Source organism: Aeromonas sp. S13(2024) (assembly GCF_041402405.1).
GTDB lineage: Bacteria > Pseudomonadota > Gammaproteobacteria > Enterobacterales > Aeromonadaceae > Aeromonas > Aeromonas veronii.
This window is the reverse complement of record NZ_JBGLRA010000020.1, coordinates 1-56,191: the sequence shown is the minus strand read 5'-3', so window position 1 is coordinate 56,191 and position 56,191 is coordinate 1. Positions and strand designations below refer to the sequence as shown.

51 protein-coding genes, 1 tRNA gene, 1 pseudogene and 1 riboswitch (1 of these 54 cut by a window edge) are annotated in these 56,191 nt (G+C 60.9%); of the genes and pseudogenes, 23 read left to right on the top strand and 30 right to left on the bottom strand.

All coding sequences use genetic code 11. The annotated features are described in order from the left end of the window. From sgrR to ACB042_RS19005, 4 genes are all read left to right on the top strand, one after another. Positions 1 to 996, top strand: partial view of an HTH-type transcriptional regulator SgrR gene (sgrR, locus tag ACB042_RS19020; protein ID WP_371178927.1) — the 3' portion only. Its footprint begins 708 nt before the window's first position; only the last 996 of its 1,704 coding nucleotides appear in the window; its start codon lies off the left edge, out of view; its stop codon occupies positions 994 to 996. A gap of 145 nt (positions 997 to 1,141) precedes the next feature. Beyond that, complete coding sequence (gene katG, locus ACB042_RS19015) at positions 1,142 to 3,319, top strand: catalase/peroxidase HPI (protein WP_371178924.1); 2,178 nt, start codon at positions 1,142 to 1,144, stop codon at positions 3,317 to 3,319. Between the two features lie 264 nt (positions 3,320 to 3,583). Beyond that, complete coding sequence (locus ACB042_RS19010; RefSeq protein WP_005336457.1) at positions 3,584 to 3,979, top strand: thioesterase family protein; 396 nt, start codon at positions 3,584 to 3,586, stop codon at positions 3,977 to 3,979. A 44-nt stretch (positions 3,980 to 4,023) separates the two neighbouring features. After that, on the top strand, positions 4,024 to 4,725 hold the full coding sequence (locus ACB042_RS19005; RefSeq protein WP_371178926.1) for a hypothetical protein: 702 nt from the start codon (positions 4,024 to 4,026) through the stop codon (positions 4,723 to 4,725). Between the two features lie 36 nt (positions 4,726 to 4,761). Here the strand turns inward: ACB042_RS19005 and ACB042_RS19000 are convergent, their stop codons facing one another. The 3 genes from ACB042_RS19000 to tyrS form a co-directional block, all read right to left on the bottom strand. Continuing rightward, positions 4,762 to 5,511: a lipase secretion chaperone gene (locus ACB042_RS19000; RefSeq protein WP_371178923.1), complete on the bottom strand. Its 750-nt coding sequence runs from the start codon at positions 5,509 to 5,511 to the stop codon at positions 4,762 to 4,764. Further along, positions 5,508 to 6,419, bottom strand: a complete 912-nt coding sequence (locus ACB042_RS18995; RefSeq protein ID WP_136501650.1) for a triacylglycerol lipase — start codon at positions 6,417 to 6,419, stop codon at positions 5,508 to 5,510. Before ACB042_RS18995 ends, ACB042_RS19000 begins: the two co-directional genes overlap by 4 nt. A 168-nt stretch (positions 6,420 to 6,587) precedes the next feature. Continuing rightward, positions 6,588 to 7,853, bottom strand: coding sequence for a tyrosine--tRNA ligase (tyrS, locus tag ACB042_RS18990; protein WP_368225688.1), 1,266 nt, complete (start codon positions 7,851 to 7,853; stop codon positions 6,588 to 6,590). A 145-nt stretch (positions 7,854 to 7,998) separates the two neighbouring features. Between tyrS and ACB042_RS18985 the strand changes: the two genes are divergently transcribed. After that, positions 7,999 to 8,847 (top strand): LuxR C-terminal-related transcriptional regulator, encoded by an 849-nt coding sequence (locus ACB042_RS18985; RefSeq protein WP_371178922.1) that lies wholly within the window; start codon positions 7,999 to 8,001, stop codon positions 8,845 to 8,847. Between the two features lie 12 nt (positions 8,848 to 8,859). On the opposite strand, the gene ACB042_RS18980 is transcribed toward ACB042_RS18985, so the two are convergent. After that, positions 8,860 to 9,636 (bottom strand): ABC transporter substrate-binding protein, encoded by a 777-nt coding sequence (locus ACB042_RS18980; RefSeq protein WP_263718931.1) that lies wholly within the window; start codon positions 9,634 to 9,636, stop codon positions 8,860 to 8,862. A gap of 109 nt (positions 9,637 to 9,745) precedes the next feature. Next, on the bottom strand, positions 9,746 to 10,927 hold the full coding sequence (locus ACB042_RS18975; protein ID WP_371178921.1) for a hypothetical protein: 1,182 nt from the start codon (positions 10,925 to 10,927) through the stop codon (positions 9,746 to 9,748). Between the two features lie 223 nt (positions 10,928 to 11,150). Between ACB042_RS18975 and ACB042_RS18970 the strand changes: the two genes are divergently transcribed. Next, positions 11,151 to 11,468 (top strand): DUF1496 domain-containing protein, encoded by a 318-nt coding sequence (locus tag ACB042_RS18970; RefSeq protein WP_371178920.1) that lies wholly within the window; start codon positions 11,151 to 11,153, stop codon positions 11,466 to 11,468. Positions 11,469 to 11,778: 310 nt separating this feature from the next. On the opposite strand, the gene ACB042_RS18965 is transcribed toward ACB042_RS18970, so the two are convergent. After that, a complete protein-coding gene (locus ACB042_RS18965) occupies positions 11,779 to 13,227 on the bottom strand; it encodes a catalase (protein WP_139442763.1) in 1,449 nt (482 codons plus the stop codon). 161 nt (positions 13,228 to 13,388) lie between these two features. On the opposite strand from ACB042_RS18965, the gene ACB042_RS18960 reads away from it, so the two are divergent. Both ACB042_RS18960 and ACB042_RS18955 read left to right on the top strand, forming a co-directional pair. Next, positions 13,389 to 13,886: a GNAT family N-acetyltransferase gene (locus ACB042_RS18960; protein ID WP_129503115.1), complete on the top strand. Its 498-nt coding sequence runs from the start codon at positions 13,389 to 13,391 to the stop codon at positions 13,884 to 13,886. A 4-nt stretch (positions 13,887 to 13,890) separates the two neighbouring features. Beyond that, complete coding sequence (locus ACB042_RS18955) at positions 13,891 to 14,751, top strand: GyrI-like domain-containing protein (RefSeq protein ID WP_201952994.1); 861 nt, start codon at positions 13,891 to 13,893, stop codon at positions 14,749 to 14,751. Between the two features lie 97 nt (positions 14,752 to 14,848). Here ACB042_RS18955 and ACB042_RS18950 read toward each other — a convergent pair whose 3' ends face one another. Then, on the bottom strand, positions 14,849 to 15,436 hold the full coding sequence (locus ACB042_RS18950) for a superinfection exclusion B family protein (RefSeq protein ID WP_005336432.1): 588 nt from the start codon (positions 15,434 to 15,436) through the stop codon (positions 14,849 to 14,851). 172 nt (positions 15,437 to 15,608) lie between these two features. After that, positions 15,609 to 15,715, top strand: a riboswitch (yybP-ykoY riboswitch). An 88-nt stretch (positions 15,716 to 15,803) separates the two neighbouring features. Between ACB042_RS18950 and ACB042_RS18945 the strand changes: the two genes are divergently transcribed. Further along, a complete protein-coding gene (locus tag ACB042_RS18945) occupies positions 15,804 to 16,790 on the top strand; it encodes a sodium:calcium antiporter (RefSeq protein ID WP_201952992.1) in 987 nt (328 codons plus the stop codon). 70 nt (positions 16,791 to 16,860) lie between these two features. Here the strand turns inward: ACB042_RS18945 and ACB042_RS18940 are convergent, their stop codons facing one another. The 3 genes from ACB042_RS18940 to pepA all read right to left on the bottom strand — a co-directional run bounded on the left by ACB042_RS18940 (position 16,861) and on the right by pepA (position 21,916). After that, a complete protein-coding gene (locus ACB042_RS18940) occupies positions 16,861 to 19,713 on the bottom strand; it encodes a valine--tRNA ligase (RefSeq protein ID WP_182963108.1) in 2,853 nt (950 codons plus the stop codon). 64 nt (positions 19,714 to 19,777) lie between these two features. Beyond that, positions 19,778 to 20,233, bottom strand: coding sequence for a DNA polymerase III subunit chi (locus ACB042_RS18935; protein ID WP_247823602.1), 456 nt, complete (start codon positions 20,231 to 20,233; stop codon positions 19,778 to 19,780). Positions 20,234 to 20,407: 174 nt separating this feature from the next. Beyond that, entirely contained in the window at positions 20,408 to 21,916 is a 1,509-nt protein-coding gene (gene pepA, locus ACB042_RS18930; RefSeq protein ID WP_005336423.1) for a leucyl aminopeptidase, read from the bottom strand. 172 nt (positions 21,917 to 22,088) lie between these two features. Between pepA and lptF the strand changes: the two genes are divergently transcribed. Then, a complete protein-coding gene (gene lptF, locus ACB042_RS18925) occupies positions 22,089 to 23,201 on the top strand; it encodes an LPS export ABC transporter permease LptF (protein ID WP_043821844.1) in 1,113 nt (370 codons plus the stop codon). Between the two features lie 26 nt (positions 23,202 to 23,227). Continuing rightward, positions 23,228 to 24,298, top strand: a complete 1,071-nt coding sequence (lptG, locus tag ACB042_RS18920) for an LPS export ABC transporter permease LptG (protein ID WP_323931068.1) — start codon at positions 23,228 to 23,230, stop codon at positions 24,296 to 24,298. A 74-nt stretch (positions 24,299 to 24,372) separates the two neighbouring features. On the opposite strand, the gene ACB042_RS18915 is transcribed toward lptG, so the two are convergent. Further along, entirely contained in the window at positions 24,373 to 24,906 is a 534-nt protein-coding gene (locus ACB042_RS18915) for an RDD family protein (RefSeq protein WP_005356740.1), read from the bottom strand. Positions 24,907 to 25,049: 143 nt separating this feature from the next. On the opposite strand from ACB042_RS18915, the gene ACB042_RS18910 reads away from it, so the two are divergent. After that, positions 25,050 to 25,135 (top strand) — tRNA-Leu (locus ACB042_RS18910). A gap of 239 nt (positions 25,136 to 25,374) precedes the next feature. Here the strand turns inward: ACB042_RS18910 and ACB042_RS18905 are convergent. The 8 genes and pseudogenes from ACB042_RS18905 to ACB042_RS18870 all read right to left on the bottom strand — a co-directional run bounded on the left by ACB042_RS18905 (position 25,375) and on the right by ACB042_RS18870 (position 35,743). Then, on the bottom strand, positions 25,375 to 26,040 hold the full coding sequence (locus tag ACB042_RS18905) for a PepSY-associated TM helix domain-containing protein (protein ID WP_323670580.1): 666 nt from the start codon (positions 26,038 to 26,040) through the stop codon (positions 25,375 to 25,377). Between the two features lie 21 nt (positions 26,041 to 26,061). Further along, positions 26,062 to 28,104, bottom strand: a complete 2,043-nt coding sequence (locus ACB042_RS18900; RefSeq protein ID WP_371178919.1) for a TonB-dependent receptor — start codon at positions 28,102 to 28,104, stop codon at positions 26,062 to 26,064. Between the two features lie 294 nt (positions 28,105 to 28,398). Continuing rightward, positions 28,399 to 29,436 (bottom strand): annotated as a pseudogene (locus ACB042_RS18895) (acyltransferase). 223 nt (positions 29,437 to 29,659) lie between these two features. Beyond that, positions 29,660 to 30,571, bottom strand: coding sequence for a D-alanyl-D-alanine endopeptidase (gene pbpG / locus ACB042_RS18890; protein WP_159162748.1), 912 nt, complete (start codon positions 30,569 to 30,571; stop codon positions 29,660 to 29,662). A gap of 261 nt (positions 30,572 to 30,832) precedes the next feature. After that, on the bottom strand, positions 30,833 to 32,299 hold the full coding sequence (gene yjeM / locus ACB042_RS18885) for a glutamate/gamma-aminobutyrate family transporter YjeM (protein WP_371178918.1): 1,467 nt from the start codon (positions 32,297 to 32,299) through the stop codon (positions 30,833 to 30,835). Between the two features lie 435 nt (positions 32,300 to 32,734). Beyond that, a complete protein-coding gene (locus tag ACB042_RS18880) occupies positions 32,735 to 33,613 on the bottom strand; it encodes a DMT family transporter (RefSeq protein WP_080771379.1) in 879 nt (292 codons plus the stop codon). A 33-nt stretch (positions 33,614 to 33,646) separates the two neighbouring features. Beyond that, the gene (locus ACB042_RS18875; RefSeq protein WP_080771380.1) at positions 33,647 to 34,567 is read right to left on the bottom strand and encodes an ABC transporter substrate-binding protein; all 921 of its coding nucleotides are present in this window, start codon (positions 34,565 to 34,567) and stop codon (positions 33,647 to 33,649) included. A 120-nt stretch (positions 34,568 to 34,687) separates the two neighbouring features. Beyond that, the gene (locus ACB042_RS18870; protein ID WP_371178917.1) at positions 34,688 to 35,743 is read right to left on the bottom strand and encodes a porin; all 1,056 of its coding nucleotides are present in this window, start codon (positions 35,741 to 35,743) and stop codon (positions 34,688 to 34,690) included. 221 nt (positions 35,744 to 35,964) lie between these two features. Between ACB042_RS18870 and glpX the strand changes: the two genes are divergently transcribed. Together glpX and ACB042_RS18860 are read left to right on the top strand one after the other, a co-directional pair. After that, positions 35,965 to 36,975 carry a class II fructose-bisphosphatase gene (gene glpX, locus ACB042_RS18865; RefSeq protein ID WP_005336386.1) on the top strand — a complete coding sequence of 337 codons (1,011 nt, stop codon included), beginning with the start codon at positions 35,965 to 35,967 and terminating at the stop codon, positions 36,973 to 36,975. A gap of 134 nt (positions 36,976 to 37,109) precedes the next feature. Continuing rightward, complete coding sequence (locus tag ACB042_RS18860) at positions 37,110 to 37,361, top strand: YkgJ family cysteine cluster protein (protein WP_005336384.1); 252 nt, start codon at positions 37,110 to 37,112, stop codon at positions 37,359 to 37,361. Positions 37,362 to 37,430: 69 nt separating this feature from the next. On the opposite strand, the gene ACB042_RS18855 is transcribed toward ACB042_RS18860, so the two are convergent. Genes ACB042_RS18855 through hemC form a run of 4 tightly spaced genes read right to left on the bottom strand, consistent with a single transcriptional unit; the run spans position 37,431 to position 41,311 of the window. Further along, on the bottom strand, positions 37,431 to 38,594 hold the full coding sequence (locus tag ACB042_RS18855) for a heme biosynthesis HemY N-terminal domain-containing protein (RefSeq protein WP_371178916.1): 1,164 nt from the start codon (positions 38,592 to 38,594) through the stop codon (positions 37,431 to 37,433). 10 nt (positions 38,595 to 38,604) lie between these two features. Next, positions 38,605 to 39,654: a uroporphyrinogen-III C-methyltransferase gene (locus tag ACB042_RS18850; protein ID WP_371178915.1), complete on the bottom strand. Its 1,050-nt coding sequence runs from the start codon at positions 39,652 to 39,654 to the stop codon at positions 38,605 to 38,607. Beyond that, positions 39,651 to 40,385 (bottom strand): uroporphyrinogen-III synthase, encoded by a 735-nt coding sequence (locus tag ACB042_RS18845; protein WP_371178914.1) that lies wholly within the window; start codon positions 40,383 to 40,385, stop codon positions 39,651 to 39,653. The genes ACB042_RS18850 and ACB042_RS18845 overlap by 4 nt, the downstream gene beginning before the upstream one ends. Beyond that, complete coding sequence (gene hemC, locus ACB042_RS18840; RefSeq protein WP_136501663.1) at positions 40,382 to 41,311, bottom strand: hydroxymethylbilane synthase; 930 nt, start codon at positions 41,309 to 41,311, stop codon at positions 40,382 to 40,384. The genes ACB042_RS18845 and hemC overlap by 4 nt, the downstream gene beginning before the upstream one ends. Positions 41,312 to 41,634: 323 nt before the next feature. Between hemC and ACB042_RS18835 the strand changes: the two genes are divergently transcribed. Next, complete coding sequence (locus ACB042_RS18835) at positions 41,635 to 44,154, top strand: class I adenylate cyclase (protein WP_371178913.1); 2,520 nt, start codon at positions 41,635 to 41,637, stop codon at positions 44,152 to 44,154. Between the two features lie 64 nt (positions 44,155 to 44,218). Here the strand turns inward: ACB042_RS18835 and ACB042_RS18830 are convergent, their stop codons facing one another. Further along, positions 44,219 to 44,872: an alpha/beta hydrolase gene (locus ACB042_RS18830; protein ID WP_371178912.1), complete on the bottom strand. Its 654-nt coding sequence runs from the start codon at positions 44,870 to 44,872 to the stop codon at positions 44,219 to 44,221. Continuing rightward, entirely contained in the window at positions 44,869 to 45,183 is a 315-nt protein-coding gene (gene cyaY, locus ACB042_RS18825) for an iron donor protein CyaY (RefSeq protein ID WP_069554181.1), read from the bottom strand. The genes ACB042_RS18830 and cyaY overlap by 4 nt, the downstream gene beginning before the upstream one ends. 73 nt (positions 45,184 to 45,256) lie before the next feature. Here cyaY and ACB042_RS18820 point away from each other — a divergent pair, with 73 nt between their 5' ends. The 6 genes from ACB042_RS18820 to ACB042_RS18795 all read left to right on the top strand — a co-directional run bounded on the left by ACB042_RS18820 (position 45,257) and on the right by ACB042_RS18795 (position 50,294). Further along, positions 45,257 to 45,433, top strand: a complete 177-nt coding sequence (locus ACB042_RS18820) for a lipoprotein (RefSeq protein WP_074042653.1) — start codon at positions 45,257 to 45,259, stop codon at positions 45,431 to 45,433. Positions 45,434 to 45,465: 32 nt separating this feature from the next. Continuing rightward, complete coding sequence (lysA, locus tag ACB042_RS18815; RefSeq protein WP_123172212.1) at positions 45,466 to 46,716, top strand: diaminopimelate decarboxylase; 1,251 nt, start codon at positions 45,466 to 45,468, stop codon at positions 46,714 to 46,716. A 262-nt stretch (positions 46,717 to 46,978) separates the two neighbouring features. Next, positions 46,979 to 47,809 (top strand): diaminopimelate epimerase, encoded by an 831-nt coding sequence (dapF, locus tag ACB042_RS18810; protein ID WP_005336371.1) that lies wholly within the window; start codon positions 46,979 to 46,981, stop codon positions 47,807 to 47,809. Positions 47,810 to 47,900: 91 nt separating this feature from the next. Further along, positions 47,901 to 48,581, top strand: a complete 681-nt coding sequence (locus ACB042_RS18805) for a DUF484 family protein (protein ID WP_043821859.1) — start codon at positions 47,901 to 47,903, stop codon at positions 48,579 to 48,581. Next, on the top strand, positions 48,574 to 49,551 hold the full coding sequence (xerC, locus tag ACB042_RS18800; protein WP_371178911.1) for a tyrosine recombinase XerC: 978 nt from the start codon (positions 48,574 to 48,576) through the stop codon (positions 49,549 to 49,551). Before ACB042_RS18805 ends, xerC begins: the two co-directional genes overlap by 8 nt. A 32-nt stretch (positions 49,552 to 49,583) precedes the next feature. Continuing rightward, the gene (locus tag ACB042_RS18795; protein ID WP_371178910.1) at positions 49,584 to 50,294 is read left to right on the top strand and encodes an HAD-IA family hydrolase; all 711 of its coding nucleotides are present in this window, start codon (positions 49,584 to 49,586) and stop codon (positions 50,292 to 50,294) included. A gap of 76 nt (positions 50,295 to 50,370) precedes the next feature. Here the strand turns inward: ACB042_RS18795 and ACB042_RS18790 are convergent, their stop codons facing one another. Together ACB042_RS18790 and ACB042_RS18785 are read right to left on the bottom strand one after the other, a co-directional pair. Then, positions 50,371 to 50,769, bottom strand: coding sequence for an STY0301 family protein (locus ACB042_RS18790; RefSeq protein WP_005336367.1), 399 nt, complete (start codon positions 50,767 to 50,769; stop codon positions 50,371 to 50,373). 45 nt (positions 50,770 to 50,814) lie between these two features. Further along, a complete protein-coding gene (locus tag ACB042_RS18785; protein WP_371178909.1) occupies positions 50,815 to 52,341 on the bottom strand; it encodes a cyclic nucleotide-binding domain-containing protein in 1,527 nt (508 codons plus the stop codon). Positions 52,342 to 52,486: 145 nt separating this feature from the next. Between ACB042_RS18785 and ACB042_RS18780 the strand changes: the two genes are divergently transcribed. Further along, on the top strand, positions 52,487 to 52,870 hold the full coding sequence (locus ACB042_RS18780) for a hypothetical protein (protein WP_040069030.1): 384 nt from the start codon (positions 52,487 to 52,489) through the stop codon (positions 52,868 to 52,870). Positions 52,871 to 52,882: 12 nt separating this feature from the next. Here ACB042_RS18780 and ACB042_RS18775 read toward each other — a convergent pair whose 3' ends face one another. After that, positions 52,883 to 53,665 carry a gamma-glutamyl-gamma-aminobutyrate hydrolase family protein gene (locus ACB042_RS18775; RefSeq protein WP_371178908.1) on the bottom strand — a complete coding sequence of 261 codons (783 nt, stop codon included), beginning with the start codon at positions 53,663 to 53,665 and terminating at the stop codon, positions 52,883 to 52,885. Between the two features lie 386 nt (positions 53,666 to 54,051). Beyond that, entirely contained in the window at positions 54,052 to 54,576 is a 525-nt protein-coding gene (yjgA, locus tag ACB042_RS18770) for a ribosome biogenesis factor YjgA (RefSeq protein WP_005336359.1), read from the bottom strand. Between the two features lie 114 nt (positions 54,577 to 54,690). On the opposite strand from yjgA, the gene pmbA reads away from it, so the two are divergent. Next, the gene (gene pmbA, locus ACB042_RS18765; RefSeq protein ID WP_005336357.1) at positions 54,691 to 56,034 is read left to right on the top strand and encodes a metalloprotease PmbA; all 1,344 of its coding nucleotides are present in this window, start codon (positions 54,691 to 54,693) and stop codon (positions 56,032 to 56,034) included. A gap of 72 nt (positions 56,035 to 56,106) precedes the next feature. Here pmbA and ACB042_RS18760 read toward each other — a convergent pair. Further along, the coding region (locus ACB042_RS18760) for an integrase core domain-containing protein (protein ID WP_371178925.1) at positions 56,107 to 56,191 on the bottom strand (85 nt) is incomplete at its 5' end.

The window sequence follows — 56,191 nt, the reverse complement described above, 5'->3', positions numbered from 1 at the left end:
GATCCCTGGCTGCCCCACCTGCTGGCCGAACCGGTTGCGACCATTTTGCCGCGGGAGCTCAAGGGGGAGGCAGGCTTTGCTCTGCAACCTGTGGGCACCGGCCCTTACCGGGTCGCCGCCAACGATCCCCTGCATCTTTGCCTTGCGGCGTTTGACGACTACTTCGGCCTGCGCGCCCTGCTCGACGAGATCGATATCTGGATGCTGCCGGAGCTGGCAGAGCGGCTGGAGACCCATCTGCAGCTTGGGCGCGACAGCCCTGAGCTCGGTACCATGCGCGGCGAATCGGAGCTGGAGTCGGGCTGCTACTTCCTGCTGCAGGACGATCGTTCCGGATCCTTGCAGGATCCCGCCCTGCGCCAGTGGCTCGGCCAACTGCTCAATCCGGTGGCTCTGATGGGGCGGGTCGCCCCCGAGTTGCAACGGGGCTGGACCAGCGCCCTCGGCCTGCTGCCCCACTGGCGCGAAGCACTGCCCGCCCCCTTGCCCACACCGGCGCAGTTGCCGACGACCTTGGTGCTTGCCTGCTTCAACCAGCATCTGGAGTTCAACGAGTGCGCCAACGCCATGAGCAGCCTGCTGGCCGAACAGGGGATCCGGCTGGAGGTGCGCACCCTCGATTACGGTCGCTGGGTGAGTGGCGAGGATGAAGACGTGGATCTCTGGCTCGGCACCCTCAACCTCGAACATGCCGGCCCCTTTGCCCCCTACGCCTGGTTGCAGGGCACCCCGTTGCTGCGCAAGGTGTGGAGCAGTCAGCATGAGTTGTGGCAAGGGTTGATGCAGTGGCGCGCCAGCGGTGAGGAGCCCGGCCCCCGCGCCCTGCTGGCAACTGTGCAGCAGCAGAGCTGGTTTGTGCCGTTGTTTCACCACTGGCTGGAGCTGGAGAGCCGGATCGGCGTGCACGGGGTGCGGATGACAGCGCTCGGCTGGTTCGATTTTCGCAGCGCCTGGCTGCGGCCCGAGCCGCCCCATCAGCCCACAGAGGCGCCATAGTTCGTCCAATTTCTGTCGCGGCTGACGGGCGCTCCGTGGCCGCTTGCGTGAAAGATCCGTAAATCGGCCGCTGCTGCACAGTTTGTGTCACGCCTCTGTGCCATGCTGTTTCAGGTTATGGACAGCAGAGCAAATGAGGAAAATGATGAGCAATAATTCAGACAGTTCCGCAGGAAAATGCCCGGTCATACACGGGGGAACCACCTCCGTCGAGACGTCCAGAATGGAGTGGTGGCCGAAGAGCCTCAACCTCGACATTCTTCACCAACACGATACCAAGACCAATCCGCTGGGGGCCGGTTTCAACTATCGGGAAGCCTTGAAGGGGCTCGATATGGCGGCCCTCAAGCAGGATGTGACCGCCCTGATGACCGACAGTCAGGAGTGGTGGCCCGCCGACTGGGGCCACTACGGCGGCCTGATGATCCGCATGGCCTGGCACTCGGCCGGGACTTACCGCATCGCCGATGGCCGCGGCGGCGGTGGCAGCGGCAACCAGCGTTTCGCCCCTCTCAACTCCTGGCCGGATAACGCCAACCTCGACAAGGCCCGTCGCCTGCTATGGCCCATCAAGAAGAAGTACGGCAACAAGATCAGCTGGGCCGATCTGATCATTCTTGCGGGCACCGTGGCCTATGAGTCCATGGGGCTCAAGACCTTCGGCTTCGCCTTTGGCCGCGAGGATATCTGGCATCCGGAGAAGGATATCTACTGGGGATCGGAGAAGGAATGGCTGGCGCCCAGCGGCAAGCCGGGCGGTCGTTACTCCGGCGAGCGGGATCTGGAAAACCCGCTGGCGGCGGTGATGATGGGGCTTATCTACGTCAACCCGGAAGGGGTGGATGGCCAGCCCGATCCACTGAAAACCGCGCAAGACATGCGAGTCACCTTCGCCCGCATGGCGATGGATGATGAAGAGACGGTGGCACTGACCGCCGGTGGCCACACCGTCGGCAAGGCTCACGGCAACGGTGACGCCAAACAGCTTGGCCCCGAGCCGGAAGGGGCCAGCCTCGAGGAGCAGGGGCTCGGCTGGATCAATCACCACAGCCGCGGCATCGGCCGCAACACTGTGACCAGCGGCATCGAAGGGGCCTGGACCACCCACCCGACCCAATGGGACAACGGCTACTTCGATCTGCTGTTCAAGTACGACTGGTGGTTGCAAAAATCACCGGCGGGGGCCCATCAGTGGGAACCGATCAATATCGCCGAAGAGGATATGCCGGTGGATGTGGAGGACCCGTCGATCCGCTGCAAACCCATGATGACGGATGCCGACATGGCGCTCAAATTCGACCCCGAGTATCGCAAGATTGCCGAGCGCTTCCGCGATGATCCGGCGGCCTTCTCCGACGCCTTTGCTCGCGCCTGGTTCAAGCTGACCCACAGGGATATGGGGCCGAAGAGCCGCTATGTCGGCCCCTATGTGCCGACAGAAGATCTGATCTGGCAGGATCCGGTGCCAGCCGGACGCGCCGATTATGACGTGGCGGCGGTGAAGGCCAGGATTGCCGCCAGCGGCCTCTCCATCAGCGAGAGGGTCACTACCGCCTGGGATAGTGCCCGTACCTTCCGAGGCTCCGACAAGCGGGGCGGAGCCAACGGTGCCCGCATCCGGCTGGCGCCGCAGAAGGATTGGCCGGGCAACGAACCGGCGAAGTTGGCGAAGGTGCTGGCGGTCTATGACAAGCTGGCGGCCGAGTGTGGCGTCAGCGTCGCGGATCTCATCGTGCTGGGGGGCAACCTCGCCATCGAGCAGGCTGCCCAAGCCGCCGGGGTGACGGTGAGCGTGCCGTTTGCGCCGGGCCGGGGGGACGCCACTCAGGCTCAGACCGATGTGGCCTCGTTCGAGGTGCTGGAACCGCTGGCCGACGGCTTCCGCAACTGGCTGAAGCAGGACTATGTGGTAACGGCGGAGGAGCTGCTGCTGGATCGCGCCCAGCTGATGGGGCTCACCGCCTGCGAGATGACAGCGCTGGTCGGCGGGATGCGGGTGCTCGGCACCAACCACGGCGGTACCGGGCACGGGGTCTTTACCGATCGGGTCGGGGTGCTCAGCAACGACTTCTTCGTCAACCTGACCGACATGGACTACCAGTGGCTGCCGAAAGCGAGCAATCTCTACGATATCCGCGATCGCCGCAGCGGCGCGCTGAAGTGGACGGCCACCCGGGTGGATCTGGTGTTCGGCTCTAACTCGGTGTTGCGCGCCTATGCCGAGGTCTATGCCCAGGATGACAACAAGGAGAAGTTTGTCTGTGACTTCATCACCGCCTGGAACAAGGTGATGAATGCGGATCGCTTCGATCTGTTGGGCTAGTCCCCGAGCCGTTTGGTTATCTGCACCAGCCCCGCACAGCCAAGATGTGCGGGGCTTTTTACTGCCCGCTTTTCTGTGCAGCCCTACAATCCGCCGCGCTGCGACACCCGCTGGCCGGTCGCGCAGGGCCGCTGGCATCCCTGTGCTTGGGCCAGCAGTATCATGTAACATGCTGATCCGCTGGTGATGCCCGGCGGCCACCCATTGGCCACTGATGTCCCATGAACGGACAAGGACAGAAACAAAGAGACAAGGAGTCAACCCATGCTGGAAATGCAGATCCAACCCCGCTTTCAGGAGACGGATGCCCTCGGCCATATCAACAATACGGTGCCGGCGGTCTGGTTCGAATCGGCGCGGGATCCCCTGTTCCGGATCTTCTCCCCCGATCTGGATGTGCATAACTGGCATCTGATCATCGCGGGCTATACGGTGCAGTTCAAACGGGAGCTGTTCTACGGCCAGCCGGTCACCATCAAGACTGGCGTGCGCCGCATCGGCACCAGTTCCTTTACGGTCTGGCAGGAGGCCTGGCAGGGCGGCGAACTGGCCGTCACCGCCGAAACGACCCTGATCCATTTTGACTACCGGGCCCGCCAATCCCTGCCCCTGAGTGATGCTCACCGGGAAGGGCTGCGGGCCTGGCTGACAGAGAGTTAACCACGGGCCGGATGGCCCATCACAGGAGTGCTATGTACAACTCAATGCGCAACACAGCGATCGCGCTGACCCTGGGATTCTGCTCCCTCCCTTCTCTGGCCGCTTCTCTCGCCGAGCAGTTTACCCTGATGGAGAAGGGGGCCGAGAGCGCCCTCGATACCCGTCAATTCAGCCATGACGGCGTCGATATCAAGGCCTGGATCGATGGCGCCCCCGTCATCATCGCCGTGCCCATCATGAACGAGCTGGGCAAGCTGGAAGGGGAGAGCCGCTACTACTTCAAGGGCGGCCAGCTGTTCGGGGTCAAAGAGCCCGCCGCCCAGTTTGCCTTTGATGACAGCGGCAAGCTGACCCAGTGGCTGGACGAGAAGGGTCAGCCCGCCGAGTTCGTCAGCAAAATGAGCATGCAGCAGCGTCAGGAGTGGCTCACCAAGCGAGCCGCCGAGCTGAGCAAGCTGTTTGTGGTGAGCGCGGCCGAACAGAAGGCGGCCAAGGGGGGCGTCAAGCTGAAGGGGGCGGATCTCGCTCACTGGCTCTGCAACGGCAAACTGATGGATCTCGCCCACGGCGACAAGGTGATCTTCGAGCAGGATAAGCTGAAGATTGGCGAGCAGGGGATCGAAGGGGAGGTCTCCCTGCGTCAGGAGAAGGGGTGGCAGGAGCTGAGCCTCAAGTGCGAGGTGCAGGGCACTCAGGTGACCCGCCTCACCTGGCAGCCGCTGCCGGGTGCCAACAAGCCGCAATAAGCGCAATAGCAAGGGGGCCCATCGCGGGCCCCCTTCTCATTCGGCTTGTGGCTCCCCCAGCTTGAGCCGGGTGAGTGCCTCGACCCGGCGCCACTGGCCGGGTTCGAACCAGCGGGCCAGCAGCTCCTGCTGCTGTACGGCCCGGGCCTCGTTCGGTAGTTGCCTGAGCTCGGCCAGAAAGCCGCTGAGCTGCTCCTCGAACCCTTGCCGGTTCTGCTCCAACTGGTGCATCCGATCCACCGCTTCCTGCCCCCCCGTCTCCAGCAGCAGAGCCTCCCGTTTGGCTGGCTCCATCTGCGCCAGCTCTTGCAACTCCTCAAGCAGGCGGCTGTTGGCCTCCGCCTCGCGAAACCAGCCCGGTTGCTCCGCCAGCCAGAGATCCAGCTCGCTGGCCAGCTGCGACTTGTCGCTGTCTTTTGCTTCCGCCAGCGCCCTGCGGCGCAGGGTCAGCTGCTCCATCAGTCGATCCTCGGCAAACAGCTGGGCCTGCTCGGCCGGGGTAAAGCTCTGCTGGCGCAGTTGCTCCCGCTCGTCAAACAGGATCTGCAAGCTGGCGAGGGAGATTTCGGTGGGCACCGTCAGGCTGCTCTGGGCGGAGACAAAGGTGCGATAGCGCGCCTGCAGGGCATCGGCGGCCTCCTGCTCGGGATCGTGCGGGTGGCTCTGTGCATGCTGGCTGGCTTGAGCGGGGGATGAGTCTGCCGTCGGTGCTGTGGGCCAGAGCAACACCCCGCCAAGCAGCAGGGTGATGGCGCAGGGCACGACGAGCAGGGTGGCTATCTTCATAGTCCCAGCTCCTTGAGACGGTTGGCATGCTGGCGATAGAGGGTGACCGGATCGGTCTCGAACAGATGGTGGATACCGAAGGACTGGTTCACTTCGTCCAGATGGTTCATCCGGTAGCCGGTGCCGATCACCTTGCCGAGGTGGCTGCTGCAGACCCCGACCAGTCCGTCATTGGGCTCCTTGAAGAAGGCACCGGTCAGCGCCAGCGCAGGATCCACCGGATCCAGCAGATTGGTCAGGTTGCCGCGCCCGCTCCAGGAGAAGTAGTAGACGCCGTTGCTGGCCTGCATCGGCCCCTCGCCGCAATAGCGGCTGGGCAGCCCCTCCGGGTAGCGCTGGTTGAACTGGCTGGCCCCCTTGCTGGTGAGGGCATCGAGGGCGGCGACCGGATCTTGCGGCAGTTGGCTCCCGCCCGAGAGCAGTGAAATCATGCCGGAGAGGGCGTGGGCCGCGGCGGCAGCCAGCTTCTCGGCGGCGCTGCCGGGGGCGGCATTGGCCCGCACCAGATCGGCAATCTCGGAGCCGTAGTTGACCCCGCCGACGCTGGTGGCGGAGGCGACCAGCTCGGGGGCGACCGAGGCGACATAGCGAATGGTGGGGCCGCCGTGGGAGTGGCCGATCAGGTTGACCTTCTCGGCGCCGGTGGCCGCCAGCAGCAGCTCAACCTGGGCGAGCAGTTGCTCCCCCCGTTGCTCCGAACTGGCGGTGGCTGACACCTGGGCCACGTAGACTTTGGCACCATCCCGGCTCAGGGCCTGGGGAATGCCGTAGAAGTAATCGACCCCGAGCAGCTTGTCGAAGCCGAACAGGCCGTGCACCAGCACTATGGGGTAGCGGGTCTGGGTGTATCCGCTGGCGTGTGCCAGCATGGGCAGGGTGCAGAGCAGCACCAGAAGCCATCTCTTCATCATCAGCATCCTTGTTGATTCGTGAGGAACAGATTGTGTGGCGTACTCCATGTTCGCCGGTGCCAGTATGGTGGCTGCTGACGGGAGAGGCTGTGAGGGGGATCGCAACTCGGGATTCAAAAGGGATTGAGGGTACGGGCGGGGAGGCTGTGCTCCCCGCCCTGCGGCTTATTGCCACTCCACCAGGTGATACTGCTTCTTGCCCCGGCGCAGCAGCAGGTAGCGACCAAACAGCCGATCATCGGCACTCAGCTGTTCATCCTGCTTGATCACACCATTGAGGCTGATGGCCCCCGCCGCCAGCAGCTCGCGGGCGATGCGTTTGGAGTTCGCCAGACCGCAGCTGACCAGCAGGCTGATCAGATCCGTCTCGCCGCTGACGGTGCTGCACGGCATGCCATCCTGCGCCAGCTGGGCCAGATCGCTCTCGCCGAGGCGAGCTACATCGCCGCTAAACAGCAGTTCGCTGATGCGCTGCACCGCAGCCAGCGCCGCTTTGCCGTGTACCAGCTCGGTCAGCTCGTTCGCCAGCACCTGCTGGGCCTGCTTTCGCCCCTGCCGCTTGGCATCTTCCGCCTCCAGTGCATCAATCTCGCTCAGCGACATAAAGCTGTAGTAGCGCAGGAAGCGGTAGACATCCTCATCCGCGGTACCGAGCCAGAACTGGTAGAAGGCGTAAGGGGAGGTGAGCGCCGGATCGAGCCAGACTGCACCACCCTCGGTCTTGCCAAACTTGGTGCCGTCCGCCTTGGTGATAAGGGGCAGGGTCATGCCGTGCACCTGTGCCTGATGGAGACGACGGGTGAGATCCATGCCGCTGGTGATATTGCCCCACTGGTCGTTGCCGCCAATCTGCAGGGTGCAACCGAGCCGCTGGTGCAGCACCGCAAAGTCGTAGGATTGCAGCAGAGCGTAGGAGAACTCGGTGAACGAGATGCCCTGATCCGGGCGGGCCAGTCGCTGGCGCACCGACTCCCGCGCCAGCATTGCATTGACCGAGAAGTGCTTGCCGATATCCCGCAGAAAATCGAGGGCGGACATCTGCCCCATCCAGTCGCCATTGTTGACCAGTTGCGGGGCCGACAGGCCCTCATCGGCGGGCAGCAGCGCCCTGATTTGGGCCGACAGGCTGGCGACCCAACCCTGCACGGTATCGGCACTGTTGAGGCTGCGCTCGGTCGCCTTGAAGCTGGGATCGCCAATAAGGCCGGTTGCCCCGCCCACCAGTGCCACCGGGGTGTGGCCCGCCAGCTGGAAGCGGCGCAGCATCAAGAGCGGCACCAGATGACCGATATGCAGGCTGCCGGCGGTGGGATCGAACCCGCAATAGACGGTGCGCGGGGTGGCAAGATGATCGGCCAGGGCCGCCGGGTCGGAATTCTGGGCCACAAGGCCGCGCTCGGTCAGCTCATCGAGCAGGTGGGGGTTGATCATGGGTGCTCCAACAACAGGGGAAAAGCCGTCATCCTCGCCGTTCTGGCCGGTGGCGGATATGTCCCCTGAGGGACTGTTTTGCCACTCTCGTGTTAGCATTCAGCCATAGCGGGGAATCGCTCCCCGTCACCGGAAACGTGCCACCATGACCCAGCCATTCACCACAGATGCCTTGACCCGCAGCATGACCGAGGTGGTCGATGCCCTGCACAGCAGCGCCTTTCCGGCGGCGCTGGTGCGGCTGATCCAGCAACAGGTGGCGTTTGATTGCGCCCTGCTGCTCGGGGTGGGGCAGCGCCCCGTCTACCTCTACGACAACCTCAATCATCAGCGGGCTCTGTTGTTTGACCGCTACCTCACCAGCCACTTCAGTCAGGATCCCTTTATGCAGGCGCTGGAGCAGGGCTTGCCTGCCGGCGTCTGGACGCTGGCGCAGGTCTCCCAAGGGCGGCTCGATCCCGAATATCGCCACCACTTCTATCAGGCCACCGGCTGGCAGGAGGAGGTGGGGCTGATCCTGCCGGTGCGGGACGGGCTGACGCTGATGTTGTTTCTGGGGCGACTCGACAAGCGCAGTACTCTCAGCCGTGACGAGCTGGCGAGGCTGGAGCTGCTGTTCCCGCTGGTGAATTCGCTCTGTCGTCAGCAGTGGCGGCAGAGCCAGCCGCTGCTGGCCCAGAGCACGGCGCTGCCAGATAGCGCCAGCCTCAAGAGCGCGGTGGAGCTGGCGATGGCGAGTGTCGGGGGGGATCTGCTCACCCGGCGCGAGCGGCAGGTGGCGGAGTTGCTGCTGCAGGGGCTGGATACGGAGGCGATTGCCGCGGAGCTCGGGATTGGCAGCGGCACGGTGAAGAATCACCGCAAGCATCTCTATGGCAAGCTGCGGCTCGGCTCGCGGGCAGAGCTGTTCAATCTCTTTCTGAACCACCTCATTACGGCTCCGGTGGAGGCATCACAGGCGTTATCGGCGGGAGATAAAGAGAATCCGCCATAGGGCGGGCCGGAGTTACTCGATGCGCGGGATGGTGGGAGTGGTTTCGGGCAGGATACTGAGCAACTGGTAGCGCTTCATCAGCTGCTTGTATTCATCCCCCTGTCTGACCTTGTCCAGCGCTTGTTGCAGGCGGGCAACCTGTTGCTTGTTTGCCCTCAGGTTGAAGGCGAAGCAGTTATCCTGCTCTTCAATAATCGCGACGGTGACAAAATCCTCGCTGGGAAAACCCAACTCCTTGGCCTGATGGCGCAACATCACCTCGTTGCCCGCCACCAGATCGGTGCGTGCCATGATGAGCTGGCGCACCACCTGATCCATGCGCTCCACCGACATCATATTGCCCGGGCTGATCCCACGGTTGAGCAGCAACTGTTCCCCGACATCCGCCTGCATCACACCAATCTGCAGCTTGGCGAGATCCGCTTTGCTGGCCACTTTGGGGGCATCCTGCTTGCGGCCGACCAGCGCGACCCTGGAGTGGCTGATGGGGCAGACCCAGAGGAAGTGGGGATCCCGCTCCTTGGTGTGCGCTGTGGTAAAGAGCACGGCCTCTTGCTGTTGGGTCAGCAGATACCAGCCGCGGGCCCAGGGCAGAAAGTGGATGGGGTGCTCCGGCTCCCCCATTTCGCGCCACATCAGGCGCAGCAACTCGACCGCCAACCCCACAGGCTGACCATTTTTATCCTGGCCATTGAGCGGCATGTTCTGCTCCGAATAGTAGATAAGTGCCGGAGCCGGGAGCGCGATAAACAGGGCGAGAGAAGCGAGAGCAGGGAGCAGACGACGCATGATGCACTCCTTGTGCGGGTAGTTACCTAACAGTCTATGTGGCCTTTTCCATAACGTCATGATCCGGTAACGGGATAAAAAACAGGCCACCTTTCGGTGGCCTGTCGGTTTATTTGAGCAGGGCTTCCATCTCCGCCTCTGCCTTGGCGCGAGCCTCTGCCTTGGCGCGAGCCTTGGCCTCCGCTACTCTGGCGGCATCGGCAATGCTCTCTCCGGCCGTATGGGATGCGGCACTGACGGCCTGCCGGGCTGGTTCTGCAACGGCCTTGGTTGCCTCTTGTGTCACGGTAGCTGTAGCGCTGCTGACAGCCTGTTTGGCCGGAGCGGCAACGGCTTTGGTCGCTTCTTGTGTCACGGTCGCCGCGGCACTGCTGACGGTCTGTTTGGCCGGAGAGGCAACAACCTTGGTTGCCTCTTGCGTCACGGTCGCAGCGGCGCTGCTGACGGCTTGCTTGGCAGGCGCGGCAACGGCCTTGGTGGCTTCTTGGGTCGCGGTGGCAGCGGCGCTGCTGACGGCTTGCTTGGCAGGAGCGGCAACGGCCTTGGTGGCTTCTTGCGTCACGGTGGCAGCAGTGCTGCTCACCGCTTGCTTGGCTGGCGCAGTGACAGCGGTGGTTGCACTACGGGTCAGATCGGTCGCACTTTGGCTCACCGTTTGGGTGGCCTGCCTTGTGGCGTTTGCGGCTGCGCCGCTGATGGCCTGGCTGGCGCTGTTGGTCAGCGAGCCGGTGACGCCGCGGGTCACTGTGCCCAGCGCGCTGCCAAGGGATAAGGGGGAGGCGCCACTCTGACTGGTCGCCGCGCCGGTCAGGGCATTGGTAGTCGGGGTGAGCTGGCTGGTGGGGGTCTGCCAGCCCTGCATGGCGGTTGGCCAGGTCGGTGCCGTGCCCGCCAGATTTTCGCCGAAGGTCAGGGTGGTGCCATCCCCTTTTTGCAGCAATACCGACATCTGGTTGGTTTGCGAGTTCCACACCATCCCCGCCTGCTTGGCGATATCCGGCACGGGCGCATACTCGGAGACCACATAGAAAAGCGGCCCCTCCTGCTGTAACTTGTCGGCAGTCTTGAGCAACTGCATGGTGCTGTCGTAGTTGGGGCCAAGGATGGCGGTCATCCGATCCTTGATCAGGGGTTGTTCGAACAGATTGACCTCGTTCGGGTCAAAGCCGACCAGCGGCTTGAGCAGGGTCCACATCAACTGGCTGGTGGGGCTCATCATCAGCAATGGGGCAACGCAGGCGGACAACATCAGGCTCAGGCAGGCCGCCTGAAGCAACGGCATGATACGCATTGGGATAATATCCAAATAACGATTTGATAAATAAGGTTATATTTTGTCAGGATGTGACAAATTCACCGGAAGTTTGCGCGTGGCAGTGAGAGACTGCCCGCAGGCGCTGGCAGGCTACCATATTGGTTCCACAATGCCAGCAGGCAGTATGATAGTCAGTCAAGTAAACCCCGGGGCTGGTCGACTCTTCGAGAGTGCCTCCCATCGAAACAGGATCCCCCTCATGAAGAATGTACTGCTCTGCCTGCTGGCCTCCCTCTGGCTCGCCCCCGCTCTGGCCGCGTCCAAAACCACTGTGGTGGGCGAGTCTGCCAGTCCCGAGCTGGTGTTGCCGCTGGGCTCATTGCCCGAGCGGGTCTGCTGGTTTGCGGATCAGAAATATTCCGAAGGGGCCCGCATTCTGCAGGGAGATATCTGGCTGGAGTGCGGCCCGCTAAACGACCTCGAGAGCAATGGCCCGTTGGCCTGGCGCTCTCCTGCGGTGGTGTTGCCTGCCACCTGGGGGGCAAAAAATCAGAAGACGATTTCCGTGGGTCAGTGAGGCTTTTCTTGATCCAGCTAAAGACATGGACGTGATCCCTGTCGCATAATGCAGCTCCTTTCTTCTCTTGGCTGGAACCTAAGAAATGGCTCGTCGCTCTTCCAATGCACAACGTCGTCGCAGTAGCTGGTGGTACAAACGCTTGTTGGCAAGGGAGCGGGAAGAGCGCGAAGCGCGTTCCGTCCGGGATTGATACAGCATTGAAAAACGGAGCCTCGGGCTCCGTTTTTGCGTTTATTTCTCTTAGCAGAATAACAACGGGGGCCATCAGGCCCCCGTTTTGTTTTTGCAGATCTTGCCTGCTTGCGGCTTAGCGCTGCAAGGCGGCCAGTGCCAGTTCGACTCGTTTGGCGTACTCGGGGTCGGCCTGCTCGAAGTGTTTGAGCTGGGCTGCGACGATGGCGTCATCCTCCACATTGATGAGGGAGCGGGCCAGGTTGGCGGCGAGCCGCGAACGCTGTCCCTCGTCCATGATGCGGAACAGGTTGCCCGGCTGGCTGTAGTAGTCGCTGTCGTAGTCACGGAAGTCGTAGTGCAGGGCGGCCCCTTCCAGGCTCAGCGCCGGTTCGTGCTGTTCGCTCGGCTGCTGGGTACCGAAACGGTTCGGCTGGTAGTTGGGGCTGGCGCCGCCATTGCTGTCTGCCCGCATGGCACCGTCACGATGGGCACCGTGATGGAACGGGCAGCGCGGGGCATTGACCGGCAGCAGACCGTGGTTGACGCCAAGGCGATAGCGCTGGGTGTCGCCGTAGGAGAAGAGCCGCCCTTGCAACATGCGATCCGGCGAGAAGCCGATACCGGGCACCACGTTGGCCGGGGTAAAGGCGGCCTGCTCCACATGGGCGAAGTAGTTGTCCGGGTTCTGGTTGAGCTCCAGCACGCCCACCGGGATCAGCGGGTAGTCGCTGTGCGGCCACACCTTGGTGAGGTCGAACGGGTGGATGTTGTAAGTCTGGGCTTCGGCCTCCGGCATCACCTGCACATAGACCTTCCAGCGCGGGAAGTCGCCCCGCTCGATGGCATTGAACAGATCCGCCTGACTGGTCTCCCGATCCTGCCCGACGGCGGTGGCGGCCTCTTCATCGGTGTAGAAGCTGTGGCCCTGCTCGGTCTTGAAGTGGAACTTGACCCAGAAGCGCTCGTTAGCGTCGTTGATAAAGCTGAAGGTGTGGCTGCCGTAGCCGTTCATCTCCCGCAGGCTCTTGGGGATGCCGCGATCGCTGAACAGTATGGTGACCTGATGCAGGGATTCCGGATGGCGTGACCAGAAGTCCCAGGCGGCGGTGGCGCTGCGCAGGTTGGTGCGCGGATCCCGCTTCTGGGTGTGGATGAAGTCAGGGAATTTCAGCGGATCGCGGATGAAAAAGACCGGGGTGTTGTTACCCACCAGATCCCAGTTGCCCTGCTCGGTATAGAACTTGAGAGCGAAGCCGCGCACATCGCGTTCGGCATCGGCGGCGCCCTTCTCACCAGCTACGGTGGAGAAACGCAGGAACACCGGTGTTTGCTTGCCGATGGCGCTGAACAGATCGGCCTTGCTGAACTGGCTGATGTCGTGGGTCACGGTAAAGGTGCCGTAGGCGCCCGAGCCCTTAGCGTGAACCACCCGCTCGGGAATGCGCTCGCGGTCGAAGTGGGCGAGTTTCTCCATCAACCAGATGTCTTGCATCAATACGGGGCCGCGCGGGCCGGCGGTGAGGCTGTTGTTGTTGTCGACGACGGGGGCGCCGTTGGCGCTGTGCAGGGTCTTGTCAGTCATGGCTTCTCTCCTTGTTGATATGGGACCAGCCTACGGATCTGCGCAGTGATGGGCCAATGGGCCTTTCCTCGCTCTTTGATAGGCAAGACAAATGGGTACAGGTGGGGGATGTGTAACCGCGCTGGATATTGCATGATGGAGGTTTCGAGAAGGAGCCTCATATGCAGATTACTATCCGTCATGCCGAACCCGCCGATGCCCCCGCCTTGCGGGATCTCTATTCCATGCCTAATGCCCAGGCGGGCACTTTGCACCTGCCTATGCCACCCCTTAGCCAGTGGCAGAAGCGGTTGGAGAGCGACAGCGTGGTGGCACTGGTCGCCGACGTTGACGGCCTGCTGGTAGGCCAGCTCTCGCTGCTGGTTGAGCCCAATCCCAGACGCAAGCATGTGGCCGGGATTGGCATGGGAGTGCGGGATGACTGGGCTGGCAAGGGGGTGGGCTCTGCCCTGATGGCCGCGGCGCTGGATCTGGCCGATAACTGGCTCAACCTGCACCGGATTGAGCTGACCGTCTATACCGACAATGAGGCCGCACAGGCGCTTTATCGCAAGTTCGGTTTTACCGAGGAGGGGCGAGCCCGTGACTATGCCTTCCGCCAAGGGCGTTATGTGGATGCGCTCTATATGGCCAGAGTCGCGGGGGGCGCCAGTCGCTAACGGTATGGTCGACTATCATGCCAGATTGCGCCCGGTGATCCGGGCGCTGGAGCAGAATCCCGATCTCTCCATTGAAATGCTGGCAAGCAGTGCCTGCTTGTCTTTCTACCATTTTCACCGGGTGTTTACGGCTGTGGCGGGGGAGACGCCCGGGGAGATGTGTCGTCGTCTGCGCATCCAGCGGGCAGCTTGGCAGCTCTGCTATTCCGATGCCAGTGTCACGGCCATTGCGTTGGGGGCGGGGCTCGCCAGCTCCCAGGCGTTTGCCAAGGTATTTCGCCGTTACTATGGTTGCACGCCGGGAGAGTTTCGCCGCGACAAGAGCAAGAATGGACACTTGATGAGCAAGGATGGACACGCACTTGTGCAGCCGAATCCTTATGCTGAGGGTCACTCATCAGCAAGGAGCAATACCATGAAAACCATCGAGATGGACGCCCGCACTCTGGCCTATATGCGTGTCACCGGCCCCTATGGCGAGGGGTATGACCCCGTCTGCAGCCAGCTGCATCAGTGGCTCAGCGCCCGCGGTCTGGAAGGTGGGGAGTGGATCTTCATCTATCACGATAACCCCGAGGTGACTCCGCCAGCCCAGTGTCGCACTGACATCGGGGTGACGGTGCCTGCGGGGACGGTGGGAATGGGAGCGGTCGAGATCCAGCTTATTCCCGCCGGTCGTTACGCCCAGTCCCGTTATCTTATTACCGACCGCAGTCAGTATGGCCCGCGTTGGCAGGAACATATCGGCGACATCGTTGCTGCCGGGCTGGAGTTTGGCAATGGTCCCTGCTTCGAGCTCTATCACAGCATGAGCGATGATCCGGTGCAGGACGATGTCAGCTTTTGCTCCAGCCTCAAGGGGTAGGGCGCAGAAGGGAAAGCTGAGCGGTACATCATGTCGCGCAGAAACGAGAGAGCCGGACAGTGTCCGGCTCTTTTGCATCTGGCGGATAGGGCGGCGGTTAGCGCTGGAACCCCTTCTGGGCGAACTTGGGTCTGGCATTCATGATCTGCTCCACCTGCTCGTCGCTCATCTTGCCGCGCGACAGCCCCAGCACCTTGTAGGTGAGCAGCGGTCGGGCGGGCAGGGCGATCATCAGGGCGCGGATCTGGTTCTCGTCATCCTTCTCCCGGGTCGGCTTGCCGTAGGCGTAGGTGAGGACGCCGGCATCCATCAGGTTTTTGACGGCGGGTTCGGTGATCGGCAAGTTTATGACGCTTTTACGCTGCAGCACGAACTCGCGCAGCACCGCTTTCTCGTTGAAGTCGAGGAAGCCGATCATCTGGGCCAGCTGATCCTGCTGACGGCGCGCCTGCCACTCTTCGCATGCCCACTCCCAGGCGATCAGGAAGCCCTGACTGCAGAAGTAGGAGATGGCGATCAGCATGCCGACTCCCAGCCAGGCCGCATGATCCGCAGCCCACTGGCTGACGGCCCCTTTCATCAGCCCGGCCGGAAACAGCAGAATGATGCTGCAGCAGAGCAACAACCAGACCATCAGCCAATTGAGGCGGTTCAGTTGATAGAAATGTTGGATCCACCGTTTCATTGTTCATCCTTCCCAAACTGTTGTGGATAGTGAACTACCTACAGCAATCGGTGTGCCAACAGCGCAATAGCGGTGGGGAGGAGGGGCTGGCGAGGTTACATTCCCTTACAACTTATTGAATGAGTTGTCATTAATTTGCCTTGTGAGGCGGGGGGCTAGTTGCTAAAACGTCCCCTCAGTCATTGGGGAGTAGCAACCCGCCCGCATTCCGGGCCGGGCCCATGTCAACACTCTTGGATCCTCGTATCCATGGCATGGGCGGCGATAGGCACTATCGCTCTGCAAGACCTTTGGCCTCGATATGCACGCCAGCCGGGCGAGCCATGTCGGGTCCATCGGTTATTCTGCTCGCCTGGCGGTATCTATTATGTTGATTACCCTGCTGTTATTTCTCGTCTCTGCGGTCACCATCTACCTTGCCTGCGAATACTTCGTCAACGGCATCGAGTGGACCGGCCACCACTTCAAACTCTCCCAAAGCGCCACCGGTTCGCTGCTGGCGGCACTGGGTACGGCGCTACCCGAGTGTATCGTGACCCTGACCGCTCTGCTGATGGGCAACACAACCGCCAAGCAGGAGATCGGCATTGGCGCCGCCCTTGGCGGGCCGCTGGTGTTGGCGACCATCGGCTATGCGGCAGTCGGCCTCACCCTGCTGCTTTGCATGGGGCGTACCGAACGGGCCATCGATGGCGAGGTGCAGCGCGAGATTGGCCGGGATCAGCGCTGGTTTATCGGCATCTTTCTGGTGGCGACCGCGCTGGGGCTGGTCGCCTTCACCGGCAAGAGCTGGCTGGCCCCGCTCTTCCTGCTGGTCTACCTCGTCTATGTAAGGCGCGAGCTGAAACAGAGTGACAGCCACGAAGTCGAATTGCCGGAGCCCCTCAAATTGGCACCCGATGCCGGGATCCCGCCCCTTGGCAAGGTGTTGCTGCAGACGTTGGCTGCGCTGGTGGTGGTAGCGCTGGCGGCCCAGCTGTTTGTCCATCAGCTGGAGAGCATGGGCGAGCTGTTTGGCCTCTCTCCGGTGCTGGCGGCCCTGCTGCTGAGTCCGGTGGCGACCGAGATGCCGGAGCTGATGAACGTGCTGATCTGGGTGCGGCAGGGAAAGAACCGGCTGGCGCTGGCCAATATCTCCGGGGCCATGATGATCCAGGGCACTATCCCCAAGGCCTTCTGTCTGCTCTTTACCCCCTGGTTGCTGGATGGCGCCATGATGGCCTCCTCGCTGGTGACGATGCTGGCAGTGGGCTTGCTCTGGTGGGGGTTCAGAAAGGGGGTCATGACCGCCGGGCGGTTGGCGCTGGTTGGTCTGCTCTATCTCGGTTTCTGCGGCTGGCTGCTGGTGAGCTGAAACGGGAGGCGCGGATATGAAAAAGCCCCCTTGGGTCAGGGGGCTTTGCTGTCGCGGTTGGTCGCAGCGCTTACAGCGCGGCGATTTCGGCCTGCTGGGCTTCCAGCTTGGTCAGCTGGAGACGGTAATCTTCCAGCTTCTCGCGCTCTTTGGCGATGACCGCTTCCGGTGCTTTGGCGACGAAGGCTTCGTTGCCGAGTTTGCCTTCGATACGGCCGCACTCGCCCACCAGACGGGCAACCTCTTTGGCCAGACGGGCCAGTTCGGCATCCTTGTCGATGAGACCGGCCATCGGGATCATCAGCTCGGTGGCACCGATCAGCTTCTTCACTGACAGCGGTGCGGTTTCACCTTCGCTAAGTACGCGGATGGACTCCAGACGGGCCAGCGACTTGAGGAAGGCTTCGTTGTCGGCGGCACGCTGGGCATCCTTGGCATCGCACTGGAGCAGCACGTTCAGGGGCACGCTCGGGGCCACGTTCATCTCGGCGCGGATGTTGCGGATGCTGACGATGAACTCCTTCACCCACTCCTGATCCGCCATCGCGGCTTCGTCCACCTTGGCGGCATCGAACTCCGGGAAGGCCTGAATCATGATGGTGTCGGCGTGTACGCCAGCCAGCGGGGCGACCGATTTCCAGATGGTCTCGGTGATGAACGGGATGATCGGGTGCGCCAGACGCAGCAGGGTTTCGAGCACAGTCACGAGGGTGTGGCGGGCAGCGCGCTGCTCGGCCTCGGAACCCTTGGTCAGTACCGGCTTGGTCAGCTCCAGATACCAGTCACAGAACTGGTTCCAGATAAATTCGTACAGCACGCCAGCCGCGATGTCGAAGCGGTAGGTATCGAGGGCGGTACGGAAGTCACGGATGGCCACTTGCAGCTGAGACTGGATCCAGCGATCCGCCAGACTGAACTGCATCTCGCCGCCGTTGAAGCCGCAATCCTGATCTTCGGTGTTCATCAGCACATAGCGGGAGGCGTTCCACAGCTTGTTGCAGAAGTTGTTGTAGCCGTCCAGGCGCTTCATGTCCCAGTTGATGTCACGACCGGTAGAGGCCAGCGCGGCCAGAGTGAAGCGCAGGGCGTCGGTACCGTGGGCATCGATCCCTTCCGGGAATTGCTTGGCGGTACGCTTGGCGATCTTCTCGGCCATCTGCGGCTGCATCATGTTGCCTGTGCGCTTCTCCAGCAGGTCTTCCAGCGAGATACCGTCGATCATGTCGAGCGGGTCCAGCACGTTGCCCTTGGACTTGGACATCTTCTGGCCCTCTTCGTCACGGATAAGACCGGTGATGTAGACGGTCTTGAACGGGACTTGCGGCTGGCCGTTTTCGTCCTTGATGAAGTGCATGGTCATCATGATCATCCGGGCAATCCAGAAGAAGATGATGTCGAAGCCGCTCATCAGCACGTCGGTCGGGTGGAAGGTCTTGAGTGCCTCGGTGTTGTTCGGCCAGCCCAGAGTGGAGAAGGTCCACAGGGCGGAGCTGAACCAGGTGTCGAGCACGTCTTCGTCCTGACGCAGTACGGTTACGGCCGGGATGCTGTGCTTGGCGCGCACTTCGTCTTCGCTGCGGCCAACGTAGACGTTGCCGGCGTCGTCATACCATGCCGGGATGCGGTGACCCCACCACAGCTGACGGGAGACGCACCAGTCCTGAATGTCGCGCATCCAGGAGAAGTACATGTTTTCGTACTGTTTCGGCACGAACTGGATGCGGCCATCTTCCACCGCCTCGATGGCGGTCTTGGCCATCGGCGCCACGCGCACGTACCACTGGTCGGTCAGCATCGGCTCGATGGGCACGCCACCGCGATCGCCGTAAGGCTGTTGCAGCACGTGATCCTTGATCTCGTCCAGCAGACCCAGCTCTTCAAGCTTGGCCAGAATCGCTTTACGGGCGGCGAAGCGCTCCAGACCGGCGAACTCGGCCGGCAGGGCGGCGTCGTAGGCAGTGCTCGGGTTGCCGTTGGTGTCGACAACTTCGGCCTCGGCACGCACGTGGGCGTCCAGCGTGAAGATGTTGATCATCGGCAGGCTGTGGCGCTTGCCCACTTCGTTATCGTTGAAGTCGTGGGCAGGGGTGATCTTCACGCAACCGGTGCCCTTCTCCATGTCGGCGTGTTCGTCGGCGACGATGGGGATCAGACGGTTCACCAGCGGTAGCAGGATGTGCTGGCCGATCAGTGCCTTGTAGCGCGGATCTTCCGGGTTCACGGCCACGGCGGTATCGCCCAGCATGGTCTCCGGACGGGTGGTGGCGACGATCAGGTAATCCTTGCCTTCGGCGGTCTTGGCGCCGTTGGCCAGCGGGTAGCGCAGGTGCCACATGTGGCCCTTGATCTCGCGGTTCTCCACTTCCAGATCGGAGATGGCGGTGTTGAGTTTCGGATCCCAGTTCACCAGACGCTTGCCTCGGTACATCAGGCCATCTTCGTAAAGACGAACGAACACTTCCTGCACGGCGGCGGAGAGACCCTCATCCATGGTAAAGCGCTCGCGCTCCCAATCCACGGAGTCGCCCAGACGGCGCATCTGGCGGGTGATGGTGCCACCGGACTCTTCCTTCCACTGCCAAATCTTGTCGATGAAGGCATCACGGCCGTAATCGTGGCGAGTCTTGCCCTCTTCTGCGGCGATCTTGCGCTCAACCACCATCTGGGTGGCGATACCGGCGTGGTCGGTACCTGCCTGCCACAGGGTGTTTTTGCCCTGCATGCGGTTGTAGCGGATCAGGGTATCCATCAGGGTTTGCTGGAAGGCGTGACCCATGTGCAGGCTGCCGGTGACGTTCGGCGGCGGGATCATGATGCAGAAGGAGTCTTTGCTGGTGTCGCCGTGGGGCTTGAAGTAACCCTGGGCTTCCCAGTGCTGATAGAGCGCCTGTTCGATGGCGTTGTGATTAAAAGTCTTTTCCATGGTCTCGCCGTAATCTGGATGGATGGAGTCTGGTGTTGATTCTTTATGGATCAATTGGTTGCAGTCAGGGCTGCGCCGGATCCGGTGCGGCAAGGACGGGCTGCTCCCTCATTTCGAGGGTATGGCCTGCCTGGCGATAGTGCTTGTAGCGCTCGCGGGCTTGCTGCTTTTGTGTTTCGTCAGTGGGGACAAAATCTACCACTTGAGCGAAGTGTCCTGCAAACAAAGGTGTCGCAGTGGCCAGATTGATGAGGCGGGCGTAGCGCCGTTTCGGTGGCTGATAGCCGATCTCCACCGGGGCCATGCCGCTTTCGCCTTGCAGCTGGTGCGGCACGAAGCGCTCCGGCGGCAGCTGCCACAACAGTTCGTCGAGGCGCAGGGCCTGGGCCTCGTCGTTGCAGAGCAGGTAGATATGGCCCGCCCCCCACGACTCGGCCGCAAGAGTGCAGGCCAGTCGCTCGACCGCAGAGGCCTGCGCGTCATCCTGTTCGCTCATCAGGTAAAAGGTCACTTGGCTCATCAGGTTGATCCCGTTTTGCGGTGACGGACTGTTGACCGCCTCATGAGGCTGACGGGGCGTTTCCCGTCCGCAGCTCACTGATTCAAGAATGAAACAAGGAAGAGGCGGGCCTCTTCCTTGTGGTTCAGGGTAACGCCAACCCTTCCGATGCAGCCATCGGCAGGGGCCGGAGAGTTACTCTTTCTCTTCGATATCCACGCCAGCCCGGTTCAGCAGGAACTGGGTCAGCAGGGGCACCGGACGACCGGTGGAGCCTTTATCCTTGCCACTCTTCCAGGCGGTCCCGGCGATATCCAGGTGGGCCCAGTTGTACTTCTTGGTGAAGCGTGACAGGAAGGCGGCTGCGGTGATGGTGCCGGCCGGACGACCGCCGATGTTGGCCATGTCGGCGAACGGGCTGTCGATCTGCTCCTGATACTCGTCAAACAGCGGCAGACGCCAGGCGCGATCACCCGCCTGCTCGGAGGCGTTGAGCAGCTCGTGGGCCAGCGGGTTGTGGTTGGCCAGCAGACCCGAGGTGTGGTGACCCAGCGCGATGACGCAGGCACCGGTCAGGGTCGCCACGTCGATCACGGTTTCCGGATCGAAGCGGTCCACATAGGTCAGCGCATCACACAGCACCAGACGACCTTCCGCATCGGTGTTGAGCACTTCGATGGTCTGGCCGGACATGGAGGTGAGGATGTCACCCGGACGATAGGCGTTGCCACCCGGCATGTTCTCGCAGCCAGCCAGTACACCGATGACGTTGATCGGCAGTTGCAGCTGGGCCAGCGCATGCATGGTACCGAGCACGGAGGCGGCGCCACCCATGTCGTACTTCATCTCGTCCATGCCGTCGGCCGGTTTGATGGAGATGCCGCCGGAGTCAAAGGTCAGTCCCTTGCCGACCAGCACGATGGGCTTGGCATCCGGATGACCCTTGTATTCGATGATGGCCATCATGGCTTCGTTATCGGAGCCGCGGGCCACCGCCAGATAGGAGTTCATGCCGAGCTCGGCCATCTCCTGCTCGCCCACCACCTTGGTGGTGATGTTGTCGTAGGCATCGGCCAGACGACGGGCCTGGGAGGCCAGATAGGCCGGGTTGCAGACGTTGGGCGGCATGTTCGCCACGTCGCGGCAGACCCGCACACCCTTGGCCACGGCCAGACCGTGAGCGATGGCTTTTTCACCAATGGTCAGTTCCCGACGCGTCGGCACGTTGAATACCAGCTTGCGCAGCGGGCGACGTGGCTCGGCCTTGTTGGTCTTGAACTGATCGAAGCTGTAGAGGCCCGCCTTGGTGGTTTCTACCGCCTGGCGCACCTTCCAATAGGTATCCCGACCCTTGACGTGCAGCTCGGTGAGGAAGCAGACCGCTTCCATGGAGCCGGTTTCGTTCAGGGTTGTGATGGTCTTGTTGATGATCTGCTTGTACTGGCGTTCGTCGAGTTCCCGCTCCTTGCCGCATCCGACCAGCAGTACGCGCTCACTGAGCACGCCCGGTACTTGATGCAGCAGCAGCATCTGGCCTGGTTTCCCTTCCAGGTCGCCACGGCGCAGCAGCGAACTGATATAGCCATCGCTGATCTTGTCCAGTTGTTCGGCAACCGGAGAGAGGCGACGAGGCTCAAATACGCCGACTACGACGCAGGCGCTCCGTTGCTTCTCTGGACTGCCACTCTTTACACTGAACTCCATGGAATCTCCTACATCCTAAAGACAAAAGGCACCTTTTATTGAATAATGCGGTGCTTGTTGGGGTATCAGAGGCGGAGCGAACAGCCACAGGCTCCGCAGTTCAAACTGGTAAAAATCCAATATATGGCCCTATTTTTCAGGCATTCGACTAAAAACACAAGTTTACTTGGGAATGACTGTGATCGTTTTCCGATATTTGTTCAGGGAAACCCTGAAAACCCAGCTGGCAGTGTTATTCGTATTGCTGCTTATCTTTGTCAGCCAACAATTTATCAAGATCATCGGTGACGCCGCCGATGGCGAGGTGCCGACACGTCTGGTCTCCACCCTGCTGCTGCTCAACTTGCCCAATATGGCGTTGTTGATGCTGCCTATCAGTCTCTTTTTAGCCATTTTGTTTGCCCATGGTCGCCTCTACGCCGAAAGCGAGATGACGGTGATGCATGCGGTCGGCTTCAGCCACCGTTTCGTGATGCGCAGCGCCATGTTGCTGGCCTTGCTGACGGCTGTGGTCGCGGCGTTCAACACCGGCTGGATCGCCCCGCAGGCCAAGGAGCGCGAGTATCAGGTGATCGACGAGTTCAAGGCGGACCCGGGTATCTCCTTCCTGCAGGCGGGCCGCTTTATGGAGCTCGACAAGGGGCGTCTGGTTGCCTATATCCAGGATTTGAACGACAACGGCTCAAAACTGCAAAAGATCTTCGTGCTGCAGCGGGCGGAGGGGAATAATCCTCCCTCGGTGGTGGTGGCGACCGAAGGGGTGGTGACGGTCGATGAGAACGGCCTGCAGTGGCTGACTCTGATGGATGGCTCCCGCTACGAGGGGAACTTCTCCGGCAAGCAGTTCCAGATCTCCGATTTTCGCGAATATGGTCTAGTGATCCGCCAGCAGGAGATGGAGCGTTCCAACCGCAAGGCGGCGGCCAAGCCGACCATGGAACTGTTCGGTACCCAGGACAACGCCATGATGGCGGAATTGCAGTGGCGTATCTCGCTGCCCCTCTCCATTCCGGTGCTCACCCTGCTGGTGGTACCGCTGGCGCGGGTCAATCCCCGTCAGGGGCGCTACGCCAAGCTGTTGCCGGCCATCATGCTGTATCTCTCCTACTTCCTGCTGCTCAGCGCCGCCCGTTCGGCCATCGACAGCGGTCGGCTGCCCTACTGGCCGGGGATGTTCCTGGTGCCGCTCGGTTACCTGCTGTTTATCGGCCTGCCCCTCAATCTGCAGGGCACCAGCTGGTGGAACGGGGTGAAGGGCCGCTATTTCAACAGAAAATCAGCATGATGCTGCAACCATAGGAACTTCTGCTGATGTTTGGCATTCTCGATAGATATATCGGTCGGGTCATTTTCATGTCGATCCTGCTGTGTGAAATAACGCTGGTTGGCCTTGCTGCACTCATCAAGTATGTAGAGCAGCTCAAGTCGGTCGGTGACGGCAACTACGACATGATCAACGCCCTCTACTATGTGCTGCTCTCCATGCCCAAGGAGGCGGTGCTCTTCTTCCCGTTGGCCGCGCTGCTGGGTGGCCTGATTGGCCTGGGTCAGCTGGCGACCAGCTCCGAGCTGGTGGTGATGCAGGCGGCGGGTCGTTCCAAGATCAGTATCGTGATGGCGGCGCTCAAGACGGCGATCCCGCTGATGATCATGGTGGGGCTGATGGGGGAGTATGTGGCCCCCATCGCCAAGCGGATGGCAGATGACATCAAGGCGGGGGCGCTGTCCGAAGGTCGTCTGACGGTTTCCGCCTACGGGGTGTGGGCTCGCGATGGCAATAACTTCGTCAATATCAACGGGGTGCGTAACGATGGCGCCCTCACCGGCATCACCCTCTATCGCTTCACCCCCGAGCGCAAGCTGATCGACGTGGTGCAGGCGCAGGAGGGTGTGTTCGAGCGTCACCACTGGCTGCTCAAGCAGACCCAGGTTACCCGCTTCGACGATCCCGCGCAGATCCGCAGCGAGCAGCATGGCAAGATGGAGTGGAGCTCAGAGTTGACGCCCAAACAGCTGGGGGTGGTGAGTATCGACCCCGAGAACCTCTCGGTCTCCGGTCTGCTCGACTACATCGGCTATCTCGATGCCAACAAGCAGGATGCCGGTCGTTACAAGTTGGAGATGTGGCGCAAATTACTGTCACCGCTCTCGGTGGTGGCGATGATCCTGCTGGCCTCCTCCTTCATCTTCGGCCCGCTACGCTCGGTGAGCATGGGCGCGCGGATGCTGATGGGGATCATGACCGGCTTCGCCGTCTATGTGAGTGATCGGGTGTTTGGCCCCATCAGTCTGGTCTATGCGGTACCGCCGATTCTGGCGGCTATTGCGCCCAGCCTGCTGTTTGGCGGCATCTCCTTCTACATCCTTAGCCGCAAGCAGTAATCCGCACGAGGTTATGAGGAAATGCAAAGAGGGCACCTGTTGGTGCCCTCTTTCGTTATTGCATTGATCCGGGATTACTTGTTCAACAATTCCAGATTTGCCTCTTTGCTCAGCACAATCACTTCGCACTCGGCCCAGATATCCTGGAACGCCCGTGGGCGCTGGCGGTTAAACAGGCACATCAGGTTGCCCAGACCAAAGGCGGCGGTAGCGAGCCGGATCAGCGCCTGAGTAACGCGGATGTGGCTGCCATCCTCGTTCTGAATGCGCAGCCGCCAGGCGCGCATGCCGACGGTCTGGCCAGCGCGGGTCCAGAACCAGGTGTAGAAACCGCAGATGACGAAGGCGAGCCACAGGGTGTAGATCAGGCTCAGGTGGTGGCGGGTCAGCAACCAGACGGTATCTTCACCAGCCGGTACGCTGGCCATGCCGGTGACCAGCAACAGCTTGGCGACACCCATGCCGATAAAGCCGGCGATGATCAGCAGCGAAGTCACCACCAGCGCATCATAGATCAGGGCGCCGAGGCGACGCATCAGACCCGCTGACGGGTATGGCTGAGTGGCGGGAGAGGGGGATTTTTGTTGGACTTTTTTAGGCTTGGCCATCGTTTTTATTCCATTAAGATGATGGCGGCATTCTATGTAACTGGCCCCGCATCGGCAAGGCGTTGAATAAATGAACAAACGGGAGTGTTCAATCGAAAAACACCTTGCATGGCATCGCGCCATTCGTATAATCCCTCGCAGTTGCCCGGGTGGCGAAATCGGTAGACGCAGCGGATTCAAAATCCGCCGGTGAATAACCGTGTCGGTTCGAGTCCGACCCCGGGCACCATCAAATTCATGACAAAAGGCCATCAGCAATGATGGCCTTTTGTTTTTTTGGCGTTTCTGCGCTTTTGGGGCGTTACTGTTGAGCTGGCAGTACTTCCTGTTACCTCTTGGTATCCCTTCTCTTTTCCTGCTCTCCATTATTTCCTTTTCTTGATATAGCCGCTGACGGCATCACCGCCAGCGGCCTGTTTCTATTGCGGTTTTTTCCAAACCTTGCTGCATCAGAACATGGTTGCCGCACTATCCCAGCAGGGCAAACAGCAGGGTACCGAGGGTGCCTGCGAGCGTCAGCGCGATGATGGCTCTGGGTGTGCCGTGCAGCTTGGTCCACATAAACAGGCTGGTGAGGGCGAGCAGCAGCAGGGCCAGGGCGGCGATATCGCCAAACAGCTGCCAGCCGAGGCCGGTGCCCATGCCGCGGTGCAGCCGGTTGAGGCTGGCGGCAAAGTTGGCCAGTTGCAGGTCGGTACGTACCAGCAGGGTACCCTCAACATAGCTGGCAGCCACGCTCTGGCTGAGGGTGACGCCGCGCATTTCCCACTTGGCGGGCAGGATGAGCAGGCCGTTCGGGGTGGGCAGGGTCTGGGCCGGGGTGATCATGGTTCGCCCGTCGGCAAAGGTATCGGGATAGCGCTGTTGCAGCAGGATTTTCAGCTGCTCCGGGCTGGCGAGTGGCGCCTTGAGCACTATCTCTTCACTCGATTTGTCGGTGTGGGGGCCGGGGATGGGCAACACGGCACGGTGTTGCAGCCAGAGACCGGTGATGCCGTACATCAGCATCAGGGCGAGGGTAAAAAAACCGGCCCAGGCATGGAGGCGGCGTACCCATTTGTTGTTGTGAAGGGGAACTCTTCTGCGTTTCATCGTGGTTGCTTCATAAAAAACTGGCCAGCAAGGGCTGGCCAGTCGGGGGGGTTGTCACAGAGTTCAGAAACGGTAGGTACCGGTCAGGCTCAGCTGACGGGGTGTACCCGGCATGATCTGGTTGGCACTGGTGGCGCTGACGAAGTACTCGTGGTCGGTCAGGTTTTCGGCGCTCAGCTCGGCTTCCCACTGCTGCCAGCGATAACCGGCGCGCGCATCGAAGCGGGCGTAACCGGGCAGTGTGGTGGTGTTGGCGTTGTCGGCAAAGCGATCGCCCACCGCCGTTACTCCGGTTTCGCCGAACCAGCCCTGCTCGCCACTCTTGTAGCCGAGATAGAGCTGGCCATTCTGACGGGAGACGTTCATCGGGCGCTTGCCCTGCAGATCCGCATCCGCCTTGACCTGCTCCGCATCCTGAATGGCGAAGCCGCCACGCAGATAGATCTCGTCGGTCAGCTCGGCACGGGCGCTCAGCTCGACACCCTCGGTACGCTGCAGGCCGGTGAGGATCACCTTGGTGGGATCCAGCGGATCCTTGGTGCGCTTGTTGTACATCTCCAGTCGATAGAGGGAGAGGGTGGTCGCCAGCTTGCCGTTCAGCCAGTCACTCTTCACGCCACCTTCGTAGAGGCGGGTGTGCTGGGGTTCCAGCCCGTTATTCTTGTCGCCCGGGGTGATGCCGATCAGCTCGCCGCCCACCGGAGTGAAGGTCTTGCTGTAGGAGGTGTAGAAGGCGTGATCCTCTAGGGGATTCCACACCAGACCGAGGCGCGGGCTCAGGCTGTTGACCGAGACGCTCTCCTCCTTGTTGAGGTCGTAGCGGCGACTGGTGACGGTGAAGTCGTCACGGCGCAGCCCGCCAACCAGATGCCAGTCACCCAGGCTGAGCTGATCCTGCAGATAGAGGCCATTGCCGCGCACCTTGTGTTTGGCGTCGCTGGAGAGCTTCATGGCGCCATTGTAGGTAGGCAGTGAGCCCGGATCGTAGAGATTGCCAGACGGAATGGCGGTGGCGTTCTGGTAGAGCTTGGGTGTGCGCTCCTGCCAGTTCTGCTCGAAGCCAACCAGCAGGCGATGTTCCACCGGGCCGGTCTGGAACAGACCTTCGGCCTCGGTGTTGCTGATCAGGTTCTTCGCTTTCAGATCCTGCTGCCAGCGGGAGCGGCTCACCTGATCCCCTTTGACGCTGGTGACATAGGTGTTGTCAAACTGGCTGTCGAGGGTGGAGTAACCGAGCTGCTGGCGCAACTGCCACTGATCGTTGATATCCCAGGAGAGGCGTGAGCGGGTGGATTGTGCCACGTCATCGATGAAGTCGCGGCTGGTATCGCTGTAGACATACTCTCGCGGCACATCGGCCGGACGGCCATTGACCCCGGGAATGCCGCGATCCGGGGTGCGGTCATGTTCGTTGCGCTCGTACTGCACCAGCCAGTTGAGGTTGTCGCTGATCTCCCAGTTGGCGGAAGGGGCCAGCAGAGTGCGCTTGCTCTTCACGCCGTTGCGGAAGCTATCTTTGTCCTCTTGCGCCATGTTGAGGCGCAGTTGCACCTGCTCACTCGCCTCGCCATTGAGGTCGGCGGCCAGACGCTGGCTGTCAAAGCTGCCGACCCGGGCGGTGACGCTGGACTCCTGCCCTTTTTGCGGCTTCTTGCTGACCCGGTTGACGATGCCCCCCGTGCTGCCGCGGCCGTAGAGCACGGCAGCCGGGCCCTTGAGCACTTCCACCCGCTCGATGTTGCCGAGATCCCGGGTGTACTGCATGTCGTCGCGGAACCCGTCGAGATAGAAGTCGTTGCTGGCGCTGAAGCCGCGGATATTGACCCCGTCGAAGCGGGTGTCACCGCTGGCGTTGACCCCGGGAATGCCGCTCAGGGCCTCACTCAGCGTTGGTTGGCCGAAGGCGGTCAGCTCGCTGACCTTGACGCTGTCGATGGTCTGGGGAACCAGCTTGGCTGGCGTATTGGTACGGGTTGCGGTGGCAACTTCCTGATGCTGGGAGCGTTTGCCAACCACAGTCATGGTTTCATCGGTGGCCTGGGCAGTGAAGCCGGTGCCCAGCAGTGCCAGCGAGACCAGCGTTCTGCGAAAGTGAGGGTGCTGCATATTCAATATTGACTCTTTGGATGTCGACCTGACGGCTCGAACATATTGATTTAATTATAATTAGCCTGGCCCGCTTAAGCGGGATGCCAATGATATTGATTTTCATTTGTCTGGCAAGGTGAAAATAGAGGGGGGCTGTGGGGGCAGGTTTTACGGTTGGGGAAGCGCGGCTGAAAAGTAGAACCATTGCAGCAAACTGCGGTAATGAAGCGAGAGCAAAAAGGGCGTAGCGGAAGAGAAAGGGGCTAAACGTGAAGAGGTATCCGGCCCGATAGGACGGGCCGGATACCGGACTCAGCGAGTACGCAGCAGTAGGCGGGTGAGGGGCTGGGCCGCCAGCAGGCGATAGGCCAGCAGAGACGCTCCCAGCAGCAGCGGCACCTTGGCGATCTCCCACTGGATGGATGCGCCCTGCGGGCCGAACACGAAGAGCCAGACCACCAGCATCATGTGCAGGCAGTAGATCCCGAGCACTTTGGGGGCCTGGCGTTCAAGCCAGCTGCCCTTGCCCCACTCGGGGTTGGCCAGCAGCAGTCCAAACAGACCGAGAGCCCAGGGAAGGGAGCCGAGCAGGAAGTCGTGGCGGGTGAGCGGCACTGCGGCAAAGTGCTGCAGCGCCCAGGCTTCACAGCCATAGAGCGCCACGCCCGCCAGCAGCAGTTGCCAGCCGGTGCGGGCATCGGGCTGCCACTGACGCTGGCGCAGCAGGGCACCGAGCGCCACAAACAGCAGGGAGAAGAAGGGGCCGTTACGGGTGAGCAGTGGCCACTCGGCGCCCAGCAGCGGCTTGGCATAGGAGCCCCCCAGCAGCGCCAGCAGGTAGAGGCCAAGACCCAGCCAGAGGGCGAGCTCTGGTCTGCCAAGCCGGTAGCAGAGTGCCAGCAGGGTCACCGCCATGATCAGGGCTGGCAGGAACCAGAGGTGGATCATGCCGCCCACCAGCCAGCCATTGAGGGGGTCGCCGAGCTGGAATTGCCACTGCCCGCGCAGGGAGGCCAGATAGCCTTGCTGCACGGCATCCAGCGGATTGAACGGCACCAGCAGGTAGACCAGACTCCACACCAGCCAGAGCCGCAGCAAGGGGCGGCAGTAGCGCCAGGCCACGGTCAGCGGCGCCTCGCGACTCAGCCTCGGCTGCAGAAAATAACCGGCACAGAGGAAAAACAGGGGCACGGCAAAGCGGCATAACTGGTTGATGGTGCCGCTCAGCCAGAGCTAGGATCCACTTCCCCACAGGGCGGGATCGAAGGGATTGGCGAAGGGGGATACGTGAATGGTCATCACGGCCAGAATGGCCAGTACCCGCCCGCACTCGATACTGGAAATACGCATGGTGGCTCGTCGTTACAGGGGTTGTGATAGCACGCTAAAATTCTTGCTGCCAGGTTACAACCAATTGATTCTATTAGTGTGAATCACGCTGTTGAGTAGTTACGTTTTGTAACGGGATGGCGGAAGGTGTTACCTGTAACGGGAGCAAGCTCCCGTTTTTTGGGCGCGCTCATGCAGATAAAAAAAGCGAGGCGGACGCCTCGCTTGGTTGGGGAGCTCGAGCTTACTGGTGAGTCAGCATGCTGCTCTGGTTGGCGGCCAGGGTGGTTCTGCCCGAGCTCTCCAGCCAGGTTTTGATCCGCTTGGCGTCGGCGACCCGATCGTTGGTGGTCTCGGCATTGAGCAGCACCATGATCACCGGCTCACGATTGACCTTGGTGCCCAGCACCAGACAGCGGCCCGCTTCGCGGATATAGCCGGTCTTGGAGAGAGTGAACTCCCATTGCCCTTCGCGGATCAACCGGTTGGAGTTGAGGTAGTGCAGCTGACGCTTGTTGGTGCGCACATAGCTCTGCTCGTCGGTGGAATATTGGCGGATCAGCGGATAGGAGGCCGCTGCGGCGGCGAGTTTGGCGAGATCCTGCGCGGTGGAGACATTGCGCGGGTTGAGCCCGGTGCTGTCGGCGTAGCGGGTATTCCACATCCCCAGCATGCGGGCCTTGGCGTTCATCGCCTCGACAAAGGCACGCTGGCCGCCGGGATAGTGGCGGGCTAGCGCCGAGGCGGCGCGGTTTTCAGAGGACATCAGGGCGATATGGAGCATTTCGGCGCGACTGAGCCTGGAACCTATGGCCAGGCGCGATCCGGTTCCCTTGATGCGGTCGATGTCGGCATTGGTCACGGTGAGCATTTCGTTAAGGCGCAGGTTGGCATCCAGCACTACCAACGCCGTCATCAGCTTGGTGAGGGAGGCGATGGGCATCACCCGGTTGCCGTTGCGCTCGGAGATCACCTCGCCGGTTCTGTGGTTGGCCACCACGAAAGCGGCCGAGCTGAGGTTGGGCACATCCCGTCGCTCGAGAAAGCCGCTGCTGCTCTTGTTGCTGGCGGAAAAAGGGTTGGCATGGGCACTGTCCATAGTGGCCGGCAGCATTACTGCGCCAAGCAACAGGGGAAGGAGGGAACGCATCATCATGATCAGCTCTACCGGACGAAATACAGGGATATCTCGCTAAGTTATATGTCGTGAACTGGCGCTTCACAATCATTCTCACCTTGATATTGATAATTTACGGCGTTGAGCGTGCTCTGACGGCGAGGAGAGCGTAAAAGAGGTCTCTATGGAGTCTTTTTTTATGCATTGAAACTATGGGCTGGCCGTGATGGTGAGCGGAAGCCAGCGCTAAAAAAATCGGGACCAGAACGGTCCCGATTGGCATGGAGCATTGCCTGCCGGTTAGTGGGCATCTTCCTGCTTGATCTTGAATCGCATGGCGATCAGCACGAACAGCAGCGGGCCAATGATGGTCCAGACGCCGGTGGAGATATCGCCGGAGATAAAGGGGGCGACCACGGTAAAGACGTTGCCGAAGGCGACCAGGATCAGGCTGATGATGGTGGCCAGCAGTACCGAGCCTGCGCTCTTGAAGAAGATCAGGTCCTTGCCCAGCGCCGGGTTGTTGCGATAGCGATACCAGGCGTAGATGAGGAACATGTAGGGCAGGGTCATGCCGACGTTGGTCATGGTGATGATCAGCTCATAGAGGGCGGCGGCCCCTTCCGGGTTGATCAGGGTAAAGATGGACTTGGCGGCAATGAACAGACAGACCACCCAGGCTTGCACCTTGAGGGCTTCAATCCGCACGCCATTCTCGTTCTCGCGCTGGAAACGCTCCGGCCAGAAGTAGCTCGGGGTGCCGGTGATGAACTGGCGCAGCGGTGCGTAGGAGAGGGCGATAAAGGCACCCAGATAGCTCAGGAACATGCCCAATCCAGCAAAGCGCATGAACACCTGTCCCAGCCACTCGCCACCAAGATGGCGCCCCAGCTCCAGCATGATGATGAAGAGGGCGGAGAGAGAGGTGATCCCCTCGGCCGGGAAGTCGCTCCAGCGCATGATGGAGCCGACCGCCAGAAAGCCGATGATGTAGCAGAGCACGATGAAGGCGCCGGAGAGGAAGATGCCGCGCTTGAGGTCGCGCTCCGGATCTTCCAGCTCGTCAGCCACCCCGGCCATCGCCTCGACCCCGCCGTAGGCGAAGATGGCGAACACCATAAAGCCGAGGAAGGGGATGATGTCGTTGAACGCGGCATTGGGAGAGGCCGTCAGCGATGCCTGGGTGAAGGGCTCCTGCAGGGTCATGCCGCTCACCGCGAAGGTGAAGACGCCGCCGACCAACAGCAACACGTTGAGTGCCACCACGGAGAGACCGCCGATGGCCGCCACTTTGGCGAAGCGGGCGCTACCCAGGGTGATGAGCTTGGTGACGGTGGCAACCAGCGCGATGGCGACCACACCCAGAATAAAGGGGCCAAAGTCGATGCCGGTACCCAGGGTGACCGGGATGACGGTGATGTCGCGGCCAAACAGCATGAAGGAGAGGGGCACCCACATAGAGAGCGCCTTGCCAAACATCCAGATGACGTAGGAGGCGAACCACATGGTCAGACCGATAAAGGCGAATCGGGTCGAGACCGAGTGGCGCATCCAGGTAAAGATACCGCCCGCCTCTTTGCGAAAGCCGGTGCCGAATTCGATCATCATCAAAATGAACGGGATGAAGAAGAACAGACCGCCGATCACGAACATCGGAATGGCGGCATATCCCATTCGGTAAAAACCGATCCCGATATTAGTGACGCCAAATACCGATGTTAATATCATCAATATAAAGGCGCCCAATTTCAGCTTTTTCGCCGACATATTAAAAACTCCCTGATGGTGCTGGATTTAAAATAATCAAAAATTAAACGGACGAAACCGGACCCATTAATAACGCGGTAGCGCCATGCCATCTTGCTGTGGCGGGCGCGATCGGGTCATCTCTGACCGGGCTGGCTTACCCGTCAGGCGGTCAATGAATGTATGGGCGGAGCGGCATGGTCTGTGCCATGCGCGGTATTGGTCAGCGTTGCCGAAAATTAACTGTGAACGATTTTATCATTAATGCTGATGGGCAGGTAAGTTTCCCGAATGAAGCTGTGGTTGAAATGAACAGACCTGCCAGTTAATTGATACGTTGCGGATGTAAACATTTACGCCCGGGCCGACACTTATTTCCATTATTTGTATTCGGCATATTTGGCGGAGTGAATTACGCCATCCTGCCTGATAAATACGCACCAATGGCGACAGCGCTTATCCTCCCAGCCGGGTCAGCAGCACGCCGCCGGTGATAATGGCCGCCGCCGTCAGCCGCATGCGCCCGAGCGGCTCTTTCAGCAGCCAGACCGAGAGCAGCATGGCAAACAGCACACTGCTTTCGCGCAGAGCCGCGACCACGCCAATGGGGGCTTGGGTCATGGCCCAGATAACAATCCCGTAGGCGAGCAGTGACATGGCACCTCCTGCAATTCCCGCCATCGCATGGCGACGGATCTGGCGCCATGCGTTGCGTTTCTGGTGGACGAGCAACACCAGCAGCATCGCCAGCCCGGTACAGGCAAAGAGCCAGAGGGTGTAGCGTACCGGTTCACCCCCTGCGCGGGCGCCGGCACCATCCGAGAGGGTATAGGTCGCCGTGAACATGGCCGTGATCAGTGCTGCCCGAACCGCTTTGCTGTCAAGGCGCTGCTGCCCGCCTCGCCAGGCCATCAGCAAGACCCCCATGATCAGCACGCAGGCGCCGATGATGCCGCCGTAACCGGGGTAGTCCCCCAGCAGCAGGGCACTTAACGCCATGGCGAGCAGCGGGGCACTGCCACGGGCCAGCGGATAGATCTGGCCAAAATCGCCCTGATTGTAGGCATGGCTGAGAAACAGGCAGTAACCGATATGGAGCAGGACTGAGAGGCCGAGCCAGGGCAGCTCGGCAGCAGAGGGAAGCCCCATGGGCAGCAGCGCCACGGCGGCGATAAGCCCTGAGAAGATCGCCACCAGTGATACCCCCACCAGCCGCTCTTCGCCAATTTTGACCAGCGCATTCCAGCTGGCGTGAAGCAGGGCTGCCAGCAGAACGGCAAAAAAGACGGTGGTGCTCATGGGAAAGGACTCTCGGGCGATGGGGGTCAACAGCATACCCGCCCGGAGCCTGATTGGCCGAGATCTTTATCAAGGCTTCGGCTTTGCGGGGCTCTCCTCCTGCGTGGTGGCGTTACCCAGCTGCCCCAGCACCAGTTTGGGATGGGGGTCGGTCTGCAGCGGAATATCCTGCAACTCTGTTCCCTGCTGATGGCGATGGATGATCCCGGCGGCCATCTTGCCCAGCGCCTCGTAGCTGCTGATGGTGCCAACGCTGCAGCCGTGTTCGACGAACAGCTCGGCGCTGCAGATGGTAGGGATGGCAGCTTCGTTGAGTGCATTCAGCAAACGGGGGGCGATGGAGAGCAGATAGCTGTCTGCGGCCAGAAAGACGATGTCGTTTTTGGCATCCTGTTGCAGCCGCTTCAGTTCGTTGTCCAGCCGCCGTGGGTCAGGGGCCATTCGCCAAGTGACCATCTGCCACTGATAGCGTTTCGCTTCATTGAGCAACATATCGGCCACCAGCAGGGTGTTCTGCTCACGGGGGTTGAAGGGTAGCAGCAGCCGTTTGCCGGTGGCCAGATGCTCGCTGGCGTTAGCCAGTTGCAGTGCCATCGGCACCATGTTGCTTACCCCGGCCACCATGCTGTTCTGGGCTTTGTCTTCCGAGAGGATGTCTGCCCCGACCGGATCGGATACCACGTTGAAGATCAGTGGCTTGCGGTTGGCCACCAGACTCTTGGTCATGGTGGTTGCGGTGGTGCCAAAGGTGTAGATGTAGTCGTATTCGGCCAGTTTCGGCAGCATCTGCTGGCGCAGCATGGTTGCCAGCGCCGTACGATCCTGATCGGCGTTATAGGTGGTGATGGTGGCCTGATAGCCAAGGCGGGTCAGCTCTGCCCGAAAGCCCGCTTCGGCTGCGGTTTCACCGCGCCACAGCACCATGGCGATAGAGAGGGCGTGAGCGGGAAGAGCCAGCAGCAACAGCAGGACGAAAGGCAGCCTGACCATAATCATCTCTCCGGCGATACATCTACTGTTGAGCCTAGGCTACTTTATCCGGTCGTGAACGACGCCCAGCAAAAAGCGCGATGGCAAGCCATCGCGCTTTGGGGATCCGCAAAACCTCGATTAGAAGTCGTAGCGGGCAGCCAGCTGGAAGTCATCCTTGACGTTGAGCTTGCCGCTCTCCTTGCTGTCCAGATTGTTGATGCGGTACTCGCCAATCACCCGCAGGTTCTTGTTGAATTTGTACTGGGCACCCAGGGTGTAGTAATCCACGTTGTCTTTCTTGATACCAGTCTTGTCCTGCTCCTGTTTGTTCCACAGGGCCATCAGACCGAAGCCGTTCTCGAAGTTGTAGCCCAGCGCGGCTTCCCAACCGGTGTGATCAGTGCCGGTCGCCAGGAAGTCGCTGCCATCGGCATAGCTCAGGGCGGCGTAGGCGGCCTTGTTGTCGAACTTGGCGGAGATCAGCCACAGCTTGGCATCTTCTTCACCGCTCTTGTCGCGGATACCGACGTTGTAAGCGGTACCCAGAGACAGGTTGAACGGGAAGGTATAGGCAACGGCAGCACCGTAGGCGGCATCGCTGTCCTTGCTGGTGGTCTCTTCGGTGTCACCACCGTCGAACTTGTAGCTGGTGTCGAGCTGGAAGCCATTGAACAGGCCGGAGTATTTCAGCACCGAACCGGCGCGGTTGGTGGCGAAGGTGTCAGTCTTGGCGCCCAGCGCGTCGTTGCCGTAGCCATCGGAGAGGGAGACATCAGTCCAGTCGGCCAGGAAACCAGGCGCCCCTTTTTGACGACCGAAGGTTACTGTGCCCCAGTCAGCGCCGACACCGGCGAACGCCAGACGGGTGCGCAGGTTGTCGGAGTTCTCGCTGATGGTCTTCTCGCTGTCATTGATATACATCTGTACTTCGTACTGAGCCAGTGCCTTCAGGCCACTCTGGATCTGGGTCTCGGCCTTGGCGCCGAAACGGACAAACTGGTTGGCTCCCTGTTTGTCGCTGTATTCGCTTTTCGGTTTGCCGCTGGCATCCAGTTCCTTCTTGTCACCAAAGAAGTGACCAGCGTAGATACGGCCATAGAGATCCAGCATGGCGGTATCATTTTTATACACTTCAACGGCTTGCGCCTGGAAGGCGGCGGTCAGAGCCAGTGCCACTACAGTCAGCTTTTTCATCTTAATCCCTTGTGGTGTTGCAAGCTTTTGTTTTGAAAACGGGGTCATGCTAGGCAGCAGGGATGACAGTTGGGTGACAATTGAGTGAAGAGTCGATGGCAATTGGGTTGCAATTGGATGAATCGGCTACATTCTCGCTCGCAGCGGCTACTTTTGTGCGCAAAGGTTTGCCCTTGTGGTAGAATGCCGCCCGTTTTCGAGCTCCATAGGTTGGATATGCGATGAGACGTGAACTGGCAATCGAGTTTTCCCGAGTGACGGAAGCGGCTGCACTGGCTGGCTACAAGTGGCTCGGACGTGGTGACAAGAATATCGCTGATGGGGCGGCCGTAGCGGCCATGCGCCACATTCTCAACCAGATCGAGATCGATGGTGAGATTGTGATCGGCGAAGGTGAAATTGATGAAGCGCCGATGCTCTATATCGGCGAGAAGGTTGGTACCGGACACGGCGACGCGGTGGATATCGCGGTCGATCCCATCGAGGGTACCCGCATGACTGCCATGGGTCAGGCCAACGCGCTGGCCGTGCTGGCGGTGGGCGACAAGGGTTCTTTCCTGAAAGCGCCTGACATGTATATGGAAAAGCTGATCGTCGGGCCCAAGGCCAAAGGCGCCATCGACCTGGATCAGGCTCTCGAGCTGAACCTGAAGTCCGTGGCCAAGGCGCTGGGCAAGCCGCTCTCCCGTCTGACCGTCATTACCCTGGCCAAGCCGCGTCATGACAAGGCAATCAAGGAGATGCAGGGTCTGGGCGTGCGGGTGTTCGCCATTCCTGATGGTGACGTTGCCGCCTCCATCCTCACCTGTCTGCCGGACAGCGAAGTCGACATGCTGTATGGCATCGGCGGCGCACCGGAAGGGGTGATCTCCGCTGCGGTGATCCGCGCGCTGGATGGCGACATGCAGGCCCGTCTGGTGCCGCGTCACCGCGTCAAGGGCGACAGCCCGGAAGTGCGTGCGCTGGGCGAGCAGGAAATTGCCCGCTGCGAAGCGCTGGGCATCGATGTGAACAAGGTGCTCAAGCTGGAAGACATGGCGAAGAATGACAACGTCATCTTCTCCGCCACCGGCATCACCAAGGGTGACCTGCTGGACGGTATCACCAGCGATGGCGTGATGGCGACCACCGAGACCCTGCTGATCCGTGGTAAATCCCGTACTATCCGCCGTATCAAGTCGATCCATTACCTGGAACGCAAAGATAGCGTGGTTCGCGACATCATCCTGTAATGATGGCTCGCTGAACCGGCTGTGTTGTCTGAAGCCCGATCGCCCGTGCGGTCGGGCTTTTTCTTGTGCGCCAGCTACGTTTGTGCCGCCGCTTCGGCTATGGTGGCTCAGACCGTCCCAAAGGAGTGGAGTCTATGGAGTGTCGTAGCGGCTGCGCAGCCTGTTGCATCGCCCCCAGTATCAGCAGTGCCATTCCCGGTATGCCAGATGGCAAACCGGCTGGCGTCCCCTGTATCCAGCTCGATAGCGCCCTTGGCTGCAAGATCTTCGGTCAACCGGAGCGGCCAGCGGTGTGCGGCGGTTTTCGCCCCATGATGGATGTGTGCGGCAGCCACCGTGCCGAGGCCATCTGGCTGATCGGCGAGCTGGAGCGGCTCACCACCTGACGATGGCAGGGTGAAGAGATAAAAAAGAGGCCGCATCATGCGGCCTCTCGCGTTTCTGTTTGCCGGGGATCAGATCCCCGCCAGTTCCAGTGCCTGACGATAGTACTCGTTGGCCTTGTTGGTGAGGCGGCGTTTGTCCATCAGCTGGCCGAGAGCGTGATAGGCGGCGGCGCTCGGCGCCCGTTCCACCTCCTGCTCCAGCAGCTTCTGGGCATCGTCCAGCTGACCGGCCAGCAGATAGAGCTGGGCCAGTGCGGTGTCCACCTCCGGTTGCCCCTGCTGTTTTTGCAGCAGCGCCAGCAGCGGCTGGTAGTTGTCGAGTTTCAGCTTGGGCAGGCGAGCCAGCAACTGGGGCATCGGCTGTTTGCGCAGCGCCTCCTGCCACAGGGTGGCAGCCTCGCCATCGGCACCCAGCTGGCGCAGCAGATCGCCGTAGCAGGCCAGCAGTTCCGGCTCAAGGCGCAGCTTGCGCGGCAGATCCTGCCATACCGCCTTGAGGGTTTCGAGGCTGCCGGCAGCCTGTTGCAGGCGACCACACCAGGCCTGTTGCAGCAGATCTTCTTCCTGTTTCGGGGTCAGCTTGCCTACCTTGTGCAGTGCCGGGATCAGGTCGCACAGAGCGCTCCAGTCCTGACGGGCCAAATGCACCTGGCGCAGCTGATCCAGCACCATGGGGTGGCGCGGGTTGAGGGCGTAGACCGACTCCAGCATCGCCAGCGCGGTATCGTACTGGCCCTGCTCGATCTGCAGCTGGGTCTGGGTCAGGGTGAGCGCCAGCTCGGCCTTGGGGTTCTCCTCCTGCGCTTTTTGCAGGTATTGATCCCGGCGGGCGTCGTCACCACGGGCCTGCGCCGCCTTGGCGGCGCTCAGGTAGTTGAGCAGCGGAGTGTCGCTGTTGCTGGCCCCCTTGATCATCAGCTTTTCAGCCTGACTGTAGTGTCCTTCGGCCATTGCCAGGGTGGCGGCGACGGTCTGTTGATTGGCCTTGCGGCGGCGGCGTGAGCCGTACCAGCCTAGGGTCTTGCGGCGCAGGCCGAATACCCGACCCAGCAGCCACTCGACGATCAGCAGGGCGCCGTAGAACAGCACGGCCAGGATCACCGCGCTGGTTACGGAAGATTCGATGGTGTAATTGCCAAGGGCAATCAGCACATAGCCCTTGTTACCGGAGGCTTGTGGGCCAAAGATCAGCCCTGCGACCATCACGGCGACCAGAATGATTATACGGATCATGGTGCCCTCCTCAGCTGCTGGCCAGAATGCGTTGCAGGCGTTCGGTCAGTACCTGCTCCAGCATGGCCTGGGTCTTGAACTGGGCCGGATAGTCGATCTGGATCTGCTCACCCTTGAGCTTGTCGATCTCGCCCTGCATGTAGCGGGTGGCGCTGTTGTCGGTGTCGAAATACTGGGTCAGCCAGCGTTGGGCCTTGTCCAGGCTGTCTTCGTAGAGCGCCTGCTGCTCGCGATAGACGGAGAGCTGGGCCTGCAACAGCTTGGTTTTGAGGTTTTCACGCAGGAAGATCTCCTGCTGCGGCGAGAGCAGCGCCTCGACCGCGCCATCGCGGCGACGGATGGTGACGAAGTTCTCGGTGAACTTGACCCAGTTCTTCTTCAGGTTGCTCTCCCACTCGTCGGGATTGGTGCTAACTGCCTGATCCGGCTCGGCCTTGGCTTCCGGCATGCTGACGGTGGAGAGGGGCAGCAGCTCGATCTGGTCGGACAGTGCAGCCAGCTTGAGGGTCAGCCCCTCGCGGTCGATGCGCGGCATCCCCTTGAGCTTGGCGATATCCTCGGCCAGCGCCTTGCGGATCGGCATCAGGCTGGGGTCGTTGAGGGCAGCAATCCGCTCATCGGCATTGCCGAGCAGGGTGATGGCGGAGACGAGGTCATGCTCCAGCCACAGCTTGCGGCCCGCCATCCGTACCAGATACTCGGATTCGGCCAGCATCCAGTCGTTGGGGCGCTTGTCATTCAGGTCCAGTACCCGGTTCTGCAGACCCTGCATCTCCCCCTGCAGCCGCTGCTGGGTTTGATCCAGCACGGCCAGCTGCTCGGCATCCTTGCTGCTGGTCTGGTCGATCTTGCTCAGGGCGCTCGCCAGCTGTTGCTTGAGCTGGGCCAGTTCGGCCTGCTGGGCAACGGCATTCTTGTGACCGTGCAGATAGAGACCGCCGGTCAGGCCAAGGGCCAGCAGGATGGCGACCCCTCCCAGTACGGCACCGGAGCGGCTCTTGTTGCCATTGACCGCAGCGGTCGGCTGGGGCTTTACCTGGGATTCTTGTTGTTCTGTCATTCCATCTTCCTCAGTTCCAGTGCGGCCGTCAGGGCCTGGTTGGATGCACCTTGGGCAATCGTGATATGGATAAAGCCCGCGGAGTGGGCCATCTCGGCCACGCGCGGGCTGGGGACCACCAGCAGGCGGTCAAAAAGCCAGGGCTGCTGGCTGGTGGGAACCAGCTCCAGCAGGCGTTGCAACAGTTCACCACTGGTAATGAGCAGGCTGTCCAGCCCCGCTGCCTGCCAGTGGCGGGTCAATGTCTCCCCGTCTAGCTCGGGGTAGTGGCGTTCATAGGCCGCACAATAGTGCACCAGAGCACCGCGTGAGGCCAGCGTGCATGCGATGAGATCCCGCCCGCCATTACCGCGCAGGATCAGTACCCGTTTGCCTGCTACCTGCTGCAGGGCGGGCAGGGCCAGCAGCCCTTCGCTACGCGGGTCATCCGGGCAACTTGCCGTGATGCCGATGGCTGCAAACGCATCTGCGCTGGCCTGACCCACCGCAAAGTACTCAATATGTGGCCAGGTCTGACCAGTTTGCAACAGAAAATCGTGTGCAAAATGAACGGCATGGATGCTGACGGCGATAACCGCGTCAGCACTGCGCAACAGGTCGGGCAGGAGAGGGAGTTCGCTGCCCGCTACGGTTTCCAGCAGCGGGCAGCAGAGTGGTGCATGACCGTGCTGGCGCAGCAACTGCACTAGCTCGGCGGCTTGGGCGGCCGGACGCACCACCAGCGGGGTCATGCGCGGTAGACCTCGGCCAGGATCTCGTCGGCACCGGCGGCCAGCAGGCGCTGGGCCAGTTGCTCGCCGAGGGCCTCACCATCGGCCAGCGGGCCGCGGATCTCGTCACGGATCACCTGGCTGCCATCCGGGCTGCCCACCAGACCGCGCAGCCAGATCTGCTCGCCTTCGACCAGTGCGTAGGCACCGATAGGCACCTGACATCCCCCTTGCAGAGCGCGGTTCATGGCGCGCTCGGTCAACACCCGGGCGCGGGTCTCGGCGTGCTCCAGCGGCGCCAGCAGGGCGTGCAGCTCAGTATCGTCGAGGCGGCATTCGATGCCGACAGCCCCCTGACCGTTGGCCGGCAGGCTCTGCTCCGGCTCGATAAAGGCGGTGATGCGGTGCGCCATCTCCAGTCGTTTCAGACCTGCGGCGGCGAGGATGATGGCGTCGTACTCACCGGCATCCAGCTTGGCGAGGCGGGTGTTGACGTTGCCACGCAGGTCGCGGATCACCAGATCCGGGCGGGCGGCGCGCAGCTGGCACTGGCGGCGCAGGCTGGAGGTGCCGACCACGGCCCCTTGCGGCAGTTCGGCAATGGCCTTGAAGCGGTTGGAAACGAAGGCATCGCGGGGATCTTCCCGTTCGCAGATGGTGTGCAGGCCGAGCCCCTCGGGGAACTCCACCGGCACATCTTTCATGGAGTGAACGGCGATATCGGCCCGCCCTTCCAGCATGGCGGTCTCCAGCTCCTTGACGAACAACCCCTTGCCACCAACCTTGGCCAGCGGGGTATCGAGGATCTTGTCACCCTGAGTGCTCATGGGCACCAGTTCGACCTGCAACTGCGGGTGCAGGGCTTCGAGCCGGTCTTTGACAAAGTTGGCCTGCCACAGGGCCAGCGGGCTCTTGCGAGTGGCAATTTTCAGGGTTCGGGCTGCCATATCAATCAGTTGTTTCATTTTTAGAAGGAAATCGATATTACCACCCTTTGCCCGGGCTTTCATGGCGGAGCCGGCAAAAGCGGGGCCAAGCTCAAAAATGCATGCTGAAAATGATTTTCATTAAGCAAGAGGTGTTGATTAATTCATTGAATGTATTGGAATTTAATGATTTCCCCTGATACTTGATGTGGTCATACCAGAAATAATCTGGCGTTTAGCTGAAGGCTTGTTTACCACCGCTGTTTGCATTGTTAACATGATCACACTTTTTTGACGTATCCCCCTTTTGGTGCGTCATTTTCACTTAGGTGATAGGCAGGGCATTGCAGGAACACATCGATACGCTGGTTGCGCGTTATGACGACATTACCCGTCTCAAGACGCAACGGGCGTTAGGCCTCATGAGTCGCTATGGGCAGCAGGTATTCCAACTGCTGCCTGTCATGCTGCACTTCAATCATCCCCTGCTGCCCGGTTATGTCTCCGGTGATGTCCCTCATGGCATCTGGAGCTTCAGCGCCACTGCCGAGCAGCAAGCCTTTATTGATGACCTCTGTCGCAACGCCAACTGCCAGAGCGGTCTTGCCACCCATGATCGAGCCATTCAGGGGCTCTACTCCATGGGCAGCACCTCCTCCATCGGTCAATGCTGTCACTCCGATCTCGATATCTGGGTATGCCACGTGGCCGGTTTGTCGCAGGAGCGGCTCGATCTGCTGGAGCTGAAGTGCCAGCAACTCTCCAAGTGGGCCGAACAGCGCGGGGTCGATCTCAACTTCTTCCTGATCCCCGAAGACAAGTTCCGCCAGACCAACGATGCCCAGATGCAGGGGGAGAGCTGCGGCAGTGCTCAGCACTTGCTGCTGCTCGACGAGTTCTACCGCAGTGCCATGCGTATCGCGGGCAAACGCTTGATCTGGTATCTGGTGCCCACCGAGTGTGATGATCACTACGATGCGTATGTGAACGAGCTGTTCGAGAGCGGCAAGCTCAAGCAGGAAGACTGGCTCGATCTCGGCAGTTTTGACCGTATTCCGGCCGAAGAGTATTTCGGCTCCGCCCTGTGGCAGCTCTACAAGGGGATCGACTCCCCCTACAAGGCGGTGCTCAAGTCGGTGCTGATGGAAGCCTACTCTCACGAGTATCCCAATACCCGCCTGCTGTCGATGATTGGTCGCGACTGGTTCCAGCACAACGAGGGGATGCACTACCGGCTCGACAACTACTGTCTGATGCTGGACAAGGTGACCAACTACCTCAAGTCCATCGGCGACATGGCGCGGCTCGATCTGGTGCGCCGCTGCTTCTACCTCAAGGTGTGCGACGGTCTCAGCCATCCCAAGGATGATCACTCCCCCGAGTGGCGCCGCGAGCAGATGAGCCAGCTGGTCTCCTACTGGGGCTGGAGTCAGGACAAACTCTATCAACTCGATCACCGCCACGAGTGGAAGATCGAAGAGGTGAAGATCGCTCACGCCGAGCTGCTGGAAGCCCTGATGCAGAGCTACCGCAACCTGATCCAGTTCGCCCGCCGCAACAACATCAGCGAGTCGATCAACCCGGAAGATATCGGCATTCTGTCGCGCAAACTCTACGCCGCGTTCGAGAGCCTGCCGGGCAAGGTGCAGCGTATCAACCTCAAGATCGCGCCTGATCTCAGCGAGCCGGATCTCAGCTTCGTGCAGGTGCCTCACGGTCGCCTCAACCGCGCCGGCTGGTATCTCTACAAACATTCGCTGGAGCCGGTGGACATCATTGGCCGCGCGCCGCTGGAGTTCAATGGTTACATCAGCAAGCTGGTCTCCTGGGCCTACTTCAACGATCTGCTGACACCCCAGTCGCGGGTGCACCTGTTCAATCAGGGCTCGGATCTGCACATCGACAATCTGCACCAGTTCTGCCGCGATCTCTCCGGCTGCTTCCCCGAGAAGTATCCGCTGGCCACCAACCTGGCCCTCAGTCGGCCGTGCGAGATCCGTCAGCTCTCCATCTTCCTCAATCTGGAGATGGACCCGACCAGTCACTGGGTAGGTCAGGTGATCGAATTTGACGCCAACACCGTGGATGTCTTCTCGTTCGGTCGCAATCAGGAGTGTCTGGTCGGTTCGGTGGATCTGGTCTATCGCAACTCCTGGAGCGAGATCCGCACCCTGCACTTCCAGGGGGATGAAGCCGTGGTCGATGCCCTCACCACCATCCTCGGCAAGATGCATCAGGATGCCGCCGACCCCGAGATGATCGAGGTGTTCTGCTACAGCCAGCACTTCCGCTCTCTGGTGCGCTCCCGCTTCCAGACTTTGGTGGCGGAGTGTATCGACCTGCGCCTTGCCCGCGACAAGCAACAGCTGGTCAAGACCATGGCCCTTGGCCGCGAGAAGTACGGCATCTTCTTCGAGCGGCGCGGGGTGTCGGTGAAGAAGCTGGAGAACGCCATCGATTTTTACCGCCACATCTCCCACAACAAGCTGGATCACCTGCCGCTGCGGCTCGACAAGACCCACAGCCAGCATCTGCCGAGCATCGTCGATGCCTACGCCAGCGAAGGGTTGGTGCAGTTCTTCTTCGATACCCGGGATGCGGGCACCAACATCTATATCCTCGATGAGGCGAACCGGGTGGAGATCTACCAGCACTTTGCCGGCAACAAGGATGAGCTGGTGGCCGGGGTCAACCGCTTCTATACCTCCAATCACGAGCGGTTCAGCGATGATGGGCAGTTCATCAACTTCAACCTGCCCCAGTACTACGAGATAGTACAAGTGAATGGCGAGCTGGATGTGATCCCCTATCGCAGTCAGGGCACTCTGCGCGAACAGGTGCCGCCCGCTCGGGAAGTGGGTTGATCCGTCAGTTGGAATCGCCATAAAAAACGGCCTGCAGATACAGGCCGTTTGCTTTTGCGGTTGTTCAGGCGCCGAGACGAGCCTGCAGCCAGCTGCGAATGTCGCCGAGCTGCGGACGGCAGATCTCGTGACGCATCGGGTACTCGTGCCACTCGGGGGCGAGCCCGGCGCTTTCCAGCCGGTTCTTGGCATCCCAACCGAGCGACAGGCTCACCACATCGTCGTAGATGCCGTGCATGTAGCAGATGGGCAGGGTGCGAGCAGCCTCGCTCATCTCGCCGAGCAGCTTGTCGGGGGCGGCCAGATAGGTGGACATGCAGAGCAGGCCCGCCAGCGTTGCCTGATAGCGCAGCGCGGTGAAGGAGGCAATCACCCCGCCCTGAGAGAAACCTGCCAGCACGATATGCTCGGGGGCAAACCCGTCGGCCACCAGCTGATCGAGCAATGCGGCAATCTGGTCGGCCGAGTCACGGACATGGGACTCCACGGCCCGCTCGGCGGGATCCTCGAAGCTCTTTATGTCGTACCAGCCGCGCATCTTGTAGCCCATGTTGATAGTGATGGGGCGCTCGGGGGCATCCGGCAGCAGGTGACGCACCGGTAGCTCGGCGGGCAGATCCAGCGCATCCACCAGCGGGGCGAGACCGGCGCCGGAATCACCCAGCCCGTGTAGCCAGATCACCGCATGACGGGCGCCCTGCGGGTGCAGGTCGATCATGGGAATACCACCTCTTCGCCTGCCTGGGCGGTGCAGGATTGGCTCAGCAGCGCCTTGAGCTCGTGGCCGAAGCGGTTGTCGATCCAGGTGTCACCCTGCAGTTCGAAGTGGAAGCCGTTCTCGCGGGTGGCGACCCAAATCTGGTGCAGTGGCTCCTGCTTGTTGATGATGACCTTGGTCTTGTTCTCGAAAGAGAGGGTCAATACGCCGCCGTTGCGTTCGCAGTCGATATCCGGATACCCCTCGTCGAGCGTGTCTTCCACATATTGGAAAAAGGCGTCGGTCAGGGCGTGATACTCGTGATCCTTCATCGGTTTATCCTGTTGCTTTTAACAATGTGAGTGCGATTATAGAGGGCCAAAAATTTTTTCGCAGCGAACCATTATGATCACCCAGTTCACCAAGTGTCTGCTTGCCACTCTTCTGTCCCTCGGGTTGGCCGCGTGCGGTCTGAAGGGGCCGCTCTATATGCCGCCCCCCGAGCAGCCACAGAGCCAGAGTACACCGCAAGCAGTACCGCCTGCGACCACTGAGGCTGCCACCGAGGCCGCGCCGCACTAATGCCGCACCCATTCTAGGAAGGAACCGCCCCCTTGGATCACTTTAACTACGACGCCGCCGGCCAGCTTCAGGCCGAGCAAACCTCGCTGCAACAGCTTGCCGAGCAGTACGGTACCCCGCTTTACGTCTACTCCCGTGCGACCCTCGAGCGCCACTGGCACGCCTTCGACAAGGCCGCTGGCGATATTCCCCATCTGATCTGCTATGCGGTGAAGGCCAACTCCAACCTGGCGCTGCTCAACCTGCTGGCCCGTCTGGGCTCGGGGTTTGACATCGTCTCCGGTGGCGAGCTGTCGCGGGTACTGGCGGCGGGCGGTGATCCGGCCAAAGTGGTCTTCTCTGGGGTCGCCAAGAGTGAAGCGGAGATGCGCCTGGCGCTGGATAAAGAGATCCTCTGCTTCAATCTGGAGTCGGAAGCCGAGCTGGAGCGCCTCAATCGGGTGGCGGGCAGCATGGGCAAGAAGGCTCGCGTCTCGGTGCGGGTCAATCCGGATATCGATGCCGGTACTCACCCCTATATCTCCACTGGCCTCAAGCAGAACAAGTTCGGCATTCCCATCGAGCTGGCGCCAGCCATCTATCGCAAGGCGGCCGCGATGGCGAACATCGAGATCGTCGGGGTGGATTGCCATATCGGCTCGCAACTCACTGAATTGAATCCCTTTATGGAAGCGGCTGACAAGCTGCTGCGGCTGATCGACGGTCTGGCTGCAGAAGGGATTCATATCCACCATCTGGACGTGGGCGGTGGCCTTGGGGTCAACTACGGTTCCGAGCAGCCACCCCATCCGACCGAGTATGCCGAAGCGCTCAAGCAGAAGCTGGCGGGCCGGGATCTGACCCTGCTGTTCGAGCCGGGCCGCGCCATCGTCGCCAATGCCGGTGTGCTGCTGACCCGGGTCGAGTACCTGAAACCGGGCGAGACTCGCAACTTCGCGCTGATCGATGCCGGCATGAACGACATGCTGCGCCCTTCGCTCTACGGCGCCTGGATGAACATCATCGAGGTGGATAGCCGTGCCGGCCATGCTCCCGCGATCTATGACGTGGTGGGCCCGGTGTGCGAGACCGGCGACTTCCTCGGCAAGGAGCGCACTCTGGCTATTGCCGAGGGTTCCCTGCTGGCAGTGCGCTCGGCCGGTGCCTACGGCTTTACCATGTCATCCAACTACAACACCCGTCCGCGCGCTGCCGAAGTGCTGGTGGATGGTGCCGAGGCGCACCTGATCCGCGAGCGTGAGCAGTTGGCCGATCTCTGGCGCGGTGAGCACCTGCTGCCCTGATGCAGTAGATAGAGATGACAGAATTTTACAGCCCTGACAGCACAGGAGTGCGCGATGTGTACAGATTGTTCAAGGATGCATGGGGCTGTGGCCAATGACTTCATAGTGGTTGATGGTGAGTATTTACAGCCCTAACAGCACAGGAATGCACGATGTGGATAGATTGTTCCAGGATGCATGGGGCTTTGGACAACGACTTCATGGCGCTTGGCGACCCTTGGTTCGGTGAATTTTTACAGCCCTAACAGCACAGGAATGCACGATGTTGATAGATTTTTCCAAGATGCATGGCTTGGGCAACGACTTCATGGTGGTGGATGGCGTCACCCAGAAGGTATTTTTCAGCAATGACGTCATCAAGAAGCTGGCAGATCGCCACTTCGGGATCGGCTTTGACCAGCTGCTGCTGGTAGAGCCGCCCTATGACCCTGAACTCGACTTTCACTATCGCATTTTCAATGCCGATGGCAGCGAAGTGGAGCAGTGTGGCAACGGTGCCCGCTGTTTTGCCCGTTTCGTGCGTCTCAAAGGGCTGATCAACCGGGATCGCATCGCGGTCAGTACCGCCCGGGGTCGCATCGTATTGCAGCTGGAGGGGGAGAATCAGGTCACGGTCAACATGGGGGTGCCCCAGTTTGAGCCGGGCAAGATCCCGTTCCGGGCCCAGAAGGCAGAGAAAACCTATCTGTTGCGGGCGCAGGAGCATACCGTGATGTGTGGCGTGGTCTCCATGGGCAATCCCCACTGCGTCATCGAGGTGCCTTCGGTCGCCGATGCGCCGGTCGAGACGCTCGGTGCCATCATGGAGCGCCACGAGCGTTTTCCCGAGCGGGTCAACGTCGGCTTCATGGAGATGGTCAATGCTACCGAGATCAAACTGCGTGTATTCGAGCGGGGCTGTGGCGAGACCCTGGCCTGCGGCACCGGTGCCTGTGCGGCGGCGGTGATTGGCATCAGTCAGGGCAAGCTCAAGGAGCGGGTCACCGTCAGTCTGCCGGGCGGCAAGCTGACCATCGCCTGGAAGGGGCCGGGCCAGCCGGTCTACATGACAGGTCCCGCCGAGCATGTGTTTGACGGCCAGATAGAGGTTTAGCCGATAAAGGTTCAGGTACGGGGGGCGTTGGCCCCCTTTGCCCATGATGTCGGGGCAGCGAGCCCCATTTCTCTGATGGATCAACCAATTTATGAGCGAACTCAAACGGCAGGAGCAATCGGTGGATGAAGCCACTGTGCTGGAGTACCTGGCCCGTTATCCCGAGTTTTTCCAACGCCATGCCGCCGTGCTGGACCGGATCCGCATTCCCCATGAACGCAAAGGGTCGGTCTCGCTGGTCGAGCGCCAGCTGGAGCGTCAGCGCGAGCGGATCGAACAGCTGGAGCAGGAAATCACCGAATTGATGGGGATCGCCAGCGAGAACGAGCGGATCTTCCGGGTCTATGCCGATCTCTACGGCGAGCTGTACGGTTGCCAGACCCTGTTCGAGGTGAGTGCCGTGATGGGCAAGGCCTTTGTCCAGCGGCTGCGCCTGACCGGGCTGCGGCTCTGGCTCAATCCCAAGAAGTTTACCCTGAGCGGGCCCGAGCAGCGCTTTCTGGCACAAGGCAAGCAGCTCGAATCCCTGCTGGGTCAGCGTCTGCCGGGGCAGGATTACTACTTTGGCCGCCTGAGCCAGAGCGAGAAGCAGGCGCTGTTTGGCCATGATGTGCTGGTCAACTCGGTGGCCCTGATGCGGCTCGGCGATCTCGGTGTGCTGGCCTTCGCCAGCTCGGATCCCGGCCACTTTACTCCCCACAACGACACCCTGCTGCTGGGTCAACTGGGGCGCCTGCTGCAACTGCGTCTGCCCGAGTTGACTCATGGCTAGAACACCGGCCAAGGCACCCGCCAACGCTCCCGTCGTCGCACCGCCACTGCCTGCGGCACTGGCGGGCGAATTGGCGGCCTTTATCGAATACCTGAGGGTCGAGCGTCAGCTCAGCCCTCATACCCGCAATAACTATCAAGCCCATCTGGAGGCGATGACCGCCGAGCTGGTGACGCTGGGTCTCACTGACTGGGGTCGGCTCGAGGCGAGTCAGGTGCGCACTCTGGTGACCCGGATGCACAAGGCGGGCCTTGCTCCACGTTCCCTGTCCACCAAGGTCTCTGCCCTGCGCAGCTTTTGCGACTGGCAGGTGCGGCAGGGGCGGCTGACCGCCAATCCGGCCCGCGGCATCGTCACCCCCAAACAGGGGCGGCCGCTGCCGAAAAACCTCGATGTGGACGAGATGCACCAGCTGCTCAACATCACCGACGAGCAGGATCCGCTTGCGGTGCGGGATCGCGCCATCATGGAGTTGATGTACTCCTCAGGGCTGCGTCTGGCCGAGCTGGTGGGGATCAATCTGGTGGATCTGAAGCTTGACGACCGTCAGCTCAAGGTGACTGGCAAGGGCTCGCGGGAGCGGGTGCTGCCTATCGGCCGGATGGCGGTCGAGTGGCTGCAGAAGTGGCTCAAGGTGCGCCCGCTGCTGGCCGGGGACGAGAGCGAGGCGCTGTTTGTCTCCAGCCGCAAGCAGCGGCTGTCGGCCCGCTCGGTGCAGGCCCGTCTCGATGGCTGGGGCAACAAGCAGGCGCTCAACGCCCATGTCCACCCCCACAAGCTGCGCCACAGCTTCGCCACCCATATGCTGGAGTCCTCCGGCGATCTGCGGGCGGTGCAGGAGCTGCTGGGACATGCAGACCTCTCTACCACCCAGATCTATACCCACCTCGACTTCCAGCATCTGGCCAAGGTTTACGACAGCGCCCACCCCAGGGCCAAGCGTGGCCCGGATGCGCAGGACGATGAATAACGGGCCCTGAGCCCCGTTGCAGAGGAGAGTCCATGCACTTCTATCGCCGCTGGCAGCCGGTTGCTGCCATATCGTTTGACCTCGATGACACCCTCTATGACAACGGCCCCGCCATCGTGCGCGCCGAGCAGTGGATGCTGAGCCATCTGCGCAGCGAATATCTGGCTACCGCCATGCTCGACAAGCCACGCTGGCTGGATCTCAAACGCGCTGTGCTGATGGCACGGCCCGAGCTGCGCCACGATGTCAGCCTGGCGCGCCAGCAGACCATCCGCGCCGCCATGGTCGAGGGGGGGATGGCCGACCAGCAGGCCAGTCGTGAGGCGGAGCAGGTCTTTGCCGCGTTTCTGGCAGAACGCTCGAAGATCGAGGTGAGCGAGTCCACTCATCAGCTGCTGGCCAGACTGGCCGAACGCTACCCGCTGGTGGTGATCACCAACGGTAATCTGGATCTGGTTCAGGCTGGGCTGGATCGCTACTTCTCGCTGGTCTGCAAGGCGGGGGCGGGCGCCAGAATGAAACCGGCACCGGATATGTTTGAGCAGACCCGCAGTGCCCTCAAGCTGCCAGCGGAGCGGATCCTCCATGTGGGGGATCATTCCGAGACCGATGTGCTGGGTGCCCGATTGCACGGCTTTCGCGCCGCCTGGCTCAACGAGCGGCGGCAACCGTGGCAACAGCTACAACTGTTGCCGGACGTTGAACTGACAGCACTGGAGGAGCTGGCCGAGCTGCTGCTCTGATGGCGCTGGCGGGTAGCCCGGCTCAGGCGGTAATGGCTGTCATCGAATAGCGATATATAGCAAGGGGTTACGCCCGCTATTTGCGACAAACCAGCCCGAGCAGGGTGTAGCGATCGCGCTGGTTGACGCGGCAGTAGCTGATGCCGACGGGCAGCGCCTGCTGCAGGGTGATGGCGCTGTTCTGATAGCGGCAGACCAGATAGAGCGGGCGCAGGCTGCTATCGAGCTGGCTCCAGTAGTGGATCTCGTCGCTGTCGCCATTATCCGGTTTGAGTTGGGCCAGTTCGGCAGGATCTCCGTCGAACAGGGCCAGATTATCGAGCCGGTGGCTGAGGGTTTCGTCCGGTTTGCCATCGTCATTGCGAGTGAACGCCTGCCAGCCCTGCTGCGGGGTCAGCAGCTGCTGGCGAGTCTCGATGGTGGCGGGACAATCAAATTGCAGGCTGGCGGCAAGGGCCAGGGTAGTCAGTAACATGGCTGCGGTTCTCTCTTCACGTCCTCAATACGATGCCATGCTACGTCATCTTCCGCCGAACAGCTTCATCAGTTTATCAAGCAGATCAAGCTGTTGTGGTGGTTGCTTCATAGCTTCCGCCTCCCGCTCCAGCAGCGCCCGCTGCTCCTGCTGGCGGTCGCTCAGCACCCGGTAGAGGGGCTCGACCAGCGACTCGCGCTGCATCACCAACTCCTGAAACATTGCCTGATTGATGCGATAGGTTTCGACGGTGGCCACCGCCCGCACCGTGAAGGAGCTGGGCTCGCCGGTGAGCAGGCTCAGTTCGCCAAAAAAGTCTCCCGCGTTGAGCGTACCGAGTTTCAGCTCTCGCCCTTCGACATTGACCACCATCTCGGCCTCCCCTTTGACCAGCACGAACAGCCAGCTGGAGACATCCCCCTGCTCCAGCATGATGTCGCCGCTGACGAAGGGGGCGAACTTCACCTGATCGGCCAGCTGGAGCAGCTCGTTCTCCTGCAACATGGCAAACAGCGGCAGCTTGCGCAGGGTATCGGTTCGTTCGGCGGTGTGGCGCTTGTGGCGGGCATCCAGATGCTGCTTCTCCTTGGCCATAAAGACGTTGAAGATCGGCGGGGTGAGGCGACGATCGTTGCGGCGCAGGGCGGCATCGATCAGGCTGCGCACCATGGAGTCGGTCGGATCGTCGCGAGCCAGGTCAGTGAGCCAGTAGCGCACAGCATAGCGGGCAATCCCTCCTTCGACGTTCATCAGCAGGCAGTCCGGTTGCGGATGCTTGGCGACGCAGGGGAGCTTGGTCTCCCGCAGAGATTTCTCGATCAGCGCGATGATCTGGGTCGGCAGGGTATCCAGGGTCAGATCGAACCAGACCCAGCGCCGCCACTGCAAGGGTTCGCCACGGCGGCGCCCGAGCACGGTGAAGCGCTGTTTGAGCAGGTGGCTGTTGGGGATGACGACTGTCTCCCAGTTGCGGGTCTCGATGGTGGTGGCACGCCAGTTGATCTCCACCACCCGGCCCTGGGTGGTGTCGACTTGCAGCCAGTCACCGATGGCGATGGAGTTGTCGAGCTGAATGGAGACCCCGGCCAGCAGGTTGCCCAGGGTGTCCTGCATGGCGAAGGCGATGACCGCGGTGATCACCGCGGAGGTAGTGACTATCTCCCCGAGCGCCATGCCGGAGGCGTAGAGGCGAAACAGACCCCAGCCGATATAGCCGATGGTGATGACGATATCGGCGATGATCCGCGGGATCCGCACATGGCAGAGGGGGAGCAGAAACTCGAACAGCAGGATCCCCCATATCTTGACCAGTATCAGGCCAGCCAGCAGGGTGGAGATCTCGATCAGCAATTGATGGGGAAGCGGCAGTTTGAACCAGCCCCCTTCCAGCTGGATCAGCAGGATCACCACCGCGCTAATCATCACGAAACTGAGCTCGGAGAGCAGCTCCCGTCGCTGTCCCGGACGGCGCCAGAAGTGGATCAGCATCAGGGAGAGGGTGAGCACGGTCCAGAACGGGTGTTCGCCAATCCAGATCAGCGTCGGTAGCGCGGTGAGGTTTTCGCCAGCCATAGCAGCACCTTATTGTGGTTTTATTTCCAGCATAGCTGCTGCGGCGCGGGGAAATGGTGCGTTGGGGTGGCAATTTATTTATCCTGTGCAGAACCGGGCAAAGGAGTGCGATTGAGTGAAATTTTCAAAGAAAATCATCTGTTTGATGGCCCTGTTGCCATTGGCTGGCTGCGACCTGCTGGCCGAGAAGTATCGGGTCGAATTCCGGGATGGCTCCTGGCGTGAAATAGCCATTACCCCCTTCTCCAGCGAGGCGCGCTGGCGCGAGGGGTGTGCCACCGGCGAGGTGCTGAGTGATATGAAGGTGCCTATCAAGCGGGGTGACACGGTCAATGGCCGCGAGCAGTTGCTGATCGGCGGCGAGAAGTTCGAGCTGGATGACAACAACCTCTACCGCAGCAACGGTATGGTGTTTGGCCATTCGCCTGACCATATCCAGCGCGGGCTCAAGGGGATGGATATCTGCCGCACCTTGCGCCCCGAGCGGGGTGGACTGCCCAAGCTCAAGGCGCGCGGGTTTGGCGACTGAATCGATGAGGGGTTAACTCGCTGCCATCAATGCACTGCGTTGGCGGCAGGCATCGCCAAAGGCTTGAAAGATCTTGATGGAGTGGGGGTTTTCATTGGCTTTCCACTCCGGATGCCACTGTACTGCCAGCAAAAAGGGTGACAGTGCGGGAGCATGAAGTGCCTCGATCAGCCCATCTTCGGCGTGGGCCAACGGCTCCAGACCCTTCCCCAACCGGTTGATGCCCTGCCCATGCAGGGAGTTGACCGGAATCTGTTCTTCCCCCATCAGTTCGGCAAACCAGCTGCCCGGCAGCAGTTTGATCTGATGGCTTGGCCCATACTGCTCGTCGACCGGATCGTCGGCATCCTCCCGGTGATCGTCATAACCCGGCTCGCTGTAGACCTTCTGATGGATGTCTCCCCCCAGCGCCACGTTGATCTCCTGCATTCCGCGGCAGATCCCGAGGAGCGGCAAGCCACGGGCGAGCGCCCCCTTGATGAGGGGCAGATCGAACAGATCGCGATCCCTGTCCTGCTGTTTTTCTGGCGTGAGGTTCTCTTGGCCGTAGAGGGCTGGATCGATATTGGAGCCGGCGCCGCTCAGATAGACCCCATCGGCGAGATCCAGATACTGCTCCAGATCGGCGGTGCCGCAGCAGGTGGGTACCAGCAGCGGGACGCAGCCGCTTATCTCCACCAGCGGCATGATGTATTTGTGGGTCATCACCTGATAGGCGTGGCCGTTGCGGGGCTGGGCACCCATGGTCATCAGCACGACAGGTTTACGGGTGGCGGGAGGCTGGGGATTTGGCATAGGGCACCTTGATTATCCTTGGCGTTGAAGTCTCATCCTGCGCCTTGGGCAGGCCCTTGCAAAACGGTAGGGCAAGGGCATGCCTCAAGGCATGGTCATGGGATCCCGCGTCGGGCCGGGTGGCAGAATCGTTGGTCAGCCTGGGCAGCGACAGCATGGATCCTCTCTTCAGTCTGCCAAGGCCGTTCAATATGTCAAACAAAATGATACCAAATTGTTAACGTGTCTGTTTTGGTCTGCTCTGAAGCGGCGATTTAACGGGGCTGTTGAGATGGGCCGTTATGGCTGGGGTAGCAAAATGGTGGATATATTAAACGCGCAGGGATGTGGAGAGAAAAAGGCATCAATAGAAACACGCCTCCCCGAGGGGAGGCGTGTTTCGGGGATCACAGCAGGTCTTCGATCTCGCCGCGCAGATACTGGTACATCTCGCGGTAGGCGACCGGCGGCTTGTTCAGCTCCCGCTCCTTGTTGGCGGAGCGGATCAGCTGGCGCAGCTTCTGGCGATCCAGCTCGTGGAATTGGGACATCAGCTCGTTGAGGGCGCTGTCACCTTCGGTGATCAGGCGCTCGCGCCACTGCTCCAGGCGATGCAAGCGGGCATTCACGGTGGAGTGACGGTTCTTGATGATAGAGAGCGCTTCGGCAATCGGCTCGATATCGCGGCTGCGCATTAGGCGGCCGATGAACTGCAGATGGCGACGGAAGGACTCATCCTTCTTCGGCTTGAGTTTGCGACCCAGCTCGACAGCTTCTGCAAGCTCTTCATCCAACGGGATTTTTTCCAGCTCGCTGTGGCTGAGGGAGACGATCTCTTCCCCCATTTTCTGCAATGCTTCGGCATCGCGCTTGAGCTGGCTCTTGCTGGGGCCCCAGTCTTCGAACTCGTTGTCGTCTTGATATTGACTCATCGGTCTCTTGATTCCTGTCATTCACGTTTGGCGGATATGTTACCAGCTTCTCCCGCTGGGCGCAGGGGTCTGATATGCTTACCCCCCTTTCCTTCTTTCATACAGATGTGAGTTATGGATCAGCAAGACCAAATCCGCCAGGATCAAGCCCATCTCGAGGCCGTGGTTGCCGAAGCCCTGGAGATAGCCAAAGGACTGGGCGCCTCGCTGGCCGAAGTCTCCATCAGCAAGCAGACCGGGTTGTCGGTGAACACCCGGGGTTGTGAACTGGAAAGCATTGAATTCAATAAGGATGGCGCCCTCGGTATCGCCGTCTATCGCGATGGTTGCAAGGGATCTTCCTCAACCACCGATCTGAGCAAACCCGCCATTCGTGCCGCCGTTGAAGCGGCCATCGAGATTGCCCGCCACACCTCGGCGGATGATTGCGCCGGTCTGGCGGACGCCGAGCTGCTGGCCTGGGATGCCCCCGATCTGCAACTGTGCCACCAAATCGAACTGGATCCCCAGCGCGGGATCGAGCTGGCCATCGAGTGCGAACGACTCGCTCTGGGCCGCGATGCCCGTATCAAGCACTCCGACGGCGCCGGTTTCTCCAGCCATCTAGGCATCAAGGTCTATGGCAACAGCCACGGCTTCGTCAAAGGTTATGCGGCGTCGCGCAACTCCCTGAGCTGTGTGCTGATCGGCGAGCAGGATGGCGACATGCAGCGTGATTACGGCTACTCCTCCAGCCGTACCCTCGACGGACTTTGGAGCCCGCAGCGCATTGCCGACGAAGCCGTTGAGCGTACCGTCTCCCGCCTCGGCGCCCGCAAGATCTCTACCCGTCATGCGCCTGTGCTGTTCCACCCAGACACTGCCTCCGGCCTGTGGGGCCATCTGGTGATGGCTATCAGCGGTGGCAACCTCTATCGCAAGTCGAGCTTCCTGCTCGACAAATTGGGCAAGCAGATCCTGCCCGAGTGGCTCACCATTCAGGAGTTCCCCCACCTGCTGGGCGGGCTTGCCAGTACCCCGTTCGATGGCGAAGGGGTGCGTACCCGCGACATGGATATCATCCGTAACGGCGAGCTGATGAGCTGGCTGCTTACCTCCTACTCCGCTCGCAAGCTGGGGCTGACCACCACGGGTCATGCCGGTGGCATCCACAACTGGCAGGTCTCCAATACTGGCCAGGATTTTCAAGGCATGCTGAAAGAGATGGGCACCGGTCTGCTGGTGACCGAGCTGATGGGGCAGGGGGTCAATATCGTCAATGGCGACTACTCCCGCGGCGCTGCCGGTTTCTGGGTCGAGAATGGCGAGATAGCCTATCCGGTCGAGGAGATCACCATCGCCGGCAATCTGGCCGAGATGTTCAGCCATATCGTGGCGGTGGGCTGTGACGAAGATGAGCGCTCCAGCCTCAAGACCGGCTCGGTGCTGGTAGAGAATATGAAGCTGGCGGGTCACTGATCTCGGTGTCAACAGAACCGAAGTGTCTAGTCCTGAAATAGGTTTGCACATTTTCAACTAGCATTTCTCTACTCAGAACCCCCTATGTACTGCATCGGGGGTTCTGTATTTCAACGCATGATGCGGCCGCTCCGCGTTGTAAATATCCACTGCTTCA

Excerpts from the sequence above, each read along its gene's own strand:
- ACB042_RS18875 (WP_080771380.1), bottom strand. The coding sequence starts at position 34,567 with ATGGTCAGGCTGCCTTTCGTCCTGCTGTTGCTGCTGGCTCTTCCCGCT.
- yjgA (WP_005336359.1), bottom strand. The coding sequence starts at position 54,576 with ATGAGTCAATATCAAGACGACAACGAGTTCGAAGACTGGGGCCCCAGC.
- xerC (WP_371178911.1), top strand. The coding sequence starts at position 48,574 with ATGGCTAGAACACCGGCCAAGGCACCCGCCAACGCTCCCGTCGTCGCA.
- ACB042_RS18940 (WP_182963108.1), bottom strand. The coding sequence starts at position 19,713 with ATGGAAAAGACTTTTAATCACAACGCCATCGAACAGGCGCTCTATCAG.
- pepA (WP_005336423.1), bottom strand. The coding sequence starts at position 21,916 with ATGGAGTTCAGTGTAAAGAGTGGCAGTCCAGAGAAGCAACGGAGCGCC.
- lptG (WP_323931068.1), top strand. The coding sequence starts at position 23,228 with ATGTTTGGCATTCTCGATAGATATATCGGTCGGGTCATTTTCATGTCG.
- cyaY (WP_069554181.1), bottom strand. The coding sequence starts at position 45,183 with ATGAAGGATCACGAGTATCACGCCCTGACCGACGCCTTTTTCCAATAT.
- glpX (WP_005336386.1), top strand. The coding sequence starts at position 35,965 with ATGAGACGTGAACTGGCAATCGAGTTTTCCCGAGTGACGGAAGCGGCT.
- ACB042_RS18950 (WP_005336432.1), bottom strand. The coding sequence starts at position 15,436 with ATGAAACGGTGGATCCAACATTTCTATCAACTGAACCGCCTCAATTGG.
- tyrS (WP_368225688.1), bottom strand. The coding sequence starts at position 7,853 with ATGATCAACCCCCACCTGCTCGATGAGCTGACCGAGCGCGGCCTTGTG.
- ACB042_RS18870 (WP_371178917.1), bottom strand. The coding sequence starts at position 35,743 with ATGAAAAAGCTGACTGTAGTGGCACTGGCTCTGACCGCCGCCTTCCAG.
- ACB042_RS18805 (WP_043821859.1), top strand. The coding sequence starts at position 47,901 with ATGAGCGAACTCAAACGGCAGGAGCAATCGGTGGATGAAGCCACTGTG.
- katG (WP_371178924.1), top strand. The coding sequence starts at position 1,142 with ATGAGCAATAATTCAGACAGTTCCGCAGGAAAATGCCCGGTCATACAC.
- ACB042_RS18995 (WP_136501650.1), bottom strand. The coding sequence starts at position 6,419 with ATGAAGAGATGGCTTCTGGTGCTGCTCTGCACCCTGCCCATGCTGGCA.
- hemC (WP_136501663.1), bottom strand. The coding sequence starts at position 41,311 with ATGGCAGCCCGAACCCTGAAAATTGCCACTCGCAAGAGCCCGCTGGCC.
- ACB042_RS19000 (WP_371178923.1), bottom strand. The coding sequence starts at position 5,511 with ATGAAGATAGCCACCCTGCTCGTCGTGCCCTGCGCCATCACCCTGCTG.
- ACB042_RS18845 (WP_371178914.1), bottom strand. The coding sequence starts at position 40,385 with ATGACCCCGCTGGTGGTGCGTCCGGCCGCCCAAGCCGCCGAGCTAGTG.
- ACB042_RS19005 (WP_371178926.1), top strand. The coding sequence starts at position 4,024 with ATGCGCAACACAGCGATCGCGCTGACCCTGGGATTCTGCTCCCTCCCT.
- pbpG (WP_159162748.1), bottom strand. The coding sequence starts at position 30,571 with ATGATGATGCGTTCCCTCCTTCCCCTGTTGCTTGGCGCAGTAATGCTG.
- ACB042_RS18960 (WP_129503115.1), top strand. The coding sequence starts at position 13,389 with ATGCAGATTACTATCCGTCATGCCGAACCCGCCGATGCCCCCGCCTTG.
- ACB042_RS18975 (WP_371178921.1), bottom strand. The coding sequence starts at position 10,927 with ATGCGTATCATGCCGTTGCTTCAGGCGGCCTGCCTGAGCCTGATGTTG.
- ACB042_RS18855 (WP_371178916.1), bottom strand. The coding sequence starts at position 38,594 with ATGATCCGTATAATCATTCTGGTCGCCGTGATGGTCGCAGGGCTGATC.
- ACB042_RS19010 (WP_005336457.1), top strand. The coding sequence starts at position 3,584 with ATGCTGGAAATGCAGATCCAACCCCGCTTTCAGGAGACGGATGCCCTC.
- ACB042_RS18795 (WP_371178910.1), top strand. The coding sequence starts at position 49,584 with ATGCACTTCTATCGCCGCTGGCAGCCGGTTGCTGCCATATCGTTTGAC.
- ACB042_RS18860 (WP_005336384.1), top strand. The coding sequence starts at position 37,110 with ATGGAGTGTCGTAGCGGCTGCGCAGCCTGTTGCATCGCCCCCAGTATC.
- ACB042_RS18775 (WP_371178908.1), bottom strand. The coding sequence starts at position 53,665 with ATGCCAAATCCCCAGCCTCCCGCCACCCGTAAACCTGTCGTGCTGATG.
- ACB042_RS18970 (WP_371178920.1), top strand. The coding sequence starts at position 11,151 with ATGAAGAATGTACTGCTCTGCCTGCTGGCCTCCCTCTGGCTCGCCCCC.
- ACB042_RS18935 (WP_247823602.1), bottom strand. The coding sequence starts at position 20,233 with ATGAGCCAAGTGACCTTTTACCTGATGAGCGAACAGGATGACGCGCAG.
- ACB042_RS18985 (WP_371178922.1), top strand. The coding sequence starts at position 7,999 with ATGACCCAGCCATTCACCACAGATGCCTTGACCCGCAGCATGACCGAG.
- ACB042_RS18780 (WP_040069030.1), top strand. The coding sequence starts at position 52,487 with ATGGCCCTGTTGCCATTGGCTGGCTGCGACCTGCTGGCCGAGAAGTAT.
- pmbA (WP_005336357.1), top strand. The coding sequence starts at position 54,691 with ATGGATCAGCAAGACCAAATCCGCCAGGATCAAGCCCATCTCGAGGCC.
- dapF (WP_005336371.1), top strand. The coding sequence starts at position 46,979 with ATGTTGATAGATTTTTCCAAGATGCATGGCTTGGGCAACGACTTCATG.
- ACB042_RS18980 (WP_263718931.1), bottom strand. The coding sequence starts at position 9,636 with ATGCGTCGTCTGCTCCCTGCTCTCGCTTCTCTCGCCCTGTTTATCGCG.
- ACB042_RS18790 (WP_005336367.1), bottom strand. The coding sequence starts at position 50,769 with ATGTTACTGACTACCCTGGCCCTTGCCGCCAGCCTGCAATTTGATTGT.
- ACB042_RS18965 (WP_139442763.1), bottom strand. The coding sequence starts at position 13,227 with ATGACTGACAAGACCCTGCACAGCGCCAACGGCGCCCCCGTCGTCGAC.
- ACB042_RS18830 (WP_371178912.1), bottom strand. The coding sequence starts at position 44,872 with ATGATCGACCTGCACCCGCAGGGCGCCCGTCATGCGGTGATCTGGCTA.
- ACB042_RS18785 (WP_371178909.1), bottom strand. The coding sequence starts at position 52,341 with ATGGCTGGCGAAAACCTCACCGCGCTACCGACGCTGATCTGGATTGGC.
- ACB042_RS18955 (WP_201952994.1), top strand. The coding sequence starts at position 13,891 with ATGGTCGACTATCATGCCAGATTGCGCCCGGTGATCCGGGCGCTGGAG.
- ACB042_RS18880 (WP_080771379.1), bottom strand. The coding sequence starts at position 33,613 with ATGCTGTTGACCCCCATCGCCCGAGAGTCCTTTCCCATGAGCACCACC.
- yjeM (WP_371178918.1), bottom strand. The coding sequence starts at position 32,299 with ATGTCGGCGAAAAAGCTGAAATTGGGCGCCTTTATATTGATGATATTA.
- ACB042_RS18900 (WP_371178919.1), bottom strand. The coding sequence starts at position 28,104 with ATGCAGCACCCTCACTTTCGCAGAACGCTGGTCTCGCTGGCACTGCTG.
- ACB042_RS18820 (WP_074042653.1), top strand. The coding sequence starts at position 45,257 with ATGATCACCCAGTTCACCAAGTGTCTGCTTGCCACTCTTCTGTCCCTC.
- ACB042_RS18850 (WP_371178915.1), bottom strand. The coding sequence starts at position 39,654 with ATGACAGAACAACAAGAATCCCAGGTAAAGCCCCAGCCGACCGCTGCG.
- ACB042_RS18915 (WP_005356740.1), bottom strand. The coding sequence starts at position 24,906 with ATGGCCAAGCCTAAAAAAGTCCAACAAAAATCCCCCTCTCCCGCCACT.
- ACB042_RS18945 (WP_201952992.1), top strand. The coding sequence starts at position 15,804 with ATGTTGATTACCCTGCTGTTATTTCTCGTCTCTGCGGTCACCATCTAC.
- lptF (WP_043821844.1), top strand. The coding sequence starts at position 22,089 with ATGACTGTGATCGTTTTCCGATATTTGTTCAGGGAAACCCTGAAAACC.